The organism is Blastococcus sp. OS1-29 (genome assembly GCF_057628075.1).
Genome location: NZ_JBXXJK010000006.1, coordinates 111,300 through 167,284, shown reverse-complemented (window position 1 = coordinate 167,284; position 55,985 = coordinate 111,300). Strand labels below are relative to the sequence as shown.

The following is a 55,985-nucleotide window of genomic DNA, read 5'->3' as shown; positions in this document are numbered from 1 at the left end:
ACCGTGCCCGATGATGGGATCCGTGGCGACGGACTCTGGGCGGACCGATGAGCCGGCCCCCGGCCCCGTCGACGGGGTGACTCTCCCGTACCGCCCCGCCGGTCGGCTGGACCCGAACCGGTGCTCGGTCCGGGCGCTCGCCCGGGGCGACTCCCCCGTCGCGACCGCCTCCCCCGCACAGCGCTGGCTGCTGATCGAACAACCCGGCCCGTGGGGTCGCGATGCCCTGGCCGAGTCGCGGTTCGACCAGCAGGTGGCCCCGGAACTGGCCCGCCGGTCCCGGACGGAGAACGTCCGGCTGCTCCTCGTCCGGCGGCCCGGGGAGCGGCTGGCCGATTCGGGTCGCCGCTGGGCATACGCCGACAGCCGGCCCGGCCGGGAGGGGCTGTGGTGGTCGGTGCGCTCGTCGGACGCCGACCTGCTGACCGCCCCGTGGGACGGATCGGTGGGAGTCCGCGCCGAGCGGCCGGTGTACCTCGTGTGCACCCATGGCGGGCACGACGCCTGCTGCGCGCTGCGCGGCCGGCTGCTCGCCCGGTCGATGCCGGTACCGGGACCCGCGGACGTCTGGGAGTGCAGCCACCTCGGCGGCGACCGGTTCGCCGCCAACGTCGTCGTCCTGCCGCACGGCTTCTACTACGGCCAGGTGCCCGGCGACGGCGCGGAGCTGGTGCGGGCGCACGAGCGCGGGCAGGTGGCGCTGCCCTGGCTGCGCGGCCGGGCCGGCGTGCCGCCGCCGGGCCAGGCGGCCCAGCACCACGCCCGCGGGGAGCTCGGGCTGCTCGGATGGGACGACCTGCCGGTGACCTCCGTGGAGCCGGCCTCGCCCCCCGGCGCCGACATCGAGCGCTGGACCGTGACGATGGCCGGCCCGGACGGGGACGTCGTGGCAGCGGTCGAGAGCCGGCCGTCCGAGGTGGCCGACCACCTCACGTGCCGCGCCCTCCACCCGGCGCACTCGCGCACCTGGCACGTGGACCTCTGGTCAGGCAGTCCCCGACCTCGTTAGCGTGTCAGGGCAAGCCTGACACGCTCCCGTCGAGGATCCTGCCGTGACCAGTCGCTGCTCGTTCTGCACCAAGCCCGCCGATCAGGTCGGCACGCTCGTGGCCGGCGCCGGCGTCTTCATCTGCGACGAGTGCGTCCAGCTCTGCGCGCTCGTCATCGCCGACAAACCGGCCGGTGGAGCCGCGCCACGGGTGCCGATCTGGGAGCAGATCGACGACACGGCGTTGCTCGACCATCTGCCGCGCATCGAAGCGGTCCGCGACCAGGTCGACGACGACCTCCGCGCCTGGGTGGCGGAGGCACGCCGGCGCGAACTCTCCTGGGACCGGATCGGCGAAGCCCTCGGCATGAAGCGGCAGTCCGCCTGGGAACGGTTCGCCGGCTGACTAGCCGAGCGATCGGCCCCGGGCGACCAGCAGGGGGATCGCGAGCTCGGTCGCGGTGAGCGAGCCGTGGTAGGCGGCGAGCCGGCTGGGCCCCGGCTCGTGTTCCGGGGTGATCAGCGCCCAGCTGCCCCGGGCCAGGGCGACGACGTCGCCGATGCGGGCCGCCAGGGCCTCGTCCACCGGGCCGAAGACCCCGCTGCTGACCGCCTCCTCGCGGGTCGCCACCCACGCGCGGTCGCCGAGCAGCTCGCGCCAGCGGGCGAGGACGTCGTCCGCCGCGCCGGGCAGGGTGTGCACGTACCGGGCGCGCGGCTCCCCCGCCAGCACCCGGACGCCGTCGACCAGGGCCGGATCGGCGTCCAGGTCGATCCGGGTGGCGGCCGGGACGTCGAGCATCCCGTGGTCGGCGGTGACGAGCAGGGCGGCGTCGTCGGGCAGCCCGGAGACGAGCTGTTCCACCAGGTGGTCGATCAGTACGAGCTGCGCCCGCCAGCTGGGCGAGTCGACGCCGCGGACGTGCCCGGTGAGGTCGAGCTCGGGCACATAGCCGTACACGAGCGCGCGCGGGGTGGCGGACAGCGACCGCAGGGCGAGCGCGCACAGATCGCCGTGGCTGACGGCACCGGTGTAGTGCGCGCCGCGGTAGACCGCGCGGGTCAGGCCGGAGCCGGCGTAGGCGTAGGGGCCCACCGCCGTCGCCGGCACCCCGGCCGCGTCCGCCTGCTCGAAGACGGTGGGCCGGGCCTGCCAGAGGTCGGGGTCGGGGTCGTCGGCCCACTGGACGTGGTTGAGGCTGCGGTTCTCCCCGGGGATGTCGGTGACGAAACCGAGGATGCCGTGGCTGCCCGGGGGCAGGCCGGTGCCGAGGGTCGCGAGGCTGACCGGGGTGGTGCTGGGGCATGGCGCGGAGAGGTCGCCGACCGGCTGGGCAAGGGCGGTGAGCGTGGGCGCGAGGTCGGCATGCGCCCGGAGGAGGTCGGCGCCGAGGCCGTCGATCAGCAGGACCATGACGCGGCGCGCCCCGGCGAGGGCTGCGGTGAGACCGAGCGGGTCGGCGGGGAGATCGCCTCGGGTGATGGGGACGCCGAGAGCGGTGCCCGCGCCGGGCAGCACATCGGCAAGGGTCGCGGCGCCGTAGGGCGGCACCGCCAGGTCTGGCGGCCGCGGCGTCACGGGCGCGTCGCGAGGACGTGCAGGCCGGTGGCGATGTCGCGGAAGGGCGACTGCTCCGCGAGCGCCAGTTCCAGAGCACGCACGGCGCCCGGTTCCGCACCCGACGTCGCCTCGAGCAGGTCCGCGACCACGGAGACGCCGCGCCACGGGCCGGGGCGCAGGCCCGCGCCCTCGACGAGGGCCAGCATGTCGTCCGGGCTGAAGCGGCGCCGAGCCGGCCTGGAGCGGCCGGGCGCGGGGTCGCGGTCCTCGAGCAGGGCCAGCGCCTCGACCGGGTGCCCGGCGACGGCGCGGCCGAGGACGGCGCCCGCCCGGTTGGCCGTTGCGACGCTCACCTGGCCGCCGGACCGCAGTGCGCGGCTGATCTCCCCGAGAGTGACCGCAGGGTCGTCGACCACCTCGAGGACGTAGTGGCACAGCGCCAGATCGAAACCGTCGCTGCCGGCGGCCGGGAGCACCTCGTGCAGCAGGTCGCCGTCGCCCTGGAGTCCGTGGACGCGCGCGCCGACGCCGGCGGTGTCCGCTCGTCGGCGCAGCGTCGCGAGCGCGTCGGCGCTGGGGTCGACGACGGTGACGTCGTGGCCCAGCCGGGCGAGCGGGACGGCGAACATCCCGCTGCCGCCGCCGACGTCGAGCACACGCAGCGGCGAGCCGGCGCTGATCACGGGGTCGAGCGCGGCCCAGACGGCAGCGGTCCGGGCGGGCAACTGCTCGGCGGACGAGGCAGGGGCGGTCGGCACGCTTCGGAGCCTAGTGGCGGCCCCGAGCCGCCACCGGCCGCTTACGCCGGGACGCCGTCGGCGGCGCGCCGGATCTCGGCGACGTCGATGCGGCGCATGCCGAGCATCGCCTGGGTGGCGCGCTGGGCGCGGGCCGGATCGGGATCGCCGAGCAGGGCGAACATCTCGACCGGGATGACCTGCCAGGAGACGCCGAACTTGTCCTTCAGCCAGCCGCACTGACTCTCCTCGCCGCCTTCGAGCAGGCGGTTCCAATAGTGGTCGGCCTCCTCCTGGTCCTGGCACATGATCTGGAAGGAGATCGCCTCGTTGAGCGGGAACTGCGGCCCGCCGTTGAGCGCCGTGTACTCCTGACCGTCGAGGGTGAAGCTGACGGTCATGACGTCGCCCGCCTTCATCGGCGGCGGCATGTCGGGCCCGTAGCGGGTGACCTGGCCGATCGACGAGTTGGGGAAGATCGACGTGTAGTGCTGCGCGGCCTCCTCGGCCGTTCCGTCCATCCAGATGCACGGGATCTGCTTGGGCATGACTGGTCCCCTCTCCGATCCGGTCGTCTCACCGGTCACTAGGTAGACGGCAGCCCACGCCAGAAGTCATCGGGGAGCCGCAGGGCCATCCCTCTCGAAGGGTGGGTGGGTCGTCGTCGGGGTCGGGGGCGGCGGTGCGGGTCGGCGCAGGTCGGGTGGTGCGGGTGACTGCGACAGTTCTTGCAGGTCACGAGGCCGCTCTCTCGATCTCTTCGCCGTCAGTGACCGGAGCTGCCGGGGCTGGAGTGCCAGAGCTTGCGGGGCGGCCCGGAGGCGGCCCGGCGGGCGGCGATCTTCGAGTCCTCCCCGGCAGGCTTGATGTCGGCGTAGGGCGACATCCGGAAGCCCGTCGGGTGCACCAGCACCGGCCGCACCATCACCGGCCGGCTGCTCCGCGAGGCCGCGGCCCCCGTGATCGCCTCCTCGGTGATCTCCCCCGGCGCCGCCATCAGCTCCCGCACTCCCTCGAGACCGTCGGCCTCCCACGCCTCGTGCAGCGCGGGCAGCTCCCACGCCCCGGTCGCACGTAGCGACACCCCCCGCGGACCGGTGCGACGCAGCACTCCGCGGATCACCAGGAGCCACGAGTGGAAGACGGTTGCGGCGTAGGGACCCTGCGCGTCCTCGAAGAACGTCGAGTCGGTGCAACCCGTGCCGTCGTCCAGGGTCACGAAGACCACCCGCCGTCCCGAACGGATCGGCGGGGTCTGTGTCGCCACCTTCACCCCGGCGACCAGCACCTCTGCCCCGCTCCGGCAGCCGAGCAGCTCCCCGGCGGGAACCGCCCCGAGCGCGGCGAGGAACGGCTTGTAGAAGTCGACGACGTGCCGGCTGGCGTCCAGGCCCAGCACCTCCAGCTCGGCGCGCACCAGCTCGGCGTCGGTGAACTCCGGCAGGCCGCTGCCCTCGGCCCAGCTCAATCCGGTCTCCTCCGGGCCGCTCTCCCCGGGTGCCGTCTCCTCCTCCGGCAGCTCCAGCCCCATGAGGTCGAGGCTGAGCTGGCCGCTGGAGTTCGCCCGCGCGCCACTGCGGCTCCACCGGTCGAGCTCGCCGATCTGCAGCAGGAGGTCGCGTCGGGTCACCTGCTTGCGCCGGTGGGTCGGCCGGCCGGCCTCGCGGTCGCGCACCCCGAAGCCGTAGAGAGAGTCGAAGCCGCCGGCCAGCACCAGCCGCTCGACCACCGGCCGGGACACCGACGCCCGGTGCCAGAAGTCGGTCAGCGAGCGGTACGGCTGGCCGGCCACGACCCGGGTGACCTCGTCGTCCGAGATCCCCTTCACGTCGGCGAGCGCCAGCCGGATGCCGTAGTCCGACGGTGGCCGCATCGAGACCGGCATCCAGTCGGGCCGCCGCCAACTCTCGACCTCCACCTCACTGTCAGGGTCGGGTTCGATGCGCTCGATCCGGTAGGTGTCGGCGGAGGCGTTGACGTCCAGGCCCAGCACCCGGATCCCGAAGTTGCGGGCGTCGTCGAGGATCAGCCGCTTGGGATACATCCCGGGGTCGTGGGTGAGCACCCCGGCGAGGAAGGCCGCCGGATGGTGGGCCTTCAGCCAGGCTGACTGGTAGGTGGGCAGCGCGAACGCCGCCGCATGGGCCTTGCAGAAGCCGAACGAGCCGAAGGCGGCGAGCACCGTCCAGACCTGCTCGGCCACCTCCACCGGATAGCCGGCCGACAGCGCCCGCGGCACGAACCAGGCCCGCACCTCCGGATGGGCGTCCTTCTCCCCCAGCGCCCGCCGCACCTCGTCGGCCTCGGCCAGGGTGCACCCGGTCATCCGGGCCACCACCTGCAGCACCTGCTCGTGGAAGACGACCACCCCCGCCGTCTCCGCGAGAGCGAACTCCAGATCGGGGTGCGGGTAGACGGCGTCCCGCCAGCCGTTCCGGGCCATGAGGAACGGCGTGACCATGTCGCTCTTCACCGGCCCGGGCCGGAACAGCGAGATGTCGATGATCAGATCCTCGAACGTCTGCGGCCCGAACTTGCCGACCAGCTCCCGCTGCCCCGGCGACTCGATCTGGAACATGCCGAGCGTGCGGGTCGAACGGATCAGCTCGAAGGTCGGCTCGTCGTCGCGCGGGATGGCGTCGATGTCGACGGTCTCGCCGTCGACCCGGGCGACCTCGTCGATCGCGTGGGCGATCGCCGACTGCATTCGGATGCCCAGCAGGTCGAGCTTGAGCAGCCCGAGCTCCTCGACGTCGTCCTTGTCGAACTGGCTCATCGGATAGCCGAGGTAGCTGTTCTCCACCGGCGTGCGGTCGAGCAGCGTGGCGTCGGACAGCAGCACCCCGCACGGGTGCAACGCGATGTGCCGGGGCAGGCCGTCGAGCCGGGAGACGAGGTCGAACAGCAGGTCGAGATCGCCGGTGCCACCGGCTCGTTTCGCCCCGTACCGACTGGCCCGGAGCTCCGGCAGATCCTTGAGCGCGGCGTGCACCTGGTTGGCCCGGATGTGCGGGAACGCCTTCGCCACGGCGTCGATCTCCGCCGGCGGCAGCCCGAGCGCGGCACCGACGTCGCGGATGGCGTGCCGGACCCGGTAGGTGTCCATCATCGAGATGCAGCTGACCCGGTCGGCGCCGAAGCGGTCGATGACCGCGTCGTAGACCTCCATGCGCCGGGCGGACTCCACATCGATGTCGATGTCGGGCAGCTGGTGGCGCAGCGGGGACAGAAAACGCTCCATCAGCAGGCCGTACCGGATCGGGTCGACGTCGGAGATGCCCAGCAGATAGGTGACCAGGCTGCCGGCACCCGATCCCCGCGCCGCGGCCCGAACCCTCAAGCTCTTGATGAGGTCGACCACGTCGGCGACCGTGAGGAAGTAGGAGGGGTAGCCGAGGGAGTCGATGACCTGCAGCTCCTCGTCGAGCCGCTGCCGCACCCGTTCGGTGAGCGCCATGCCCCGTCGTCCGAAGCCGGCCTCGCAGCGGGACCGCAGCACCTGCGACGGCCCCATCCCCCGCTCGGCGGGGGTGGTGACGACGTCGAGCTCGGGATAGCGGACGCTGCCGATGCCCAGGTCGTCGCGGACGTCGACCGCGCACTGCTCGGCCAGCCGGGCGGTGCGCTCGAGCAGCCGCAGCGCAGCGTCGCGGTCGGGACCGACCAGGTCGTCGGCGACGTCGGCCATCTCCTTGCCCGACTTGAGGTAACCCTCCGCCGTGCGGCGGTCGACGTGCCGGGCGGCGAGCGGGACCAGTCGCCGGGCGGCGTCCAGCACATCGGCGGTCGGGGCATCGAGGGCGTCGACGTAGCGGACGGCGTTGCTGAGCACCACCGGCACGTCGTGCTCGGCGGCGAACCGCAGCATCGCCTGGGCCCGCTGCCGGTCGCCCTGGCCGCGGTGGTGCACGACCTCGAGCACCAGCCGGCCGGGACCGAAGGCCGCCCGCCAGGTGTCGAGGTGCGCGAGCGCGAGATCGGCGCGGCCGGTGGTGAGCGCCCGGCCCACCGCGGAGTCGGGGCCGAGCAGCGCGATCAGCCCGGGCGCGTGCTCGGCCGCCATTGCCAGCGAGCTCACCGGCTCGCCGCGGGTGCTGCGCAGATGGGTGGCACTGGTGAGCCGGCACAGCGCCCGCCAGCCGGCGCCGTCGCGGGCGAGGAAGGTGGCCCGCGGCAGCCGCGGGTCGACGCTGACCCCACCGCGGGCAGGCACCCGGCGACCGGACGTCTGCAGCCGGGGGCGCGTCCCGCCCCCGATCGGCGAGGCCAGGGCAGGCGCCAGCGTGGTGTCCAGGGCCGGGGCGATCGCCAGGTCCACGCCGAAGATCGGACGTACACCGGCCGACCGGCAGGCGAGAGCGAACTTCACCGCGCCGTAGAGCCCGTCGCGGTCGGTGAGCGCCAGTGCCGTCATGCCGTGCTCGGCGGCCCGGGTCACCAGATCGGCGGGGTGGTTGGCCCCGTACCGCATGGAGTACCCGGAAGCGACGTGCAGATGGACGAAGGGGTCAGTCACGCAGCCTCCTCGCTGGCGCTCGTCAGCCGCGCGACCGTCAGTGCTGCGTCTATGGGTGCGCTCGCAAGCTCGCTCACCTCCGGGACCGGGAGGCCGGACCGGTGGCAGTTCCACCGATCACCCGCGGGCGGGTGAACGGGGACCGGGGCGGGTCAGCGGCGACCGGAACGGGCAGCGCGAGACAGTTCTCCACCACGGACAGGAAGGCGCCGACGTCACGGACCAGGTCGTCGGCCTCCCGCTCGGTCACCGCGTGCGAGAGCCCGGCCTCGGCCGCGGCCCGCTTGGCGGCGCCCGCGGAGAAGAAGGTGGCCCACTCCCCGAGCTCGGGCATCACGTCAGCGAGCAGCACCCAGGCGCTGCGTGGCCGTCCGCGGGCCGGCTCGGGCCGGGTACGGGCCGCCAGCACGGCCGCGGCGGCGCGCAGCGCACCCAGGTGTGCCGTGGCATAACGCTGTCGGGCGTCGGTGCAGGCGGCCGCCTCCCGCAGGCCGCGGTGCGCCTGGTCGAGCAGCTGGGTGGCCGCGGCGGGCAGGGCGGGGGGAAGGGGCAGCTGACCGGCGGCCGACATCACCCGTGCGGCGCCCATCAGTCGTGCACCCGCACGAGCCACCAGCGGTTGTCCACGGCGTCCCAGGACAGGTCGAAGACCCCGGCGAAACTCGTCCGCGAGCGCCCGGCGCGAACCGCCTCGACCCGCCACACCTCCTGGTTGGCGACCAGGTCGGCCGAGGCCCCTCCCGACACGGCGGGGTCGCGGCGCCACCAGGCCGGGGTCTCCACCCAGGAGTCGAGCAGCTCGCCGACGAGGTACCGGGACCCGCCGCGCCAGAACTGCACCGGGCCGAGCGGGCCGCGCTCGACCTGCACCTCTTCACCCACCCGTCCGGCGGCCTCACCGAGTACCCGGCTCATGACACACTCCCCAACCGTTTCCACCCACAGCCCGCCGGCCCGGACCGCCGCTCCAGGCGGGGAAGGGCCGGGGAGCGGCGGTGGACCGACAGTGTTCGAACGTCTGTTCGAACACTGTCCAGTAGACCGGACCCCGGAGGCGACGTCAAGACGGGCGGCCGTGTCGTCGCCTCCTGCCTCCCGGTGGCAGGATCGGAACCATGCCCACCCGCGCGACCTCCCCCGCACACCCTCGGGTGGCCGCGGTCGCCCAACTCCTCGCGGAGGCCGGCGCGCCCGGCGAGGTGCGGGTCCTCCCGACCGAGGTCCGTACCGCCGCTGGCGCCGCCACCGCACTGGGCGTCCCGGTGGGGGCGATCGCGAACAGCCTGGTCTTCGAGGCCGCGGGCTCCCCGGTGCTGATCCTGACCAGCGGCGCACACCGGGTCGACACGGCGAAGGTGGCCACGCTGCTCGGCGTCCCGGAGCTGACGCCGGCCCCGGCGGACGTCGTCCGTCGGGCCACCGGGCAGGTCATCGGCGGCGTCGCCCCGATCGGTCACCCCGAGCCCATCGGCACGCTCGTCGACGTCGAACTGGCCCGCCACGAGGTCGTCTGGGCCGCGGCCGGCCACCCGGCGTCGGTCTTCTCCACCACCTACGAGGAACTGCTCCGCCTGACGGCGGGCACGGCGGCCGAGGTCGGCGCATGACCGGCACCAAGCCCACCACCCGGATCGCCGAGCTGCCCGTCCGGTGGTTGCGCGACCACATGCACGAGGCGCTGATCATCTACGGCCTGGCCATGGGGTACGACTCGGCCGTCGTCGCCGGGCGCTACGGCTACGCCATCCAGCACACCGACCGGCCGGGCTTCCGCGCCGTCGGTGCGTTCGAGGCGACCCCGGACGGCGAGCAGCTGGTCGGCTTCGGCTACGGCTACCTCGCCGAGCCCGGTCAGTGGTGGCACGACCAGGTGCGCGCGGCCCTGGACCGGCGGACGGCGAAGAAGTGGCTGCCCGGCGCCTTCGAGGTCTGCGAGCTGCACGTGCACCCCGACTCCCAGAGCCGGGGGCTGGGCCGGCGACTGCTGCACGCGCTGGTCGCCGACCTGCCCTATCCCGCCGCCCTGCTCTCCACCCCGGACGCCGACACCAAGGCGTTCCGGCTCTACCACGCCGACGGCTTCGTCGACCTGGCGCGCGGCTACCACTTCCCCGGCGATGCGCGACCTTTCGCCATCCTCGGGGCGCGCCTGCCGCTGCGGTCCTCCGAGCCGGATCCGGCAACCGGCTGAGCGTGGGGTCGTCCCCAGCGGCCGAGGGCGTCGACGTCGTCGTCATCGGCTCGGGGCACAACGGGCTGGTCGCCGCCTGCTACCTGGCCCGCGCCGGGCTGTCGGTGGAGGTCGTGGAGTCCGACGACGTCCTCGGCGGCGCGGTCTCCACGGTAGAGCGGTGGCCGGGTGTGCGGGTCGACCGCGGGTCCAGCGCGCACGTGATCATCCGGTCCAGCGGCATCGTCGAGGAGCTCGACCTCGCCGCCCACGGCCTGCGCTACGTCGACTGCGACCCGTGGGGCTTCGCACCCGCCCCCACCCCGGGCGCTCCCGGCCCGGACGGGCGTCCCCTGGTGTTCTCGGTCGACCTGGACGCCACCTGCGCGTCGATCGCCGCGGCCTGCGGCCCGGCCGACGCCGCCGCCTACCGGGAGTTCGTGGCGGTGTGGTCCCGTCGCAGCCGGGCCGTGGCGGCCTCGTTCGGACGACGTCCCACGCCCGCCGGGCTGATCCGCTCGTTCTGGCCGCTCGGCGCGCCGTCCGACGGGCGGTCCCGGACCTCCGGGGGCGACCTGGCCGTGGACTTCCTCGGCTCCGGCGACGCGCTGCTCGACCGATGGTTCGCCAGCGAGCGGCTGAAGGCTGCGCTGGCCTGGTTCGGCGCCCAGTCCGGCCCGCCGATGTCCGAGCCGGGCACCGCCGCGATGGTCGGCTGGGCCGCGCTGCTGCACGGGACGCCGCCGGGCCACCCCGTGGGCGGTTCGGGTGGGCTGACCGCGGCGCTCCGCCGGCGGCTGGAGGCCGACGGCGGCCGGGTCGTCCTCGGCGACGGTGCGGCCCGGCTGCTCGTCGAGGACGGACGCGCCGCCGGCGTCGAGACCGGCTCCGGACGCCGGATCCGCGCGGACGCCGTGGTCGCCGCGTGCCACATCGGCGTCACGAAGGCGCTCGCGGGCGACGCGGCCCCCGCCGCGCTGGCCGACGCCGACCCGCCGCTGGGCAACGGTTTCGGGCTCGTCGTGCGCGCGCTGACCGACGCCCTCCCGGTCTATCCGGGCGTTGCGCCCGAGGTGTCCGCCACGGGCCTGCAGCTGCTCTGCACCGATCGCCACGACCTGGCCGCCGCGCACGGCGACTGGGCGGCCGGCCGGCTGCCGAGCAGCCCGGTCCCCCTGGCGATGAGCTTCTCCGCCACCGACCACACGCTCGCGCCGGCCGGGCAGCACGTCGTCACGATCTGGGGCCAGTGGTACCCCTACGAACTGGCGGGCGGCGGGAACTGGGACGACCTCGCCGACGCCGAGGCCGCTCGGCTGGTCGATGCCGTCGACCGGTTCGCGCCCGGGTTCGCCGAATCGGTACAGCGACTGTACGTACAGACCCCGCTGGCCCTGGAGCGCGAATTGTCGCTGCCTCGTGGCAACGTCATGCACGTGGAGATGGGGCTGGCCAGCATGTTCGGGTTGCGGCCCACGCCCGCGCTGTCCGGCCACACCGTGCCCGGCCTGCCCGGCCTCTACCTGGCCGGCGCGTCGACCCACCCGGGGGGCGGGGTGTCGGGCAACTCCGGACGGACGGCGGCGCGCGTGCTGCTGGCCGACCGGCGGCCGGCGAGACGGGTCCTCCGAGCCGTGCTGCGCAGGGCGGGCCGGTGACTGCCGTCGCGGTCCGGGTCGCGGGCGGCCGGGAGCTGCGCGCGGCGCTGCCGCTCGGTCTGTCCGTGCTGCTGGTCCTCACCGCGATCGCCTATCCGCTGACCTCCGGCACGGCGCGCGACGCGGTCACCTGGACCCTCGTCCTGCTGGGCGCCGCGGTCTCGGGTACCCATGCCGGCCTGAGCCGGGGCGCCCGGGTGGGCGGGGGGCTGGTGGCGCTGGTGACGGCCACCGCGGTCGGGTTCGAGGCCCTGGGGCTGGCCACCGGTGTGCCCTACGGCCGCTACGAGTACAGCGACGCACTCGGTCCCACCCTGCTCGGCGTGCCGTTCCTCGTCCCCCTTGCCTGGCTGATGATGGCCTGGCCGAGCTGGGTCCTCGCCGACCGACTGACCCGCCGGAGCACCGCACGCATCGCGGTGGCGGCCGCGATCTTCGCCGGATGGGACGTCCTCCTCGACCCGCAGCTGGTGCAGGCGGGGTACTGGACCTGGTTCCACCCCTCCCCGGGGCTGCCCGGCATCCCCACCGTGCCGCTCACCAATCTCGCCGGCTGGCTGCTCGCTGGCGGGGTGCTCATGACCCTGCTCGATCTGCTGGTGTCCCGGGCTTCGGCGGCCGGCTCCCCCGCGATCGGGGACGCGGCACCGCTGCTGACGATCGCCTGGATGACCGTCGGGGGATCGCTGGCCCAGGCGGGCTGGCTCGGGCTGCCCGGCTCCGCCGCCTGGGGCGTCGTCCTGGCCGCCCCTGTGCTGGGCACGCTGGCAGTCCGGCACTGGACGGCGAGGCGCGGGCGGTGAGCGGGCGCATCCTCCGGCTCCTCGCCGGGCTCTCGGTGGCCGGCGCGGCCCACGCGGCGCTGAACATGGCGCTGCTCCGCCGTCCGCCGGCCGATCCGCCGCCGGTGCGCCGTCCGGTCACGGTGGTCCTGCCGGTCCGGAACGAGGCCGAACAGGTGAGCGCCTGCCTGGCCGCCCTGCTCGATCAGCGTGGCGTCGACGACCTCACCGTGGTGGTGGTCGACGACGGCTCGACCGACGGGACGGCGGACGCCGTGCGCACGGTGGGCGATCCGCGGGTCCGGCTGATCGCCGCCGGACCGCTCCCCGCGGGCTGGCTCGGCAAGCCGCACGCGTGTGCCGTCGGAGCGGCTGCAGCGCGGGACGACGGCATCCTGGCGTTCGTCGACGCCGACGTGCGGCTCTTCCCAGACGCGCTGGCCGGAGCGGTCGCCGTCCTGGAGCGGCACGGCCTCGATCTGGTGTCTCCCTGGCCGCGGCCGGTCGCCCGCGGGTGGGCCGAGCGTCTGGTGCAGCCGCTCGTGCCATGGCTGTGGGCGACGACGCTGCCCGTGCGGCTCGCCGAACGCTCCCGGCGGCCGTCGCTGGCCGCGGCGACCGGCCAGTTCCTCGTGCTCGACCGCGGTGCCTACGAGCGGGCCGGCGGCCACCGGGCGGTCCGCGGGGAGGTGCTGGAGGACATCGCGCTCCTGCGGGCGGTGAAGCGCACTGGCGGCCGCGGCGGCCCGGTCGACGGTTCACGGCTGGCCGCCTGCCGGATGTACGACGGCTGGACGGCGCTCCGCGACGGCTACAGCAAGTCGCTCTGGGGAGCGGTGGGCGCCTCGCCGATCGCCAGTTGCGCCGCCGCGGCCGTCCTCACCGCGGTGTGGGTGGTGCCGGCGGTGGCGGCGCTGCGCGGATCGCGCGCCGGCCTGGCCGGATACGCGGCCGGGGTCGCCGGTCGGGCGGTCACCGCCGCCGCCACCGGCAGCCGCGTGTGGCCCGACGCGCTCGCCCACCCGGCGTCGATGGTGCTGCTCGACGTCCTGATGGTCCGGTCGGTGGTCGGTCATCGCCGCGGCACGCTGAGCTGGCGCGGCCGCCACCTGCCCGCGCCACCTCGGACGCGTCCGGCCACGATAGGGACGTGACCTCCCCCTCCTCGCCCGCCCGCGTGCGCTTCGACCCCGACCAGATGGGGCGGAACGACTTCTACCGGGTGCTGAACTCCGTCGTGGTGCCGCGCCCCATCGCGTGGGTCTGCAGCCGCTCGGCCGACGGCGTGCTCAACCTCGCGCCGCACTCCTTCTACACCGTGGCCTGCGTCGAGCCGCCGGTCGTGCAGTTCACGTCGGTCGGCCGGAAGGACTCGCTGCGCAACGTCGAGGCCACCGGCGAGTTCACCGTCAGCCTGACGCCCGAGGCCCTGTTCGAGCAGATCAATGCCACGGGCACCGACTTCCCGCCGGGCACGAGCGAGGCCGAGGCCTGCGGCGTCCGGCTCGAGCCCAGCGACCTGGTGGGGGTGCCCCGCGTCGCGGAGTCCCCGGTCGCCGTCGAGTGCACCCTGCACTCCACCGTCCGGCTCGGTGACAGCACCGTCGTCTTCGGCCGGGTGCGGGCCATCACCGTGTGGGAGACGGCAGTCCGGGACGGCCGTCCGCGGATCGAGGAGCTGCACCCGCTGGCGCGCCTCGGCGGCAACGAGTGGTCGACGATCGGCGAGGTGAAGGAGATCCGCCGCATCCCGTTCACGAAGTGGGTCGACGACCCCGCCATCGGCGAGCAGGTCAGGGGCGACAGCTAGCCGGGCAGGTGGGGGGCCACCTCGTCGGCGGCATCGGCGCCGAAGGCGTCGGCGAAGCGGGCCAGGAAGCTCGGGTTCGGCAGGTCGTACTCCTGGGTGCCCACCACCTCGACCGCCGCGGTGGCCACGGCGGAGCCCAGTTGGGTCGCCCGCTCGAGGCTCAGTCCCCACATGCGTCCGGCGATGAACCCGGCACGCAGGGCGTCGCCGCCTCCGGTGGGCTCGACCGGCTTGGTCTCGGGGACGGCGATGACCGAGATCGGCTCGGCATCGGACTGCCGGACGAGGACGCCGTCGGCCGCGCGGGTGGTGACCCAGGTGCCGACGCGGGAGAGCACCTCGTCGACGTCCCACCCGGTCTTCTGCTGCAGCAGGTGCGACTCGTACTCGTTGGTGAACAGCAGGTCCGCGCCGTCGACCAGCTCGCGGATCATCTCGCCGTCGGCCCAGGCCAGCTGCTGGCTCGGGTCGGCTGCGAACGGGTAGCCGGCCTGACGGCACTCCTGGGTGTGCCGGACCATCGCCTTCGGGTCATTGGGGCCGATCACCACGAGGTCGAGGCTGCCGACCCGCGCCTCGACCGGCCCGAGCTCGATCTCGCCGGCCTCGGACATGGCACCCGAGTAGAAGGACGCGATCTGGTTGTTGGCCGCGTCGGTGGTGCAGACGAACCGCGCGGTGTGCTTGAACTCCGACCAGTGCACGCTCTCGGTGTCGACACCGTGCCGCTTCAGCCACGCCTCGTAGTCGGCGAAGTCGCTGCCCACCGCGCCGACGAGCACGGGCCGCAGGCCCAGTCGGCCCAGCCCGTAGGCCATGTTCGCGCCGGCGCCACCCCGGTGCTGCACGAGGTCGTCGACGAGGAAGGAGAGCGAGACGTTCTCCATCTGACCTTCGACGAACTGTTCGACGAACTTCCCGGGGAAGGTCATCAGGTGGTCGGTGGCGATGGAGCCGGTGACGGCGACGGGCACGGTGCGCTCCCTCTGGCTGGATTCGGTGCCCGCTGCGGAGCAGCGCACTGCGAGAACTCTAGGAGAGGAACCGGGTGCGGACTCAGTCGGCCAGCGCCCGGCGCAGCGAGAACCCGAGCTGGACGACCCCGATCACCCCGAGGGCCGACCCCGCGGCGGCCCCACAGACGACCACGAGGCGGTCGGCATCGAGGAGGGCGAGTACCCCCGCCCCGACCAGCGTGAGACCGGTGAGGACGACGCGTGTCGGCCGCTCCCACACCGAGAGAGCACCCGTCTCGCTCACCCCCGCCTGCCCGGCGCGCGCCCGCAGGTAGTCCGGCAGCCAGCAGAGCGCGCCGAACGCAACCGCGAGCAACCCCGGCGCGCCGGCGGCCCACAGGGCGGCCGCGTAGGCGACCTCGGTCAGCCGGTCGGCGACGGAGTCGAGCACGAAGCCGCGGCGCGACGCCCGGCCGGTGGCGATGGCCAGTGCCCCGTCGAGGGAGTCGAGGAGCCCGGACAGGCCGACCAGCACCCCCGCGGCCAGCAGCCACGGTCCGCCCGCCCGGGCCGGGACGACGGCGCCGGCCGCCACCAGCAGCCCGAGGGCGGTCGCCACCAGCGGCGACAGACGCGCGGCCGGCCGGGCCAGGGTATAGGCGAGCGAGAGCCAGCCCCGGACGAGCGCGCTGTCGGTGCCGGCGTCGCCGTGCCACCGCGACCACGCGGCGAGGTAGTCCTCCCGGCTCAGCACGCTGTCTCCTCCGTCCCCCGCCGACAGCAGGGACAGTAAGGGAGTGCTCGCCGGTCTCTCCCCCGCCCGACGCCGCGTCGTCCTGGGCTTCCTGGTGCTGGCGCTCGCCGCCGCTGCCGCCGTGATCGCGACGCTCGTCCCGCGCTCGGCCCCGGCCGCCGGACCTGTCCCGCAGGGCCGGCCGGGCCCGGTCCTGCTGGTGCCCGGCTACGGCGGGTCCACGGCCGCGCTGCAGCCGCTGGCCGACGTCCTCACCGCCGCCGGCCGGGACGCGACCGTGGTGGCCCTTCCCGGCGACGGCACCGGCGACCTGAACGCGTCCGCCGACGCGCTCGGCCGCGCGGTCGACGCGGCCCGACGGCGGACCGGCGACCGGACGGTCGACGTCGTCGGCTACTCGGCGGGCGGGCTGATCGCGCGGCTGTGGGTGGCCGGAGGGCCCGCGGACGTCGTCCGCCGGGTCATCACCCTCGGCTCCCCGCACCACGGCACCTCGCTGGCCGATCTCGCGGGTGACGTCGCGCCCGGCCAGTGCCCCGTGGGCTGCCGGCAGATGGCCAGCGACAGCGAACTGCTCGCACGCCTCAACCGCGGCGACGAGACACCGCCCGGCCCCACCTGGGTGTCGATCTGGACCACGCAGGACGAGACGGTCACCCCGCCGGAATCCGCGCGGCTGGCCGGGGCGGTGAACCTGCCGGTGCAGTCGGTGTGCCCGGACGCCCGGGTCGGGCACGGCGACCTGCCCCGCGCGGCGCTGGTGCAGCAGATGGTGCTGGCCGAGCTCGCGCCTGGCGACCCCGTCGAGCTGGGGCCGCAGGACTGCGCGCGGCTGGGCGGCTGACCAGTAGCGTCCCGGCGATGAGCCACAGGGCAGCGTCCGGGCCGGTCACCGTGGAGCGGGACGGGCCGGTGACGACCGTCCGACTGTCCCGCCCGCACGCCCGCAACGCGGTCGACGGCGCCACCGCCGCCGCGCTCGCCGACGCCTTCCGCGCCTTTGACGCGGACCTCGAGGCGTCGGTCGCGGTCCTCCACGGCGAGGGCGGCACGTTCTGTGCCGGCGCCGACCTGCGCGCGATCGGCACGCCGGCGAGCAACCGCACCGAGCCCGACGGCGACGGTCCTATGGGCCCGACCCGGCTGCGCCTGCGCAAGCCGGTCGTCGCGGCGATCGAGGGGCACGCCGTCGCCGGGGGCCTGGAGCTGGCGCTCTGGTGCGACCTGCGGGTGGCCGGCGACACCGCCGTCCTCGGCGTCTTCTGCCGCCGGTGGGGCGTGCCGCTGATCGACGGCGGCACGGTGCGGCTGCCCCGGCTGATCGGCGCCGGCCGGGCGATGGACCTGGTGCTCACCGGGCGGGCGGTGTACGCGGCGGAGGCCCTGCAGATCGGGCTGGTCAACCGCGTGGTGCCGGCCGGTCAGGCGTTGCAGACCGCGCAGGCACTGGCCCGGCAGATCGCCGCATTTCCGCAGACCTGCCTGCGCGAGGACCGCGCCTCCCTGCTCGAGCAGGACGGACTCGACGAGGACGCGGCGATGGCGAACGAGTTCACCCACGGGCTGACCTCCCTCGCCGTCGACGCCCTGCCGGGCGCCGCCCGCTTCGCCGCCGGGGAAGGCCGGCACGGGACGGGCGTCTAGTGCCGTGTCAGTCAACTTTCGCCTTGCGGGGGCGTTGCTGATCCTCGCCGGCGGGTGCCGGTGAGCGACTTCCCGCAGCCATAGCGGCTGGGGGGCGGGCCACGGCGGGCCAGATGGACCCTCCACCGCGCCCCACCACAGGGGTGGGTGTCCGCGCCCGGCCGGGTGGCCGGGTGAGCAGTGCGCGGCGGGGATCACGCCGGGACCGGCCGGCACCGGGCAGGTGCCGGCCGGCTCGACGGTGCGTGGTCACCGGCGGGCCGCCGGTAACGGTCGCGCCACCGACGCCGGGACCACGAGGGGTGGTCCCGGCGCGGGCGGCGATGTTGGCGGCACCGACCAGATCGCGGTGCCCGGTGAACCGGCAGGACCGGCAGCAGAAGACCCGCCCGCGGGGCTTGGGCACCCGGGCGCGGCAGGCGGGGCAGGTGGAGGAGGTGCCCCGCTCGTCGACCACCTCGACGGCGATACCGGCGACCTGCGCCTTGTCGGTGAGCGTGGCCAGCAGGTGCCCGACAGCCCAGTCCCGGACGGCCTTGTTCTGCCGCCGCCCGGCGTCGTGGGCCAGCAGCCCGCGGGGATCGCCGACGACCAGGGTGCCGATCCGCTGCTGCACCGCCCAGGCCACCACTTCCTTGGCGGCCTCGTGGCGGGCCTGGGCCAGCCGGCGGCGGTGCCGGCCCTCCAGCGTGCGGCTGCGGGCGCGGTAGCGCCGCCACCGGCGAGAGCCTCGCTGCCCGGGCCGGGGGGCCGGGCAGCGGTCGCCCGGGCGCGGGCCTTGCCCTCGGCCAGGTGCAGCCGGTGTTCGGCGCGCAGCGCCCGCCCGGACACCAGCAGCGCCGCATCCGCCCCTTGCTCACCGCCGCGGGGGGCGAGGACCGCGTAGAGGTGGATGATGCCCAGATCCACCCCGGCCACCCGAGCCGGATCCGGCCTCGCCCCATCCGGGTAGGTGGCCGTCGGGACCTCGGCGGTGAGGTCGAGGAACAACCGCCGGCCCTGGTTGACCAGGCGCACCGAGTCGGCCGGGTAGGGCAGCGGTCGGGCCAGCCGCACCCATAGCGGCGGGCGACCGCGTGCGACCGGCAGCCGCACCCGGGCCGCGCCGTCTCCACGAGGGTTGTCGAGGGTGAACGTGCCGGCGTAGAAGCGCACCGGCACCAGCCCGCGGCGGCGCCGCGGGAAGCGGGCGGTCGCGTTCTGGGCCTTGCGGGCTCGGGCGGCGGTCATCCACGCATCCGAGTACGCCCGCAGCACCGAACGAGCTCCGACGCTGGACAGCTCCCCGAACACGCCGTCGCCTGCGGCGGCCAGCTCCCGGCACAGCTCCTGATAGCCCACGAGTGGCCGGTCACCGCGCCGGCGACGCCACTGGTTCAGTTCCAGCACCGCCGCCCACACGTCCCCGCCCGAACGCAGCAAACCGAATAGACGACGCCGCTGCCCGCCCGTCACCCGTAGCCCTACCCGGGCGGTGCGATACACCACCGCAGGCGCGCCCGGATCCCGACGACGAGGCATGACCGGAACCCTGCCCGACACCACCGACAAAACGCCGACGAGGCGAACGTTGCGAGCCGTGGTTCTAGCTCGTCACGTCCTTCGTCGTGAAGTTCGCCCAGGCCGCGGCCAGGAGAACGCCCACGTAGACGCCCTGCAGCGCCAGCCCGCGGGTGAGGTCGCGCCACTGGATCGGGTCGCGGAACAGGTCGACGAACGCCAGCCAGTAGCGCGTGGGCAGGTAGGGCGCGATCGGTGAGGCCGCGTCCAGGGTGAACAGCAGCGACGAGGTGACCAGCACCGCCAGCGCACCCATCGTCGCGCCCAGCGGGGAGTCGGTCATCGTCGAGAAGAACAGCGCGAACGCAGCGACCCCGAGCATCGAGACGGCGACGTAACCCACGGCGAGGACGGTGCGCCCGTAGAGGTCTCCCGAGGTCAGCGACGTGCCCGACACCGACGTCCCGCCGATCGGCTGGGCGTCGAACACCGTCTTCCCGATCACGTAACCGACGCCGGCCACCACGACGACCGTGACCAGCACGAAGGCCAGGACGGCGACCAGCTTGGCCACCAGCAGCCGCGTGCGCCCGGCCGGCCGGGCCAGCAGGTAGCGCAGCGTGCCCGCCTGCGCCTCCCCGGCGATCGAGTCGCCCGCGACGACGGCCACCGCGATCGGCAGGAACAGGGGCAGGACGATCGCCAGCGCGGCCAGCGGATAGAGCGCGCCGTTGCGCAGGACCGCCGACAGGAACGGCGGCCCCTCCCCCGCCCGCGGCGCCAGGTCGGTCAGCTGCAGCAGCACCGCCACGAATACCGGCAGCGAGTTGAGGACGGCGATCGTCGCCCAGGTGCGCGGACGGCGGAACATCTTCCGCAGCTCGACGACGATCACCGGCGGCCCTCCACCCGGTCGGTGCTCGTGCCGGTGGCGGCCAGCACCACCTCTTCCAGCGTCGGGCGCTCCAGCGCGAGCCCGGTGACCGGTATCCCGGCGCCGACCAGAAGGGCGTTCACCTCCGCGGGATCCGCCCCGCGCACGACCACCCGCTCGCCGTCGATCGCGGTGACCCGTCCGTCCAGTGCGGCGCGCACCCGGTCGGGCAGGGGCGTGTGCACGACCGTCGAGCCGGTGGGCGCGGTCAGGGTCGCGAGCTCGTCCTGGAGCACCAGCCGGCCGCGGTCGAGCACGCCGACGCGCGAGCACAGCTGCTCGACCTCGGCGAGCAGATGGCTGGAGAGGAAGACCGTCGTCCCGCCGCGGTGCAGCTCGAGCAGCAGCTCGCGGACCTCGGTGATGCCCTGCGGGTCCAGGCCGTTGGTCGGCTCGTCGAGGACGAGCAGTTCCGGACGGCGGAGGAGCGCGCCGGCCAGCCCGAGCCGCTGCCGCATGCCGAGGGAGTAGGCCTTCACCGGACGCCGGCCGACGCCGCCGAGCCCCACCTGCTCCAGGGCGTCCGCCACGCGCCGCCGCCGGGTGCGCCACGACCCGCCCCGGCCGGCGGCGTCGAAGAGCGACAGGTTCTCCCGGCCCGACAGGTGCCCGTAGTGCGCCGGACCCTCGATCAGCGCGCCCACCCGCGGCAGCACCCGCCGTCCGGCGCGGGGCATCCGCTCCCCGAGCAGGTCGATCTCCCCGCTGGTGGGCAGCACCAGCCCCAGCAGCATCCGGACCGTCGTCGTCTTGCCCGACCCGTTCGCCCCGAGGAAGCCGTAGACGTCGCCGGCGTGCACGTCGAGGTCGATGCCGTCGACGGCCCGCAGCCGCCCGTACTGCTTGACGAGCCCGCGGGTGCTGATGACCGCGGTCACGGCGCCGGCTCCAGGTCGGGCAGCTGCCGCGCGGCCTGCGCGAGAGCGTCGAGGGTCACCGTGCCGGTGAGCACGTACGGCCCGCGCCCGGGCGGCTCGACGATCATGACCGCGACCGGCCCGGCGGCGACCCGGGTGCCGAGCTCGTCGGTGACCGCGTCCGGGCTGGCCGAGAGCGCGTCCCGCAGGCCGAAGGCCAGCCGGTCGGGCACGGGTGCCACGGCGAGCAGGGTGACGCCGCGCCCGTAGAGGCCGATGCCCGGCGGCACCCCGTCGAGGGCCCGCCGGGGCAGCCCCACGAGCGACGCGGGGAGCTGGACCGGACGGATCCGTCGTCCCGCCTCGAGCACCACCTCGGCCTCACGGCCCTCGCGCACAGTCGCGCCGGGTGGCGGGGCGAAGGCGGTGACCGGGGCGGCCGGCATCCCGAGGTCCAGGTCCAGGAACCGGGTGTCGAGGGCGACCTTGGCCGCGCCCTTCTGGAAGACCTCGACCTGCAGGGGCAGTCCCGTGCGGCCGTCGATCCAGACGTCGACGCGGCGCACGGACGAGGCATCGGCCGTCGGGGTGAGGCGGACGCCGAGGGTGTCGCGGCCGGCGACCCGTCGCGCGCCGACGCGGGTGAGCTCCGCGTCGGTCGCCTCCGACAGCAGCCGGCGGCCGAGCGAGCTGGGTAGCAGGTCCGGCGGTGCCGGTAGCTCGAGCGGGTTCGCGGCGTTCCAGGTCGCCGTCGCCGTCTCGTACTGCCAGGTCCAGGTCGCCCCGGGCCTGGTGTGCGTGCCGGTCTCCCCCGCCGGCGTGACGACGTCGACGCGGTTGTCGAGCGGCCCGCGCCACCACACGCGCATCGACGTCCGGTCGGAGAACAGGTCGGCGACCGAGCTGAGCTGGTCGGTGACCGGGAGGGCCAGGTTGCCGGCCGACACGGCGTAGCCGGCGAAGCCCAGTGACTCCGTGGCCAGCGCCCGGGTCCGCAGCTCAGCGGCGGGGACGGCGGCATCCGAGGCCGGGAGGAGCCGCAGAACGGGCGGGAGGGCGAGGAGCACCGCGACGAGGGCGGCGACGGCGGCCCAGCGAGCGGCCCGCCCGTGTCGTCGTCCGGCCACGACCCACCGTACGACGGGGGGGCTACCCCATCGCCAGCGCGAGACAGCAGGCGGCGAGGAGCCCGGCGACCGGCGTCATGAGCAGTCGCTCCGGCCGGCTCCGCGAGGCCGCGTTCATCGCGATGCCGAGCGCGAAGTAGCCGGTCAGCACCCAGATCGCGACGCCGACGACGCCCGCCGGGAGCAGGTCCACGGCCCCGGCCGCGTGCAGGATCAGGACGGCGAAGACGGCGTACAGCACGATCGACACGGCGCTGCCGAAACGCAGGCCGGCCGGGAGGATCTCGCTCCGACCGCCCCAGGCGAACCGGCCCAGCGGCAGGCCGGCGACCAACAGGCCCTGGAAGACGGCGAGCGCGCCGAGCAGGAGCATCGAGACGACAGCCGCGGTCATGATCACGATCGGCACGCTAGCGCCCCCGTGTGTCGATGCCCGGGAACCGGGCACAGCCCCTGCATGGCTCCCCCGCTCAGCGACGCCGTCGTCGTCGACGTCCTCCGCCGGGTCGATCGGCTGCTCGCGCCACTGGTCCACCGGCTCGGCCGCCCGCCGGCCCTTCCCCAGGAGCAGCGTGACCAGTGGTGGGCCGACCGGGTGTCGCGGGTCGCGGCCGGGGTCGCCGCGGCGCCGCGACTCGCCGGCAAGCTCGCCGACCTGCTGCCGCTGCAGAACACCGTCGGGACGGCGGTGCAGGCGGTCGTCGTCCTCGGTGTCGCCGGCGAACGCGGCGTGCAGGCGCCGGCCGAGCGGGTGTCCCTGCTGGCCCGGGTCCTGCTCGACCGCGACCTGCCGGCCGACCGGGTGGAGCCGCTGCTCGTGCGCACCAAGGGCACCTACCGCGAGGACGCCTTCGGCGCGAAGGAGACCCGCACGGGGGTGCCCGGCACCGCCCGCACGCTGTGGCGCACCACCCGGCTGCCGGGGCGGATCGACGACGCCCTCGACGCCCGGCCGAAGGGCCGGCTGCGGTACCGGGCGCTGTCGAACCTGCCGGTGGTCGGCGTCCTCGGTGGCTACGCCGCCGAGCGGGAGGGCCTGCGCCGGGCGGCGGCCCGCGCGGCCGCTGTCCTCGACGGACGGGTCAGCGGCTAGGTACAACTAGGCGCGTCCTGGGGCACGAGGTTGGCGTAGACCTCACGCGTCGCCGTCGAGCGGTTCATGGTGATGAAGTGGATGCCCGGCACGCCCTCGTCCAGCAGCGTGCGGCACAGCTCGGTCGCCACCTCGACGCCGAACGCACGGACGGCGGCCTTGTCCTCGGGGCGGTCGCCGTCCAGCGCGGCGAACCGCTCGGCCTGGTCCGGCGGGAAGGCCTGACCGGACAGCTGGACGATCCGGTTGATCTGCTTCGCGTTCGTCACCGGCATGACCCCGGCGATGATCGGCACGTCGCAGCCGTGGGCGGCGACCCGGTCGCGCATGCGCAGGTAGTCCTCGGGCCGGAAGAACATCTGCGTGATCGCGAAGTCGGCGCCGGCGCGGCACTTGCGCACGAACATCTCGACGTCGGTGTCGAAGTCCGGCGAGCGCGGGTGCCGCTCCGGGAAGGCGGCCACGCCCACGCAGAAGTCCCCCATGGACTTGATCAGCTCGACCAGCTCGCCCGCGTAGCTCAGCCCCTCCGGGTGGGCGACCCACTCGGCCTGGGGGTCCGCGCCCGGCGGGTCGCCGCGCAGCGCCAGGAGGTTGCGCACGCCGTGGGCGGCCAGCCGGCTGACCACGTGCCGGAGCTCCGCGACGCTGTGGTCGACGGCGGTCAGGTGGGCCAGCGGCGTCATGGTGGTCTCGGCGGCGATCCGCTCGGTCACCGAGACGGTGCCCTCCCGGGTCGACCCGCCGGCGCCGTAGGTGACCGACACGAACGACGGCTGGAGACGCTCGAGCTCGCGCAGCGCGGTCCACAGCTGCGCGGCGCCCTCGGGCGTCGTGGTCGGGAAGAACTCGAACGACCACGTCGGTCGCCCGGCCGCCAGGAGTTCACGAACGGTCCGGCTCACAGATCCACAGGGTACGTGTGCCCTCGATGCCGTCCCGCTCGGTCTTGCACAACCTGGTCAATACTGGGTCGGTGACCGCAGGGACCCAGCAGCGCGACCAGCTTCCCGCCGCGGCCGGGCTCGACCGGCTCCGCGCCGCCGTCTCCGCGGCGCTGGGGAACTTCCTCGACGGGCAGCGCGAGGTGCTCGCCGCGATGGACCCGGCCCTGGTCCCGGTCGCGGACGAGGTCCGCGCGCTGGCCGAGGGCGGCAAGCGGCTGCGTCCGGCGTTCGCCTACTGGGGGTGGCAGGGCGCGTCCGGCGGATCCGGTGAGGACGAGGCGGCGGTGCTGCGGGCGGTGGCGGCGCTGGAGTTCGTGCACGCCAGCGCGCTGGTCCACGACGACGTGATGGACGGGGCGCGCACCCGGCGCGGCCGCCCCGCCACCCACATCGGGTTCGCGACCCGGCACGGCGGCGCCGAACTCCGGGGGGACGGCGACACGTTCGGCACCGGCGCAGCGATCCTGGTCGGCGACCTCGCCCTGGTCTGGTCCGACGACCTGCTCGGCCGCTCGGGGCTCTCGCCGGAGGCACTGACCCGGGCCCGCGCGGTCTGGGACGAGATGCGCACCGAGGTCACGGCCGGCCAGTACCTCGACCTGCTCCGCGCCGCGGGCGGGCTGCCGGGCCCCCAGGGCGCGCTGACCGTCGCCCGCTACAAGAGCGCCGGCTACACGGTGCAGCGTCCGCTGCAGCTGGGTGCGGCGATCGCCGGCGCGGGGCCCGAGGTGAGTCAGGCCTGCACGGCGATCGGGCTGCCGCTCGGCGAGGCGTTCCAGCTGCGCGACGACGTCCTCGGCGTGTTCGGCGACCCGGCCGTCACCGGCAAGTCCGCGGACGACGACCTGCGCGAGGGCAAGCAGACACTGCTCGTCGCCCTCGCCGAGGAGGGCGCCGACGACGCCGGCCGCGCGCTGCTGCGCGACCTGCTCGGCAACGCCGACGCCGGGCCGGAGGAGTTCGACGCCCTGCGCCGGCTGCTGGAGACCACCGGCGCCCGCGACCGCGTGGAGGCCCGCATCGCGGAGCAGACCGCGTCGGCCCGCGCGGCGATCGCGGCCGCACCGCTGACCGACGACGCGCGCGCCGCCCTGGACGCCCTCGCGGTCGCCGCCACCTCCCGCACCGCCTGACCGTGCGCACGGTTCCCGGGCGCACGGACCGCGTCGTCGTCGTCGGTGCCGGGCTGGCCGGGCTGGCCGCGGCGCTGCGGCTGCGCGGTGCCGGCCGCGAGGTCACCATGGTCGAGCGCGGGCCGGGGCCCGGTGGTCGCGCCGGACGCGTGGCGCGCGCCGGGTACGTGCTCGACACCGGCCCCTCGGTGTTCACCGCACCCGAGATCCTGGCCGACACGCTGGCTGCCGTCGGCGAGAAGCCCGAGGAGCGGCTGACGCTCCTGCCGCTGGAGACCACCTACCGGGCGCAGTTCGCCGATGGCTCCCACCTCGACGTGCACGCCGACCGCGACGCGTTCGCGACCGAGGTCGCCGCGTTGTGCGGGCCCGCCGAGGCCGCCGCGCTCCGCCGCTACCTCACCGACCTCGCCGACCTGTACCGGCTCCAGCTGGCCACCTTCATCGACCGCAACCTCGACTCCCCGCTCGACCTGCTCGGCCCCGAACTGGTGGCACTGGCCCGGCGTGGCGGCTTCGGCCGGCTGTCCGGGTACGTGGAGCGGTACTTCGACGACGAGCGGTTGCGCCGGCTGTTCAGCTTCCAGGCGCTCTACGCCGGGGTGTCCCCGTTCCGCGCGGTCGCCGCGTACGCCGTCATCGCCCAGCTCGACATCGGCGCGGGGGTGTGGCACCCGGTCGGCGGCATCTCCGCGGTGCCGCGTGCCCTGGCCGATGCCGCCTCCGACGCGGGGATCGGGTTCCGGTACGACGCCGAGGTCGCGGAGCTGGAGACCTGCGGGGGCCGGGTGGACGCCGTCCGCCTGGTCGACGGCGAGCGGCTGCCGGCCGACGCGGTCGTGGTGACCGCCGACGCGCCGTGGCTCCTCGTCCCGGGGCTGCGCGGCCCGCGCCGGCCGGTCCACTCACCGTCCTGCGTCGCCCTGCACCTCGGCGTCCGGCACGAGCTGCCGGGGCAGGCGCACCACACGATCAGCTTCGGGCACTCGTGGCGGGGCGTGTTCGACGAACTCACCCGCGACGGACGGATCATGACCGACCCCAGCCTGCTGGTGAGCATGCCGTCGCACACCGACCGCAGCCTCGCCCCCGACGGGGGGCAGGTGCTCAGCGTCGTCGCGCCCACCCCCAACCTGGACCGGCGCAGCGGCGGCAACCCCACCGTCGACTGGGCGCGGATCGGACCGCGCTACCGCGACGAACTGCTCGCGACCCTCGAGGCCCGCGGCTGGACCGGGTTGACCGGCGCGATCGAGGTCGAGGAGATGGCCACCCCGCACGACTGGGCGGCCCAGGGCATGGCCGCCGGCACGCCGTTCGCCCTCGCCCACACCTTCGGCCAGACCGGTCCGTTCCGCCCGGCCACCCTCCCCCGCGGCGGCCCCGAGAACGTCGTCCTCGCCGGCTCGTCGGTGCAGCCGGGCGTCGGGGTGCCCATGGTGCTGATCAGCGGCCGCCTGGCCGCCGAGCGGATCACCGGATGACCGCCGTCGCCGACCGGGCGCGGCTCGCGGCCGCCTACGCGCACTGCGCGGCGATCGCGGCCGAGCACGGCCGCAGCTACCACCTGGCGACCCGGCTGCTCACCGCCGACCGCCGTCCGGCCGTGCACGCCCTGTACGCGGCCGCCCGCACCGCCGACGACCTCGTCGACCTGCCCGGGGCGGACCCGGCCGGCGACCTCGCCGCCTGGTCGGCGGCGGTGCTGGCCGACCTGCGGGACGGCTGGTCCGACGACCCGGTCCGGCTGGCGCTGGTCGACACGTTCCGCCGCTACGCGATCCCGGTCGAGCACCTGGTCGACTTCCTCGCCGCGATGACCAGCGACCTCGAGGTCACCGGCTACGCGAACCTCGATGCGCTCGACCGCTACATGTGGGGTTCGGCCGCGGTCATCGGCCTGCAGGTGCTGCCGGTGCTGGGGACCGCGCCCGGAGTGGCCCGGGCGGAGGCCGAGCCGTACGCCATCGCCCTGGGCGAGGCCTTCCAGCTGACCAACTTCCTGCGCGACGTCGGCGAGGACATCGACCGCGGCCGGGTGTACCTCCCGCGCGACCTCATGGCCGCGCACGGGGTGACCCGCGAGCAGCTGGCCGCCAAGCGGCACGACGGGGCGTTCGCGGCCCTGATGCGGGAGATGGTCGCCGTCGTCCGCCGCCGGTACGACGACGCGGCCCCCGGCACCGCGCTGCTGGCGCCGGAGTCCCGCGACTGCGTGCGCGCGGCGACGGCGCTCTACGGCGGGATCCTGCGCGAGATCGAGCGGGCCGACTACCGGGTGCTCGACCGCCGGGTGTCGGTGTCGAAGCCACGACGTCTGGCCGTGTTCGCCCGCCGGTTGACCGCGGCCCAGCTGGCCAGGGTGAGGGTGACCATCGCGAAGCCGAAGAGCAGGTCCTCGACGGGCGCGTAGGCGATCCGGGGCCCCCAGATCGTGCCCGGGTCGTAGGTGACGACGTCCAGCCCGGTGAGGACGCCGTTCATGAGCAGCTGGAACACGAGAACGATCGCGTAGGTCGCCCAGAACACCCGCCGGGTGACCAACCGGGTGCGCAGGACGGCCAGGTCGACCACGAGGACGGCGACGACGGCGAGAACCGCCAGCGCGCTGTAGCTCACGGCTCGTCCCCCGCCGTCCAGCCGGTCACCTTGCGGACCGCCTCGAACGCCAGTACCGCGCACAGCGGGACGACGAGGAAGAACAGCACCTCCTCCAGCGGGATGCCGCCGGGCAGCCGGACGCCGGTGGTGAGTGCGGCGCTGTAGTGCCAGTGGCCCTGCGCGATCGCGTACAGGACCCAGGCCACGAAGACGACGAACTCGGGCAGCACCGCCACCAGCAGCCGACGCCAGCGGGCGTAGACGCGCACCCGGAGCACCAGCTCCAGCGGCGCGGTGACGACGAGGCACCCCGCGAGCAGGCCGAGGTAGGTCAGGTGCCCCATCGCCGGCCGGCTAGAGCGCCAGGGCCTGGGCCCGCCGGGTGACCTCGGTGTGCCGGTCGTCGCGCAGCGCCTGCACCGGCGTGCCCGGCAACGAGTCGTCGGCGCGGAACAGCCACTCGAAGGCCTCCTCGTCGGAGAAGCCGCCGTCCTTGAGGACGGTGAGCAGCCCGGGCAGGTGCTTGAGAATCTCGCCGTCCTGGACGAAGTCGGCGGGGATCTTGCCGTTGCCGCTGCCGGGCACGGCCATCAACTTGCGGTCGCGCAGCAGCTGGCGGACCCGGTTGGGCGACGTGCCGAGGAGCTGGGCGATCTCCGTGGGAGTGAGCGTGTCCATAGAGTGCCAGCCTATGGCCCTCTCGGACGATCCCCTCACGGTGCCCGGTCAGCGACTGGGTCTCCCCGGCGCACCGGGGTCGGCACCGCAGCTGCTCGACGACGCGGCTCTGCTCGACCTCGACGCGCTCGAGGAGGAGGCCCGCGCGATCCTGCCGACCGCCGTCGCCGACTACTACGCCGGTGGTGCGGAGAGCGAGATCACCCTGAACGAGGCCTCCGCCGCCTGGCGGTCCTGGCGGCTGCGGCCGCGCGTGCTCCGGGGGCGGGCGACCGCCCGGCTCACGACGTCCCTGCTCGGCAGCGAGGTGCGGACGCCGATCGGCGTCGCGCCGTGGGCGTACCAGTCGATGGCGCACCCCGACGGCGAGCGTGGCTGCGCCCGGGGCGCGGCGGCCGCGGGTGCGCTGATGACGGTGTCGACGTAGGCCCGCGCACCCCTGGCCGACGTCGCGGCCACCGAGCCTGCGGCCCCGAAGTGGTTCCAGCTCTACGCCCGGCACTCCCCCGCCCACACCGACGACCTCGCCCGGCGCGCCGGGCAGGCCGGCTATCGGGCGCTGGTGCTGACGGTCGACCTGCCGGTGATCGGACGCCGTCTCCGCGACGTGGCGAACCGTGCCGCCATGCCCACCGACCTGCCGCCGGGCAACGCCGCGCCCGCCGACAGCCTCGCCGCCGAGTGCCCGCCGTGGACGTTCGACGACATCGGGCGGTTCGCCGAGATCTCCGGCCTGCCGGTCGTGGTCAAGGGGGTCCTCCGCGGCGACGACGCCGTCCGCTGCGTCCAGGCCGGCGCCGCCGCGGTGTGGGTCTCGACGCACGGCGGCCGGCAGGCCGACCCGGTCGTCTCCAGCGCCGCCGCGCTCCCCGAGATCGTCGACGCGGTCGGTGACGACGCCGAGGTCTACGCCGACGGCGGGATCCGTTCGGGGTCGGACGTACTCACGGCGCTCGCGCTCGGCGCGACGGCGGTCTTCGTCGGCCGCCCGACCGTGTGGGGGCTCGCGACCGGCGGGGCCGACGGCGTGTCGCGGGTGCTCGCCGGCCTCTCGGCCCAGCTGGCGCACACGATGGCCCTGTGCGGCGTGTCCGACGTCGGCTCCGTGCCACGGGACACGGTGACCCCCGCCCGGTGAGCTGCCGGCGGACCGACCTGCACCGGACCACGCGTACCACCGGTCACGGCCGCCCCCTGCACCGCGTGGTGGGGCCACAGCCGGGGAACTCGCTCCTACACTCGGCCGGGTGGACACCGCCGTGACCGACCCCGTGGTGGGTCTGGTCCTCGAAGGGCGCTACCGCCTCGAGGAGCGGCTGGCGCGCGGGGGCATGTCCACGGTGTACGCCGCCACGGATCTGCGCCTGCACAAGACGGTCGCGGTGAAGGTCATGGCCGAGCACCTGGCGCACGACCCGACGTTCGTCGACCGGTTCACCCGCGAGGCCCGCGCCGCGGCGATGCTCAGCCACCCCAACGTGGTCGGCGTGAGCGACCAGGGCAGCGACCAGGGCCTGGTCTTCCTCGTCATGGAGCTCGTCCGCGGCCGCACCCTGCGCGACCTGCTCACCGCGCGCGGCCGGCTGACCGTCGCGGAGGCCTTCGCCGTCCTGGAGCCGGTGCTGTCCGGCCTGACCGCGGCACACCGCGCCGGCATCGTGCACCGCGACATCAAGCCCGAGAACGTGCTCATCGGCACCGACGGCGTGGTCAAGGTCGCCGACTTCGGGCTGGCGCGGGCCGTCGTCGGCACCGGGCAGACCAGCCAGACCGGCGGCGTGCTGATCGGCACGGTCGCCTATCTCTCCCCCGAGCAGCTCGAGCGCGGCCGCGCCGACGCCCGCAGCGACATCTACGCCGCCGGCATCGTGCTCTACGAGATGCTCACCGGTCATCCGCCGTTCGGTGGCGACACGCCGCTCGCGGTGGCCTACCAGCACGTCCACCACGACGTCCCGCCGCCGTCGGCCGAGGTCCCGGGTCTGCCGTGGTCCGTCGACGAGCTGGTCGGCCGGACGACGCGCCGCGACCCGGGCGGCCGCCCCCTGGACGCCGGCGCCTTCCTCGCCGAGATGAACGCGGTGCGCAAGGACCTCGGGATCGAGCCGGTCCCCGTGCCGACGGGCCGCAGCACCGCCGGCCCCGGCACGCTGCGGCCCACCAATCGCCCGACCCGCCCTCGGCACCCCAGCGACCCGATGACCGAGGTCCTGGGGCGCTCGATCGACCGGCACGGCCGCACCGGCGTGCTGCCGGGCATGGGCGCCGGGCCGACGACGAACGTCAACGGTCGTCGTCCGGCGGTCGAGCGCGCCCGTCCCGGGGTGCCGCCGCACATCCGACGTCGGCGCGCGCGCTTCGCGATCGCCATCATCCTGCTGATGGCCGTCACGATCGGCGCCATCGGCTGGTGGCTCGGCTCGGGTCGCTGGACCTCGGTGCCCGAGCTGATCGGCAAGCAGCAGGGTGCGGCGATCGGTCTGCTGCAGGCGGCCGGCCTGGACGCGGACTGCTGCGACGAGCAGTGGAGCGAGGAGTTCCCGGCGGGCTCGGTCATGTCGACCGACCCGAAGGCCGGGGACGCCATCCGCGGCACGGACGTCCGGCTCGTGGTCTCCAAGGGCCCGGAGCGCTTCCGGGTCGACACGGCCCTGGTGGGCAAGGCTTGGGCCGACGTGGAGCCGCAACTGCAGGCCGACCTGCCGCAGATCCAGTTCACGACCACGGAGTCCTTCGACGACAAGGTTCCCCAGGGGTCGGTCGTCGGCTTCGACCCGGCGGCCGGCACGGAGCTCAAGCGTGATCAGGTGGTCACGGTCGTCGTCAGCAAGGGGCACTCGCCGGTGGCCGTCCCCGACGTGACGGGCCAGAGCCCCGAGCAGGCGACCGCGAACCTCAAGGCGCTCGGCTTCGTCGTCAAGAAGGGCGAGGACGGGCGCAGCGCGGCGGTGCCCGCGGGCAAGGTCATGGCCGTCTCGCCCGCGCCGGGCGACGGCCCGGTGGGTTACGGCAGCACCGTGACGATCACCGTGTCGGCCGGCCTGCCGCTGGTGGCGGTGCCGGACGTGACCGGCATGAAGCAGGAGGACGCGGTGGCCGCTCTGCAGGCCGCCGGACTCAAGGCCGACGCGACGCGCTTCCTCGGCAACAAGGTGCGGCAGCAGGAACCGAAGGGCGGCCAGGCCGTGGAGCAGGGCAGCACGGTCAAGATCCTGGTGACGCCGTAGCCGTGCAGGTCGGAAAATCCCCAGCGCCGATCGGCGCGCACATCCAGATCAAGGGCGGCCTCGCTCGCGGGGGGCTGGCCTACACCGACGCCGTCGCCGCCGGTGCCGTGCAGGTGTTCGTGGGCAATCCGCGGGGCTGGAAGCTGACCGACGGCGACCCCGCCCAGGACGCCCTGTTCACGGCCGGCTGCCTCGACCGCGGGGTGCCGTCCTTCATCCACACGCCGTTCCTGGTGAACGTGGGCTCTCCGACCGAGGCCACGGTGGACCAGTCGATCGCCTCCATCGCCCACAACCTGCGGCGCGGCGCGCAGCTCGGGTGCGCCGGTGTGGTGGTGCACGCGGGGTCCGCGGTCGGCGAGGACCGGTACGAGGCGGCGCTGCGGCAGCTGCACGATCGGCTGCTGCCCGTGCTCGACGGTCTCGACGACGACGGCCCCCGGCTGCTGATCGAGCCGACCGCCGGCGGCGGGAAGGCGTTGGCCGCCACGGTCGAGGACCTCGCCCCCTACTTCGCCGCCCTCGAGAACCACCCGCTGCTCGGCGTCTGCTTCGACACCTGCCACGCGTGGGCCGCGGGACATGACCTCGCCGTGCCGGGCGGGATGACGGCGACGCTGGACGCGCTGGCCGTCGCCGTGGGTCCGGGCCGGCTGGGTCTGGTGCACGCCAACGACTCGCTCGACGAGTGCGGCTCCAAGCGCGACCGGCACACGACCATCGGCGAGGGCTCCATCGGTGTGGCGCCGTTCGCGGAGCTGCTGGCCCACCCGTCGATGGCCGGCGTCCCCATGGTCGTCGAGACCCCGAGCGAGCTGGACGGGTCGCCGTCCGCCGGTCACGCGCGCGACATCGCCCTGCTCAACTCGCTCCTGCCGGTCCGCGCAGCGGCCTGAGCCGCCGGACCGCCGCAGCCTTTCCCGGGCAGCGCGGCCAAGTTACTTGACGTGATCTCGAGTTCACTCTTTGCTACGCGAGCCGGGGGCGCTCCAACAAGCGGGCGGGACCGGTCTCGCCGATCCAGGAGCGCCTCCTCGTGTCTCTCCGTCGTCCCTTCACCGCTGCCGCCCTCGCCGCCCTTACGCTCACCGGCGTCAGTGCCACCGCCGGCACCGCCTCCGCCGCTCCCCCCACCGGTCCGGCCCTCGGTTCCTACATCGTCACGCTCGCCCCCGGCAGCGTGCCGGCACAGGTGGCCGCCCGGGCCGAGCACCAGTTCGGGGCCCGGACCGAGCACGTGTACACCGCGGCGCTGAACGGCTTCGCCGTCCGGCTGCCCGAGGCCCTGGCCACCCGGCTGAGCACCCTTCCCGGCGTGGTCGCCGTCGAGAAGGACCAGCCGGTCCACCTCGACTCGACCGAGAACCAGGCCACCTGGGGCCTCGACCGGATCGACCAGAAGGCGCTGCCGCTCAACGGCTCGTACAACTACACCGCGACCGGCGCCGGGGTGACCGCGTACATCATCGACACCGGCATCGAGTTCGACCACACCGACTTCGGAGGCCGGGCGACCAGCGGCTACGACGCCGTCGACGGCGACACCGCCGACGACTGCAACGGCCACGGCACGCACGTCTCGGGCACCGTGGGCGGGACGACCTACGGCGTGGCGAAGGAGGTCTCCCTGGTCGCGGTGCGTGTTCTCGACTGCAGCGGCAGCGGGAGCACCTCCGGCGTCATCGCGGGCATCGACTGGGTGACCTCGACCCACCTGCCCGGCCAGCCGGCGGTGGCCAACATGAGCCTCGGCGGCGGGGCCAGCACCGCCCTGGACGACGCGGTGAACCGCTCGATCGCCGACGGCGTGACCTACTCGATCGCCGCGGGCAACGGCAACGCGGCCGGCACGCCGCAGGACGCGTGCAAGTCCTCCCCCGCACGCGTCCCCGCCGCCCTGACCGTCGCGGCCGCCGACAGCAAGGACACGGCGACCTCGTGGAGCAACTACGGCAGCTGCGTCGACCTGTTCGCCCCGGGCCTGAGCATCACCAGTGACTGGCACACGAGCACCACCGCCACGAACACGATCAGCGGCACGTCGATGGCGACCCCTCACGTGACCGGCGTGGCGGCGCTGTACCTGCAGGGCAACCCGGCCGCGACGCCCGCCACGGTGAGCACCGCGATCAAGACGGCGACCACCAAGGGCGTCGTCCGCACCAGCAACCGCTACAAGACGGCGAACAACAACCTGCTGTTCAGCAGCTAGGGATCGCCCCTCGTCGGCGCCGCAGTGTGCGCTGATGCGCAGTTCTCCGACCGGGAACTGCGCATCAGCGCACCCCGCCTCCGCGAAGCAACCGCACCCGAGCATCGTGGACGGCACGGATCTCCCGCCGGCAGGCGTCGGCCGAACGCGTCATCCGGGTGAAGCTGAAGCGAAGGGTCTGCCAGCCCGCTGTCGCCACCAGTGCGTCCCGCCGGATGTCTGCCTCCCGCTGGGCACGCGATCCGTGCCAGGCCGCCCCGTCCATCTCGACGGCCAGCATCGACTCCTCGCACGCGGCGTCCAACACGAAGGTCTCCGTGCCGATGCGCAGCCGCCGCTGCTGCACGAAGGCCGGCATCCCCGGGGCCCGCAGGACGTTCAGGCAGCCCCAGATCTCCAGCTCGCTCTGGCAGCCGTCGGCAAGCAGGTCCACGAGCCGCGACAACTCGCCGCGACCGCGTAGCGCCACGCACCTCGTCAGCTCGTACCGCAGTTCGCGTGGTGAGCAGATCCGGCGGCGCACGCCCGTGATGGCGGCGGCTCTGATCGCGGCGGCTTCCCGTGACCCCGAAAGCCCCCACGCATCCACCACCGCGCGTTCCGGAGAGCTGACCGGGAGCCCGTCGACCCGCCGCCGTTCTGCGTAGGCGCCGCGCGCGCGGTGCACGACCACTCCGGCCGAGCCCCGGGCGCTTCTTCGCGGGTCGACGGTGACGTGGACCGGACCCGTAGGGTGCGGCATCAACTCCCACAGCGCCAGGGCGGTGGCATGACTGGCAACCGCTTCGCGTCCATGGACGGCGGCCGCCACCCGGATCCGCCAGTCCTGCGCGGCGGCCGGCAGCGCCAGGACCCCGGGTCGCAGCCGCACCAGCTTCCCGTCGGCCACCCAGGTGCGCAGCGTGCTGCGGCTGACCCTGGGCAGCAGCTCGGGCACCGTCGCCCAGCCCGCCCCGCCGATCAGGTGTGCAGGGTCGAGGGCCACGTCCTCAGCCTGGCAAGCAGCCGGCCTCGCCCGGGACGCCCTGTGGAAAGCCGCAGCGGTGTGCGCGAATGTGCAGTTCTACCGCGTAGAACTGCGCATCAGCGCACGGCGCTCAGCGGCCGAGCAGGCCGGCGAGCACGTCGGCAGCACGATCGACCGCGGCTTCGTCCACATCGAGGTGCAGCACCAGCCGGATCCGCCGCGGGCTGACCTGCGACACCAGCACGCCCTGCGCCTTCGCCGCCTCGGCGATCACGGGGGCAGCGACGTCGTCCAGCACCACCATGTTGGTCTCGACGGACGACGGGTCGACGCCCAGCCGCTTGGCCAGCAACTGCGCGTGCTCGTGGTCCTCCCCCAGCCGCGGCAGGTGGTGGTCCAGCGCGTGGTGGCACGCCGCGGCGAGGACGCCGACCTGGCGCATCCCGCCACCGAGCCGCTTGCGCCACAGCCGCGCCGTCGCGATGCGTTCGGCGGAGGAGACGAGCACGGACCCGACCGGCGCGCCCAGCCCCTTGGAGAAGCAGACCGACGCGGTGTCGGCCAGGCCCCCGTAGATGGTCAGCGGGACGCCGGACGCGACGTGCGCGTTCCAGATGCGGGCGCCGTCGAGGTGGACGGCGACGTCCGCCCCGCGCGACCAGTTCCACAACTGCTGGAGCTGGTCGAGCGGCTGCACGAGCCCGCCGCCCCGGTTGTGCGAGTTCTCCACCGCGATGGCGGCCGTGGCGGTGAGATGCCAGTCGGTCTTCGGCCGCACCTGGGCGATGAGCTGGTCGGCGTCGAGCCGGCCACCGGCCGAGACCACCGTGCGCGTGGAGATGCCGAAGATCGCGGCCGCCGCACCCATCTCGTAGGTGACCACGTGCGCGTCGGCGTCGCAGAGCACCTCCTGGCCCGGCTCGCAGACCAGGCGCATCCCGATCTGGTTGCCCATCGTCCCGGAGGGGACGAAGAGCGCCGCCTCGTGGCCGAATAGGCCGGCGACCCGTTCCTCGAGGGCGTTGACCTGGGGGTCCTCGCCGTAGACGTCGTCGCCGACCTCGGCGTCCGCCATGGCCCGGCGCATGCCGGGCGTGGGCTTCGTGACGGTGTCGGAGCGGAGGTCGATCAGGTCAGCAGGGGTCGTCATCCCCGCAGCATCTCCGCCACGAGGAAGGCCAGCTCCAGGGACTGCCCGGTGTTCAGACGAGGGTCGCAGGCGGTCTCGTACCGGCTGTTGAGGTCCTCGTCGCTGATCTCCATCGCCCCGCCGAGGCACTCGGTGACGTCCTCACCGGTGAGCTCGACGTGGATGCCTCCCGGCCAGGTGCCCAGTGCCCGGTGCACGTCGAAGAAGCCGAGCACCTCGTCGACGACGCGGTCGAAGTGCCGGGTCTTGTAGCCGGTGGACGACTCGTGGGTGTTGCCGTGCATCGGGTCGCACTGCCACACGACCTGGTGCCCGCTGGCGGTGACCTTCTCCACGACGGCCGGCAGGACGTCGCGGATCTTGCCGTTGCCCATCCGGCTGATCAGCGTGAGCTTGCCCGGCAGTCCGTCGGGGTCGAGCCGCTCGACGAGCTCGGTGGCCTGCTCCGGCGTCGTCGTCGGGCCGATCTTGACCCCGATCGGGTTGGCGAGCTTCGAGGCGAACTCGATGTGCGCGCCGTCCATCTGCCGGGTGCGCTCCCCCACCCAGAGGAAGTGCGCGGAGGAGGCGTAGGCCTTGCCGCCGTGCACCCGCAGCAGCGCCCGCTCGTAGTCGAGGATGAGCGACTCGTGGGAGTTGTAGAGCTCGACACCCCGCATCGCCTCGGAGTCGATGCCGCAGGCCTTCATGAAGGCCAGCGCCCGGTCGATCTCGCGGGCGATGACCTCGTAACGGACGCCGGCCGGCGAGGTGGCGACGAAGTCCTTGTTCCAGTCGTGCACCGCGTGCAGGTCGGCGAGTCCACCGCGCGCGTAGGCGCGGATCATGTTCATCGCCGCGGCGGAGTTCGCGTAGGCCCGCACCAGGCGGTACGGGTCGGGGATGCGCTTCTCCAGCACCGGCTCGAGGTCGTTGACCATGTCGCCGCGGTAGGACGGCAGGCCCAGTGCGTCGAGGTCGGACGAGCGGGGCTTGGCGTACTGCCCGGCGATCCGGCCCACCTTCACCACGGGCACGCTCGCGCCGTAGGTGAGGACGACGGCCATCTGCAGCAGCGTGCGGGTGGTGCTCTGCAGGTGCGCGTCGGTGTTGAGGTCGAACGTCTCGGCGCAGTCGCCGCCCTGGAGCAGGAAGGCCTTGCCCTGGGCGACGTCGGCGAGCTGCGCGCGCAGCGTGTCGATCTCGGCGGGCGCGACGATCGGCGGCACGGTCGACAGCGTGCCCAGGACGGCGTCGAGCGCGCCGCGGTCGGGCCAGCGCGGCTGCTGGGCTGCGGGGAGATCCTTCCACCGGTCGAGACCGGGGATCAGCTCGGCAGGTTCGGGGAGAGGCACGCCCTCCAGGGTACGTGGGAGGACCCCGCCGTCCCCCGGCACTCGCACGCTCGCCCCGGTCACCAGGGCGGGACCATCAGCCGAAGAAGACCTCGGCCTCGGCGTACCGCTCCGCAGGCACCAGCTTCAGCTGCGCGGTGGCCGCGCTCAACGGCACCCGGACGATGTCGGTGCCGCGCAGCGCCACCATCACGCCCGACTGCCCGTCGTGGACGGCGTCGACCGCCGCGAGCCCGAACCGGGTGGCGAGCACCCGGTCGAACGGGGACGGCGTCCCGCCGCGCTGGATGTGCCCGAGGACGACGGCCCGCGCCTCCCGGCCGGTGCGCTCCTCGATGAGGGAGGCGAGCGCCGCGCCGATCCCGCCGAGCCGCACGTGCCCGAAGGCGTCCTTCTCCCCCGTCGACAGCGACAGGTCACCGTTCTTCGGCGCCGCGCCCTCGGAGACGACGATGATCGGCGAGTACCCGGAGTCGAACCGGTGCTGGCAGTGCGCGACCACCGCGTCGACGTCGAACGGCTTCTCCGGGATGAGGATGACGTTCGCCCCGCCGGCCATGCCCGCGTGCAGGGCGATCCAGCCCGCATGCCGCCCCATGACCTCGACGACGAGCGTGCGGTGGTGGCTGTCGCCGGTCGTGTGCAGCCGGTCGATGGCCTCCATCGCGACGCCCACGGCGGTGTCGAAGCCGAACGTGTAGTCGGTGGAGTCCAGGTCGTTGTCGATCGTCTTCGGGACCCCGACGACGCGGACGCCGGCCTCGGCGAGCTTGGTCGCGACGCCGAGGGTGTCCTCTCCGCCGATCGGGATCAGCGCCTCGATGCCGAGCCGCTCGAGGTTGGTGAGGGCGCGGTCGGCGCCGCCCTCGACGCCGTAGGGGTTGGTGCGCGACGTGCCGAGCACGGTGCCGCCGCGGGGCAGGATTCCGCGGACGGCGTGCAGGTCCAGGTTCACCGTGTCGGCCTCGAGCACCCCGCGCCAGCCGTCGCGGAATCCGACGATCTCGTCGTCGAACTCGCCGATCCCCTTGCGGACGACGGCCCGGATGACGGCGTTGAGGCCCGGGCAGTCGCCGCCGCCGGTCAGGATGCCGATGCGCATGTGTTCCTCCGGGAAGGAGTCGAGGACGGACGACGTTGCTCGGCGTCATGATGCCGCAGCGTGTCCGCCCGCAGGCAGACCGGTCGTGATCGCCGTCACAGGCGCCACAGGAGCCCTCGGGCGCCGCGTGGTCGAGCGGCTGGCGGCCCACGGCGGTGTCCCGCTCCGGCTCGTCGTCCGGAACGCGGACCGGGCGCCGGACGTGCCGGGGGCCGAGGTCGTGGTCAACCCGGGCGGCTTCGACGACCCCGCCGGACTGGAGGCGGCGCTGCGCGGCGCCGACACCGTCTACCTCGTCTCGGCCGCCGAGCACGAGAACCGGCTCCAGCAGCACTTTGCCGCGGTCGACGCCGCGGTGGCCGCCGGCGTCCATCGGATCGTGTACACGTCCTTCCTCAACGCCTCCCCCGACGCGGTCTTCACGCTCGTCCGGCAGCACTACGCGACCGAGCAGCGGATCCGTGCCAGCGGCGTCCGTGCCACCTTTCTGCGGCACTCGATGTACGCCGACTTCGTCCCGTTCTTCGCGTCGGTGGAGGACGGGCAGGCCGTGATCGCGGCGCCGGCGGGTTCCGGCCGCACGAGCTTCGTCTCACGCGACGATCTGGCCGACGTCGCGGTCGCCGTCCTCCTGCGGCAGGACGCCGAGCTCGACGGGCAGGCGCTCGAGGTCACCGGGCCGCAAGCGCTCTCGATGACCGAGGCGGCCGACGTGCTCACCGAGGTCACCGGCCGACCGGTGACCTACCGGGACCAGACCGTCGAGGAGGCCTGGGCCACCCGCCGTCCGTCCGGGCACCCCGACTGGGAGATCGAGGGCTGGGTGACCAGCTATCTCGCGATCGCGGCCGGCGAGCTGGCGACCGTCACCGACGTCGTCCCGTTGGTGACCGGACATCCGGCCCGCACCGTGGCCGAGCACCTGCGTGCGCACCCCGAGGACTGGGCGCACCTGCGCTAAGCGCGCGCGGCCTCCATCGCGTTCCAGCGCTCGAGGTTGTACCGGGCGTCGACGAGGGCGTCGTGCGTGCCCGCCGGCTTCGGCGGCAGCGGGGGCCGGCCCAGGTCGTCCCAGCGCTGGCGCAGCTCGCGGGTGAACCGCGGGATCGGTCGCGGCAGCGCCGGCATCGAGCCCCACAGCTGACACAGGGCGACGTGGTCGTAGGCGCCGAACCACGCCCAGAGCTCGATCTCCTCGCCCGGGCCGGTGAGGAACGCCAGCAGGTCCTCCCGGATCCGCTCCCTGCTGCGCCACGCCTTGTCCGCCGGTGACGGCAGCTGGTCGAGCACGTTGCGACGCACCCACGGGATCGCCTTGTCCGGGTCGAACTGGGTGCTCACCGCGTAGAACTCGCGCCCCGCCTCGTCCACGACCCCGATGGAGACGAGGTCGATGGTGGTGCCGTCCTCGATGAACTCCGTGTCATAGAAGAAGCGCCGCACCCGCGCCACGGTACGGAGTCAGGGTTACTTGACATCAAGTCCGGTAGACTTTACTTTCATCCCATGGGACGGACGTCGGCGACCGGGCGCACGAACGGGGTGCGACGCGCGCGGCAGCTGGCCGAACTCACGCAGGCCGAGCTCGCGGCGGCCGCCGGTGTGACCCGCCAGACGATCGTGGCGGTCGAGGCCGGCGACTACGCGCCGTCGGTCTACCTCGCGCTCGCGATCGCCGACCGGCTGCACAGCACCGTCGAGGAACTGTTCGGAGGAGTTGGCGAGACGATCGCCACGGACGCCCGGGAGGGCATGTGAGCACCATGGACACGCACCGCTCGCACAACTGGTTCGTCCGGGCGGCCGCCGCCATCGGCGACCTCAGCAACCCGTTCTTCGCGGAGGAACGCCAGCGGGACGTGTGGAACGAGGCCTCGGCCGTCGCCCTGCAGGTCCTGCTGTGGCTGAACCTGGTGGCCGCCACGGCGGCGGTGTGGTTCGTCGGCGCCGACGCGCTGCCCTACGTCTACGCGCTGCTGGCGATGATCGGCATCGCCGGCTGGATCGCGATCCTCTACTCCTGGAACCTCGGGGTGCACGTCGAGGAGCGGAAGTGGATGTCGCGGCGGCGACTGGTTCCCGTGCTCGTGCTCGCTCTCCTGCTCCTGGGCGGGATGCTGCGCGCCCAGACCGGGGACGTCGTCGCCGACTGGAGCACGATCGCCGGCGTGCTCACGGGCGTGGCGTCCGTCGTCGTCGTGTTCACGGCCACCGCCTGGTTCGTGCGCAGGCGCGCCGGGGCCCGGGAAGCCTCCGACAGCTAGCGTGCAACTCATGCCGGTGCTGGCGATCGACGCAGGAACGACCGGGGTGACCGCGCTGGTCGTGGGCGAGCAGGGCGACGTCCGGTCCCGCGGCTACCGCGAGTTCGCGCAGCTGTTCCCGCGCCCCGGGTGGGTGGAGCACGAACCCGACGACATCTGGACGGCGACCGTCGCCGCCTGCCGCGAGGCCCTGAGCGACACCGACCAGCAGCCCACCTGCATCGGCATCACCGACCAGCGCGAGACCGCCGTCGTCTGGGACCGCCGCACCCTGCACTCGCCGCGTCCGGCGATCGTCTGGCAGGACCGCCGCACCACCGGCATCTGCGACCGGCTGCGGTCCGACGAAGAACGGGTCAGCGAACTCACCGGCCTCAGGCTCGACCCGTACTTCACCGGCACCAAGTTCGCCTGGCTGGCCGCAGAGGAACCGCAGCTGTGGCGGCGCGTCCGGGAGGGCGCCCTGGCGCTCGGCACCGTCGACTCCTACGTGATCGCCCGGCTCACCGGGGGCGCCGCACACGTCACCGACCCGAGCAACGCCAGCCGCACGCTGCTGTACGACATCGGGAAGGGCGGGTGGTCCGACGAGCTGTGCGACCTGTTCGACGTGCCGTCGTCCGCGCTGCCCGAGGTGGTGCCGTCGTCCGGCGTCGTCGGCACCACCGACCCCGACGCGTTCCTCGGTCTCGAGCTGCCGATCGCCGGCATCGCCGGCGACCAGCAGGCCGCGCTGTTCGGGCAGGCCTGCTACTCCCCCGGCCTCAGCAAGTGCACCTACGGCACCGGCTCGTTCGTGCTGACCAACACCGGCGACACCCCCGTGCGGTCCGACGCCGGCCTGCTGACCACGGTCGCCTGGGACATCGGCGACGGCCTGGTCTACGCGCTCGAGGGCGCGATCTTCGTGACCGGCGCCGCGGTGCAGTGGCTGCGCGACGGGCTGGGCATGATCGACTCCGCCGCCGAGATCGAGGGGCTGGCCCGCACGGTGGCCGACTCGGGCGACGTCGTCTTCGTGCCCGCGCTCACCGGCATGGGGGCCCCGCACTGGGACCCGCACGCCCGCGGCGCGATCGTCGGCATCACCCGCGGCACCACCCGCGCCCACATCGCGCGCGCCACGCTGGAGGCGATCGCCTTCGAGGTCCGCGATGTCGTCGACATCATGGTGTCCGAGGCCGGGCTCGAGGTGCCGGAGCTGTCGGCCGACGGCGGGGCCAGCGCGAACGACCTGCTCATGCAGCTGCAGGCCGATCAGCTCGGCGTCCCGGTCCGCCGTCCGGTCGTGACCGAGACGACGGCGCTGGGGGCGGCGTTCCTGGCCGGGCTCGGTACCGGCGTGTGGGGGTCGACGGACGAGCTGGCGCAGACCTGGGCGCTGGACCGCCGGTTCGAGCCCGAGGACGGACGACGGGGCGACGGCCGTCATGACCGCTGGCAGAACGCCCTCGGTCGCGCCGGCAAGTGGACCAGCTGAGAGACCTCATGTACCGAAAGTCCCCCTAGGCGGCGGGGTTGGACCTCTTCTGCGAGCCGATGGAGTTCTTGCCGAACTCCTGACCGTTGAGGGCCTTGATGTCGCGCTCCAGCTGAGGCACCCGCTTGGCCGAGACGAGCAGCGCGACCTTCTCGGCCACGACACCGGTGACCATCTGCCGCAGCGCCGAGACAACCGCGACCGACCCCGGGACGAACACCCGGCGCTTGCGGGTCTCCAGGTTCTCGACCAGCGCCTGCGCGCACTCCTCCACGGAGGTGAACGCGCCGAGTGGGCCGGGCAGCTGCTTGCGGGTCGCCTTGAAGGTGGGCAGCGCCTCCTCGGTGTCGCGCACGAGGTCGGTGTCGATCCAGGTCGGGTGGGCGCTGGCCACCGTCACCCCACGGTGGGCCACCTCGAGCCGCAGCGCGTCGCCGAACCGCTCGAGGCCGGCCTTCGCGGCGCAGTACGCGCTCATGCCGGGCAGCACGGTGAAGGCGGCGGCCGAGCTGATCAGCAGGATGTGGCCCTTGCGCTCGGCCACGGAAGGCAGTGCGGCGTGGGCGGTGAGCATCGACCCGATCAGATTGACCTCGATGGTCCGCGCCAGGGAGTGCGCCGAGGCCGTGTAGACCGTGGTGAGCGGTGCGATGCCGGCGTTGGCGACGGCGACGTCGAGGCCGCCGAACGTGTCGACGGTCCGCTGGACGGCGGTCTTGAGCGCCTCGGGGTCGGTGACGTCGGCCTCGACCCACAGGTGCTCCGGGCCGAGCTCGTCGGCCAGCGCGGCCAGTCGTTCGGGCTCCAGCCCGACCAGTGCCACCCGGGCGCCCCGGCCGGCCGCCTTGCGGGCCAGTTCGGCGCCGATGCCCCGGGCAGCGCCCGTGATCAGCACCGACTTGCCGGCCAGGGACGTCCGCTTGCGCGCCATCGATGTGCTCCTCGCGGGTGGGGCGCTCGAATTGAGCGCTGCTCGGAAGCCGTTGTAGCTTGTTGAGCACTGCTCAGCAAGCCGAGATCCGCGAAGGAGCCGATCGGTGACCAGTACGCTCGAGAGCCCATCGCCCGTCTCGCCCATGGCTGCCCGCGAGGTACGGGTCGCGATCATCGGGTCGGGTTTCGCCGGGCTGGGCATGGCCATCGCGCTGCGGCGGCGGGGCGAGCACGACTTCGTCGTCCTCGAGCGGGCCGACGACGTCGGCGGCACCTGGCGGGACAACACCTATCCCGGCGCCGCCTGCGACGTGCAGTCCAACCTCTACTCGTTCTCCTTCGCCCCGAACCCCGACTGGCCGCGCTCGTACTCCGAGCAGCCCGAGATCCAGGCCTACCTGCAGGCGACCGCGGACAGGTTCGGCGTCCGCGAGCACTGCGTCTTCGGTGCCGACGTCACCTCGGCCCGCTGGCACGACACGGCCCGGCGCTGGGAGGTGCGGACGACGGCCGGCACCTTCCTCGCCCAGGTGCTGATCTCGGCAGCGGGCGCACTCGCCGACCCGACGTACCCCGATATCCCCGGCCTGGACTCATTCGCCGGCACCACGATGCACTCGGCCCGCTGGGACGACGCGCACGACCTCACCGGCGAGAAGGTCGCCGTCATCGGCACCGGCGCGTCGGCCATCCAGGTCGTTCCGGCCATCCAGCCGCTCGTCGACACCGTCACCGTCTACCAGCGCACCCCGGCCTGGGTCGTGCCGCGCACCGACCACCCGGTGAAGCCCCTGATGCGGGCGCTCTACCGGGTGGTGCCGGGGCTGCAGAAGGCGGTCCGCTCGTTCCTGTACCTGTTCCGCGAGTTCCTCGTCATCGGCATGGCCAAGCGCCGCCGGTTCCTCAAGCCGGTCCAGAAGCTCGCGCAGGGGCACCTGCGCAAGCAGGTTCGCGACCCCAAGCTCCGGGCCGCGCTGACCCCCGACTACACCATCGGCTGCAAGCGCATCCTGATCAGCAACGACTACTTCCCCGCCGTCGCCGCCCCGAACGCCGAGCTGGTCACCGCCGGGATCGCCGAGGTGCGCGAGCACTCGATCGTCGACCGCGAGGGCATCGAGCGTCCGACCGACACCATCGTGCTGGCCACCGGCTTCCACGTGACCGACCTGCCGATCGCCGAGAAGATCTGCGGCCGCGACGGCCGCTCCCTCGCCGACGTCTGGTCCGAGGGCATGGTGAGCAACAAGAGCGCCGCCGTCGCCGGATTCCCCAATCTGTTCCTGCTCGTGGGCCCGAACGTGGGCGTCGGCCACACCTCGATGGTCTACATGATCGAGTCGCAGGTCGCCTATGTCGACGACGCGCTGCAGACCATGGACGCCGAGCACCTGGAGGTCCTGGAGACCACCCCCGAGGCCCAGGAGGCCTGGCGCTCGCTGATCGCGGAGAAGTCGAAGGGCACCGTGTGGCTGGCCGGCGGCTGCGCCAGCTGGTACCTCGACAAGCACGGCCACAACACGACGCTGTGGCCCGACTTCACGTTCCGGTTCCGCAGACTCACCCGCACGCTCGACCGCGAGAACTACGTCGGCACGCCGGCCACGCAGCCGGCCCGCACCCCGGAGGTGGCCGCGTGAGCGCCCCGACCGTCTGCCGCCGCGTCGCCGCCGTCCGCACACCCGACGGCGCGCAGCTGCACGCCACCATCGACGGCCAGGACGACGCCGCGGCCACCGTCGTCCTGGCCCACGGGTGGACGCTGGCCCAGGCCGCGTGGGACGACGTCGCCGAGCAGCTCCGGCCGCGGATCGCCGCCGGCGAGCTGCGCCTGATCCGCTACGACCAGCGCGGCCACGGGCGGTCCACCTGGGGCCGCTACGCCGACGACGTGGCCGAGCTGAGCATCGACCAGCTGGGCCAGGACCTCGGGCACCTGCTCGACGCGCTTGCGCCGTCGGGTCCGGTGATCCTCGGCGGCCACTCCATGGGCGGCATGACGATCATGTGCCTGGCGGCGGCCCGGCCGGAACTGTTCGGCGACCGGGTGCGCGGCGTCGCGCTCGTGTCGACGTCGGCCGGTGACCTCGCACCCGCCGGTGAGACCCTCGCCGAGCGGCTCCAGCTGAAGCTCGCGCCCGGCATGGTCACCGTCGCCATCGGCGGCGCCCGGGCCCTCGAGCGCCTGCGGCAGCTGCTGCCGCCGACGCACCCGCGCCACCAGAAGATGGTCCGGGAACTCCTGTACGGCGCGGACGCGACCGACGAGATGGTCGTCGCCGGGGCCGAGATCATGCACGCCTCGACGGTGCGGGCGTTCGCCGCGTTCTATCCGGCGCTGGGCGAGCACGACAAGCGCGAGGAGCTCATGGCGCTCTCCGACGTGCCTGTCGAGATCCTGGTCGGCGAGAGCGACAAGCTCACCCCCGAGCGGCACAGCCGCCGGCTGGCCGAGGCACTCCCCCAGGCCGGCCTGCAGATCGTCCCGCGGACCGGGCACATGCTCACCCAGGAGCACCCGGAGCTCGTCGTCGAGGCCCTCGACCGGTTGCTCACCGCGGCGACGTCCGCCCGGACAGCCGCCTGAGGTTCCGGTGGCCGCCGCACCTGCCCCCGAGCACGCCCGGCTGCGGCGCTCGGCGGACGACCGCCGGGCGCAACTCGTGCAGATCGGGCTGGAGCTGCTGCCGACGACGCCGGTCCAGGAGCTCACCATCGACGAGGTGGCGCGCCGGGCGGGCATCAGCCGCAGCCTGCTGTTCCACTACTTCGCCACCAAGCGCGACTACTACACGGCGGTCACGCGGGCGGCCGCCGACCTCCTGTGGGCACACCTGCTGCCGCCCCCGGGCACGCCACCGGGGCAGCAGGTCACCGGCATGCTCGATCGCTACGTGGGCTGGGTCGAGACCTATCGCGAGACGCACCTGGCCTTCGTGCGCGGCGCCGCGGGCGGCGACCCATGGGTCTCCGAGGTCTACGAGGAGACCCGCGCCCGGCTGGTCGACGTGGCGCTCGACGCGCTGGACCTGCCGCACGACGCCCGGCGCCGGCAGCTGGTGCTCGCGTGGTTCGCGTTCACCGAGGACCTGGTCGGGCAATGGACGCTCGACCCGACCATGTCCCGCAGCGATCTGCTCACCCTGCTCCGCGACGTCCTCGCCCGCCTCCTGAAAGACCCCCCTGCCCCCCACCACTCGCACGCTCGCGGCGGGCCCCTGCAGTGAAAGGACCCCGTCCTCCCCACCCTTCGCAAGCTCAGGGCGGGACCCGGGACGGGGCCTAACCGGCCAGGGACGTGGGGGCGCGGTCACCGGCCTCGTCCGGCGGCGGCTGCAGCTGGGCCACCACCTCGGGCGCGCTCGCCCCGGTGGAGTCCATCGACTTCTTCACCGTGGCGCCGTAGACGTCGACGTACTCCTGACCCGACAGCGTCATGATCTCGTACATGATCTCGTCGGTGATCGACCGCTCCACGAAGCGGTCGCCGGAGAGGCCCTCGTAGCGCGAGAAGTCCAGCGGCTTGCCGAAACGCACCTCGACGCGCGGCAGCTTCTTCCCGAACGGCAGGCGCCTGCTGCTGTAGATCATCGCGACCGGGATGACGGGGGCGCCGGTCTCCAGGGTCATCCGCGCCACGCCGGTCTTGCCGCGGTAGAGCCGGCCGTCGGGCGACCGCGTGCCCTCGGGGTAGATGCCCAGCAGCTTCCCCTCGCGCAGGATCCGCAGACCCGTCTGGATGGCGTTCTCGGCTGCCGACGCGCTGGACCGGTCGATCGGCACCTGCCCGGCGCCGCTGAAGAAGGCGCGCTGCGCCATGCCCTTGGGGCCGGTACCGGTGAAGTACTCCGCCTTGGCGAGGAAGGTGACCCGGCGCTTGAGGGACAGCGGCATGTGGATCCAGTCGGCGGCCGACAGGTGGTTGCTCGCCAGGATCGCGCAGCCGTCGTCGGGCACGTGCTCCGTGCCTTCGGCGCGCGGACGGAAGACGGCGTGGACCACCGGGCCGATCGCGATGAACTTGAGGAACCAGTAGAACAACACGCCTCCCTCGTGAGCTGCCAGACTAAGGAGCCCGAGCGCCGAATCACAATCGGCGACCACCTGTGAGATTGCTGATGGCCTGCGGCCGGTGCAGCCGGCCACCGAGGAGGACCCCCGTTGTCCGGATCGCCCGCCCCCGCCGACGTCCTGCCCGGCGCCGAGCCGTTCGACTTCGCCGGGAGCGGACCGGAAGGGCGGACCGGCGTCCTGCTGATCCACGGGTTCACCGGCACACCGATGAGCATGCGGCCGTGGGGCGAGCACCTCGCCGCCGAGGGCTTCGCCGTCCGCTGTCCCCTGCTCCCGGGCCACGGCACCCGCTGGCAGGACTGCAACGTCAGCACCCACGACCAGTGGACGGCGGCCGTCGGCGAGGCGTTCGACGCGCTCGCGAAGAACTGCGACCGGGTGTTCGTCGCGGGTCTCTCGATGGGCGGCACCCTGGCCACGCGGCTGGCCGAGGTGCGACCGGACGACATGGCCGGGCTGCTGCTGGTCAACCCCGCCTTCCTCACCCAGCGGCTGGACGCGAAGCTGCTGCCGCTGATCGCCCGGCTCACGGGCAGCTGGGCGCCGATCGCCAGCGACATCAAGAAGCCCGGCGTCACCGAGCTCGCCTACCCGAAGCTCCCGACCCGGGCGATGATGCAGCTGCGCTCGCTCTGGGCCGCCACCCGCGCCGACCTCGGCAAGGTCACCATCCCGGTCATCGTGTTCCACAGCGCGGAGGACCACGTCGTCGAGCCGATCAACACGAAGGTGCTGCTGGACGGCGTCTCGAGCCCCGACACGACCGAGGTGGTGCTGCACGACAGCTACCACGTGGCCACCCTCGACAACGACGCCCCGACGATCTTCGCGGGCTCCGTGGAGTGGATCCGGGCGCGCGTGCCGGCGGAGACGACGTGAGCGGGCGGCGCGGACGGCGGGACAACGGGCTGGACGCCTCGCTCTGGAGCCCCCTGCGGGACATCGATCCGCGGATCGGCGAGCACCTGCTCGACCTGCTGCACGCCGTCGGCATCGCCGCCTACCTCGAGCCCTCGTCCGACGTCGAGCCCTACACGCGCTCGGTGAGCCTGCCCAGCCCGCCCTCGGACCGGCTCTTCGTCGACCGGTCCCGGCGCGCCGAGGCCCGGGTGGTCGTCGACCAGCACGTGCCGGCCGGCGCGGAGGGTCCTGCTGCGGTCCCGGACGAGCCTCCCGGCCGGCCCGAGCGGCCGGCTGTCCGCCCCGATCTGGACGAGGAGGCCGAGTGGGCGGCCATCGTCGCGGCCTACGAGGCGGAGGACGGACGCGCGGCCCCCGACGAACCGCCGTCCGTCCTGCCCGATCCGCCGGTCCAGCACGAGGTGCCGATCCTCGACCGTCCCGACGAGCACTACGAGCCCCCACCGCCACCGCCGCTCCCGGTACCGGCGCCGGCCTCGCTGTACGCCGTCCTGCTGGTGGCGTTCGGGCTGCTGCTCGTGGGTGCGCCCAGCGTCCTCCGGCTGTCGACGGACGTCGGGCTGATCCTCGGTGTGGCCTCGATCGCCGGCGGCGTCGCGATGCTCGTCTCGCGCATGCGGGACCGTTCCGAGGACGACGGCGACGACGGCGCGGTGGTGTAGCGGGTAACCGCTAACGTGCCGTCCGTGACCTCACCCAGCCGGCACACCGAGACCGTGACCCTGACCGGCCACCTCATGGATACCGGCATCCTCGCCCGGGTCCTGGACGACGTCCTCGAGTACGGCGGCGACTACCGGATCGAGAACCTCGAGGTGGGCCGCGAGCACGAGGACGAGTCCCGGGCGCTGGTCGAGATCCGCGCGGACGAGGCCGAGCTCCTGGAGCGCATCGTCATGCGGATCCAGGTGCACGGCGCCAACCCCGTGGACCCCGGGACGGCGATGACCCGCCCGGCGCCCACCGACGGGGTGTTCCCCGAGGACTTCTACTCCACGACCAATCTCGACACCTTCGTGCGGCTGGACCGCGAGTGGTTGCGGGTCGACCGCGCCGAGATGGACTGCGGGCTGGTCGTCGAGGAGCGCGAGGGCCGTCCCGTCGTCCGCAACGTGCCGGTCAGCGACGTGCGGGCCGGCGAGGCGGTGGTCTGCGGGGCGCACGGGGTGCGCGTGGAGATGCCGGCGACCGTCGCGCGCGGTGAGGAAGAGGACTTCGGGTTCATGTCGTCGGCAGTCTCCAGCGAGAAGCCGCAGGCACTGCTGGTGCGCCAGATCGCCGAGCGCATGCGCGAGGTCAAGGCCGCCGGGCAGCGCATCCTGTGGGTCGGCGGGCCGGCGGTCGTGCACACCGGCGCCGCCCCGGCGATGGTCCGGCTGGTGCGCGCCGGGTACGTCGACGTCCTGTTCGCCGGCAACGCGCTGGCCACCCACGACATCGAGTCGGCGCTGTTCGGCACGTCGCTGGGCGTCGACCTGGCCAAGGGCTCCGGGGTGCCGCACGGCCACGAGCACCACATCCGGGCGATCAACACCATCCGCGCGGCCGGGTCGATCGCCGCGGCTGTCGATTCCGGTGTGCTGACCGGCGGGGTCATGCACGCGATGGTGCGGGCCGGGAAGCCGTTCGTGCTGGTCGGCTCCGTGCGCGACGACGGACCGCTGCCCGACGTCTACACCGACGTGATCGAGGGCCAGCGGGCGATGCGCGCGCAGTTGCCCGACGTCGGCTTCGCGATCATGGTCGCGACGATGCTCCACTCGATCGCGACCGGGAACCTGCTGCCGGCGTCCATCCCGCTGGTGAGCGTGGACATCAACCCGGCCACGGTGACCAAGCTGGCCGACCGCGGCAGCGCTCAGGCGATGGGGATCATCACCGACATCGGGCTGTTCCTCGAGCAGCTCGCCCGCGAGCTCTGCCCAGAGTGACGGCAGTAGAAGCAATGTGCGCCGGAGGGTAGTTCTGCCGCCGAAAAGGCGCCCTCAGCGCACATCACTCCGGACCGGCGGCGGTCTACGCATCGCCTTCGCTGACGGCCAACCGGACCAGGTCGGCGGCGCCGACGATGCCGGCCTGCGGACCGAGCTCGGCGACGACCACCCGCGGCCCGGGGCGGAAGCCACGGCCCGGCAGCGCGCGCTCGAGCCGGTCCCGGGCGGGGCCCAGCATCATGTCGCCGAGCTTGCTCACGCCGCCGCCGATCACGACGACCTCCGGGTCGAGGATGGCCGCGAGGTCGGCGATGCCCTGTCCCAGCCACTGGCCGACCTCGGTCACCAGCTCCAGCGCCAGCGCGTCCCCGTCGGCGGCGAGCGCGGCGACGTCCTCGCCGGTGAGCCGGTCGACGTCGCCGTCCACCCGCTCCAGCAGCCGGCCGGCCGCGGCGCGAGAGGTCCGCGCGACCTCGCGCGCCGTCTGGGCCAGGGCGGTGCCGCTGGCGTACTGCTCCCAGCAGCCACGGTTGCCGCAGGCGCACAGGCGGCCGTCGGGCACGACCCGCATGTGCCCCCACTCCCCCGCCACCCCGTGCGACCCGCGGCGCAGCCGCCCGTCGAGCACCATGCCACCGCCGATCCCGGTGCCCAGCGTGATCATGAGCGCCAGGTCTGCCCCGCGCGCCGCGCCGTAGCGGTACTCCGCCCAGGCGGCGGCATCGGCGTCATTGCCCACCCAGAGCTGCCGCTGCAGCCGGGCGGCGAGGTCCTTGCGCAGGGTCGAGTTCCGCCAGGCGAGGTGCGGGCTGAACAGCACGGTGTCGCCGGTCCGGTCGAACCAGCCGGCCGCGCCCACGCCCACGCCCACCAGCTCGCCGTCGTGCGCCTCGGCGAGCTCCTCGACCACCGCGGCGATGGCGTCCTCGGTGTCGCTGACCGAGGCTCCGGGGGTGGCTCGCCGGGCGGTGGCGAGGATCGTGCCGTCGGGCGCGACGACGCCTCCGGCGACCTTCGTGCCGCCGATGTCGATGCCGAGCGCGGCGAGCCCCGCCGCGGCGGCGGTCACGCGATGTCGATCTGCTGGACGGCCGGCGCCTCGCCGTCCTCGGCGGCCGGCACCTCGGGCTCGGGCGTGCTCGCACCGGCCTCGGCGAACGTGCGCAGAGCGGCGGCCGCCGACGTGAGGACGTCGGCCAGCGCGGCGGTCACCTCGGGCCGCTCACCGCGGACGACGGCGGCGGCCTGGCAGACCGGGCACCAGCGGCAGTCCGAGCCGTGCTCCCCCTCGGGGACCTCGGTCGCGCTGCGGAGGGTCTCGAGGAGCCGGCGGCCCTGCTCGATCCAGTCGGTTCCGGGGTTCATGAGGTCGCGTCCTTCGGTGCTGGAGCCTCGGCGGCGAGGAGGTCGGCGGGCCACTGCTTCGGATCGGGCCGGAACCCGACGACGAGACGGGCGTCGGTGGTGCCGGGGTCGACGAGCCGGCCGCCGGTGACCTCGCAGCGCCGCAGGAGCGCGTCGAGGCGGATCGACCGGCGGGTGCCGCCGGCGCTGACCACGAGGTCGTCGGCCCAGCGGGTCAGCCGGAGGTCGGCCCGTTCGGCGAACGGCAGGGGCACGACCAGCTGCCACGAACCGTCCTGCTTCTCGGCAGCGGGTCGCTCGGCCGTGACGGCGTCGGGCAGCTCGAATCCGTCGAGCAGCGCCGCCAGCGCATCGGCGTCCGCCGGTGGCACCGGGTGCTCGGGCACGCGGTGCAGCCACGCCACCCCGGCGAGGTCGCCCAGGACGGCGTCCTGCTCGGCAGCGCGCCGCGCCGACCACTCGCCGCCGTCGTCCAGCGGCAGGACCCGGGTGAGCAGCGCGCCGGTGGCCAGCCCGTGCAGAGCCAGGGTCGTCACCGCGGCCCGCAGCGAAGGCACCGTCGTCCGCCGCGGCTCGGCCACCAGGCAGACGGTCGTCGGACCGGCGAGCCGGTCACGCTCGAGCAGTTGCTCGATCAGCGGGACGGCGGCCAGCGCCGCGTCGATCGGCCCGCGCTTCGCCGCACCCGTGGCCACGGCAGCGGTGCGGACGGCGCCCAGTGCCCGCATGCCGGGCGGCAGAAGCTGGTCGAGCCACCAGCGCAGGGCCGACGGCAGCGCCACGAGCGCCGACATCGACTCCAGCGGTCCGGCGTCGAGGACGACGAGGTCGGCCTCGGCCCGGGCGAGCTCGGCGAAGATCGCGAGGTCGCCGGTACCGGGGATCGGCACGACCGAGCTCTCCGGCGGCAGCGTGAGGTGCGGGACGACGGCGCCCACGGCACCCGCGGTCCCGCCCCAGAGCCGCTCGACGGTGGCCTGCGGGTCCACGCGGACGACGTCCAGACCGTCGACGTCCTCGAGTCCTGCCACCGGCACGGCCTGGCGCGACAACAGCAGCGTGCGGCGTCCGGACCGCGCGGCGCGGACGGCGGCCGCCGCCGCCAGCGTGGACGTCCCGGCCCCGCCGGGCCCCGTGAGGAGGAGCGTGCGCACCCTCAGCCCTCGACGCGCTTCTTGAGCTCCTTGAGAGCGGTGTCGAGGATGACCTTCTCCGCCCTGCGCTTCATCATGCCCAGCAGCGGCATCTTGGTGTCGATCGTGATCGCGTACACCACCTCGGTGCCGCCGTCGGCGTCCTGGAGTGAGTACGAGCCGTCCTGCCGCTTCATGAGCTGGCTCTCGACCAGGGTCCAGGACACCTTGCGGTCGCCGTCCCAGGTGTAGTCGAGGACGTAGTCGTCCTTCACCGCGCCGGCGTCGATGACGAAGTGCACGCGCCGGGCCCGGCCGTCCTTCCCGGGTTCGACGACCTCGACCTTCTTCGCCGCGGCGACCCATTCGGTGTAGGACGGGAAGTCGGCGATGACCGCCATGACCTCGGCGGCGGGAGCATCGATGGTGATCGACTGGGTGGACTGGTCAGCCATGGGCAGCAGGTTAACGGTTCCCCGCTGTTCAGCGTGTCGTCACCTCGACTCTCTGCTACTCACCAGTAGTCACTTACGGCTAGATTCGACCTGACGACCCCTCCGGGGCCGCGGGCGACGATGCCCGCGGACGGTGGGGAGGAGAGGACGAGGCGTGCGCGAGTTCAGCGTCCCCGCGACCATGGAGGTGGGCCCCGACGAGGCGCTCACCGACCTGCTCGCCAAGAACGTGGCCGAGGTCGGCGACCAGACCGGTTTCCGCGTCCGTCGCGACGGCACCTGGCAGGACGTGACCTGGAAGGAGTTCGGCGACCAGGTCGCCGGCGTCGCCAAGGGGCTGATCGCCTCGGGCGTGGAGGCGGGCGACCGCGTGGCCCTCCAGGCGAAGACCCGCTACGAGTGGGCGGTCATCGACTTCGCCATCTGGACCGCCGGCGCCGTCACGGTCCCGATCTACGAGACCTCCAGCGCGGACCAGGTCGCGTGGATCCTGTCGGACTCGGGCGCCACCGCCGTCATCGTGGAGAAGGACGAGCACGCGTCCGCCGTCGAGTCCGTGCGCGACCAGGCCCCCGATCTGAAGTCGGTCCACGTCATCGAGGACGACGCGGTCGGCACCCTGACGCAGGCCGGCAAGGACGTGCCCGACAGCGTGCTCGAGGAGCGCCGGGCGACGCTGAAGGCCGACAGCCTCGCGACGCTGATCTACACCAGCGGCACGACGGGCCGGCCGAAGGGCTGCGAGCTGACCCACGCGAACTTCCTGTTCGAGATCGGCAACGGCATGAGCCTGCTCGGCCGGTTCCTCAACGTCGAGGGCTCGCTGCTGCTGTTCATCCCCCTCGCCCACGTGCTGGCGCGGGTCATCCAGATCGGCGCGGTCAAGACCCGCACCGTCGTCGGCCACACCCCCGACGTGAAGAACCTCGTCGACGACCTCGGCGAGTTCAAGCCGACGTTCGTCCTCGCCGTCCCGCGGGTGTTCGAGAAGGTGTTCAACACCGCCAAGGGCAGGGCCGAGGCCGACGGCAAGGGCAAGATCTTCGACAAGGCCGCCAAGGTTGCCATCGACTGGTCCCGCGCCCAGGACACGGGCGGCCCCGGCCTGGCGCTCCGGGCCCAGCACGCCGTGTTCGACAAGCTGGTCTACGGCAAGCTCCGCGCGGCCCTCGGCGGCCACTGCCTGGGTGCCGTCTCGGGTGGCGCCCCGCTCGGCGACCGGCTCGGCCACTTCTACCGGGGCATCGGCGTCCCCGTCTACGAGGGTTACGGCCTCACCGAGACCACCGCCGCCGCGTCGGTGAACCACGACGACGGTTTCCGCATCGGCACGGTCGGCCGCCCACTGCCCGGGGTCGACTTCGCGGTCGCCGACGACGGCGAGGTGCTCATCCGCGGCGGCATCGTGATGCGCGGCTACTGGAAGAACGAGGACGCCACCAAGGAGAACATCGACTCCGACGGCTGGTTCCACACCGGCGACATCGGTGAGCTCGACGACGACGGCTTCCTCAAGATCACCGGCCGCAAGAAGGAACTCCTGGTGACCGCGGGCGGCAAGAACGTCGCGCCCGCCGTCCTCGAGGACCGCCTGCGCTCCCACCGCCTGATCAGCCAGTGCATCGTCGTCGGCGACCAGCGCCCGTTCATCGCGGCGCTGATCACCCTCGACGAGGAGGTCCTGCCGCAGTGGCTGGAGTCCAAGGGCAAGCCCAAGGACCAGACGGCCGAGCAGGTCAAGGACGACCCGGAGCTGCGCGAGGAGATCGAGGCGGCCGTCAAGGACGCCAACAAGGCCGTCTCGCAGGCCGAGTCGATCAAGAAGTTCGCCATCCTCGGCACCGACTTCACCGAGGAGAACGGGATGCTGACCCCGAGTCTGAAGCTCAAGCGCTCGGTGGTCATGAAGGAGTTCGACGACGAGGTGGAGAAGCTCTACGCCCGCTGAGGACCGCGCTGGAGCAGGTCGTCGAACGTCGTCGCGATCGTCGACCACGACCAGCGCTGCTCGACCCAGGCCCGGCCCGCGGCGCCCATCGCGGCAGCGCGGGCCGGGTCGTCCAGCAGGCCGCTGATCGCACCGGCGACCCCCGCGGGTGACCGGGGATCCACGACGTGCCCGGTGATGGCGTCCCGCACCGCCTCCGGCGCGCCACCGGACGTGCCGGCCACGACCGGCCGGCCGCAGGCGGCGGCTTCGAGGAAGACCATTCCGAGGCCCTCGACATCCAGCCCGGCCCGGCGGGTGCGGCAGGGCATGGCGAACACGTCACCGGCCGCGTAGTGCGCGGGCAGCCGGTCGGGCGCGACCGGCCCGGTGAGGACGACGGAGTCCGCCAGGCCCAGCCGTGCCACGGCGCGGCGCAGCGACGCCTCCGCCGGACCGCCCCCGACGAGGAGCAGCCGTGCATCGGGATGACGGTCGAGCACCTGCGGCCACCCGGCGACCAGGACGTCCTGGCCCTTCCTCGCCACCAGCCGCGACACGCACACCACGACCGGCGCGTCGCCGAGGCCGTACTGCTCGCGCACGGCCGCGCCGTCGATGTCCGGGGTGAAGCGGTCGACGTCGACGCCCGGCGAGAGCTGGGCGAGCCTCGTCCGGCGGCCCAGGGCGGGCTCGAGGCGGGCACGGGTGTACTCGCTGATGTAGGTGAGGACGTCGAGGTCGCCGGCGATGCGCTGCAGCAGCTGGCGCGACCCGGGCAGCGCCACCCAGCCGGTCTCGTGCCCGTGCGTGGCGCCCACCAGGTGCCCGACGCCGGCCGACCGCAGCGCCGGTGCGATCAGGCCGAGCGGTGCCGCGGCGCCGAAGAAGGCACTGTCGCAGCCGTGCCGGCGGGCCAGCTCGACGGCCGCCCGGGCCGTCGACCGCGTCGGCAGGAGCATCGAGGTGGGGCGCCGGACGACGGGATAGGGCAGCTGGGCGTCGTACTCCTCCCAGCCCGGCGACCGGGAGGCGAGTACGACCAGCGACTCGGGCGGCCG

General features: G+C 73.8%; 57 protein-coding genes and 2 pseudogenes (2 of these 59 cut by a window edge). 30 read left to right on the top strand and 29 right to left on the bottom strand.

The window, feature by feature from the left end:
* The 3 genes in view from AC2H4J_RS16655 to AC2H4J_RS16645 are tightly spaced (at most 43 nt apart) and all read left to right on the top strand, a layout consistent with a single transcriptional unit that may run on beyond the window.
* A protein-coding gene (locus AC2H4J_RS16655; protein WP_487465996.1) for a cupin domain-containing protein crosses the window boundary here: on the top strand, nt 1–51 show its 3' end. 948 nt of this gene lie to the left of the window's left edge; the window shows 51 of its 999 coding nt (coding positions 949–999); its start codon lies off the left edge, out of view; its stop codon occupies nt 49–51.
* Nucleotides 14–1,009 carry a ferredoxin family protein gene (locus AC2H4J_RS16650; RefSeq protein WP_487465995.1) on the top strand — a complete coding sequence of 332 codons (996 nt, stop codon included), beginning with the start codon at nt 14–16 and terminating at the stop codon, nt 1,007–1,009. Before AC2H4J_RS16655 ends, AC2H4J_RS16650 begins: the two co-directional genes overlap by 38 nt.
* Nucleotides 1,010–1,052: 43 nt before the next feature.
* Nucleotides 1,053–1,394 carry a ClpX C4-type zinc finger protein gene (locus tag AC2H4J_RS16645; protein ID WP_487465994.1) on the top strand — a complete coding sequence of 114 codons (342 nt, stop codon included), beginning with the start codon at nt 1,053–1,055 and terminating at the stop codon, nt 1,392–1,394.
* Here the strand turns inward: AC2H4J_RS16645 and AC2H4J_RS16640 are convergent, their stop codons facing one another.
* The 6 genes from AC2H4J_RS16640 to AC2H4J_RS16615 form a co-directional block, all read right to left on the bottom strand.
* Entirely contained in the window at nt 1,395–2,567 is a 1,173-nt protein-coding gene (locus AC2H4J_RS16640) for an alkaline phosphatase family protein (RefSeq protein WP_487465993.1), read from the bottom strand.
* Nucleotides 2,564–3,307 (bottom strand): methyltransferase domain-containing protein, encoded by a 744-nt coding sequence (locus AC2H4J_RS16635; protein ID WP_487465992.1) that lies wholly within the window; start codon nt 3,305–3,307, stop codon nt 2,564–2,566. Before AC2H4J_RS16635 ends, AC2H4J_RS16640 begins: the two co-directional genes overlap by 4 nt.
* Before the next feature lie 41 nt (nt 3,308–3,348).
* A complete protein-coding gene (locus tag AC2H4J_RS16630) occupies nt 3,349–3,834 on the bottom strand; it encodes a VOC family protein (protein ID WP_487465991.1) in 486 nt (161 codons plus the stop codon).
* A 218-nt stretch (nt 3,835–4,052) separates the two neighbouring features.
* The gene (locus tag AC2H4J_RS16625) at nt 4,053–7,802 is read right to left on the bottom strand and encodes a DNA polymerase III subunit alpha (protein ID WP_487465990.1); all 3,750 of its coding nucleotides are present in this window, start codon (nt 7,800–7,802) and stop codon (nt 4,053–4,055) included.
* Nucleotides 7,803–7,875: 73 nt separating this feature from the next.
* The gene (locus AC2H4J_RS16620) at nt 7,876–8,391 is read right to left on the bottom strand and encodes an SAV_6107 family HEPN domain-containing protein (RefSeq protein WP_487465989.1); all 516 of its coding nucleotides are present in this window, start codon (nt 8,389–8,391) and stop codon (nt 7,876–7,878) included.
* Nucleotides 8,391–8,717 carry a DUF6504 family protein gene (locus tag AC2H4J_RS16615; RefSeq protein WP_487465988.1) on the bottom strand — a complete coding sequence of 109 codons (327 nt, stop codon included), beginning with the start codon at nt 8,715–8,717 and terminating at the stop codon, nt 8,391–8,393. The genes AC2H4J_RS16620 and AC2H4J_RS16615 overlap by 1 nt, the downstream gene beginning before the upstream one ends.
* 200 nt (nt 8,718–8,917) lie before the next feature.
* Between AC2H4J_RS16615 and AC2H4J_RS16610 the strand changes: the two genes are divergently transcribed.
* Genes AC2H4J_RS16610 through AC2H4J_RS16585 form a run of 6 tightly spaced genes read left to right on the top strand, consistent with a single transcriptional unit; the run spans nt 8,918 to nt 14,222 of the window.
* Nucleotides 8,918–9,409 carry a YbaK/EbsC family protein gene (locus AC2H4J_RS16610; RefSeq protein WP_487465987.1) on the top strand — a complete coding sequence of 164 codons (492 nt, stop codon included), beginning with the start codon at nt 8,918–8,920 and terminating at the stop codon, nt 9,407–9,409.
* Nucleotides 9,406–9,993: a GNAT family N-acetyltransferase gene (locus tag AC2H4J_RS16605; RefSeq protein WP_487465986.1), complete on the top strand. Its 588-nt coding sequence runs from the start codon at nt 9,406–9,408 to the stop codon at nt 9,991–9,993. Before AC2H4J_RS16610 ends, AC2H4J_RS16605 begins: the two co-directional genes overlap by 4 nt.
* A 2-nt stretch (nt 9,994–9,995) precedes the next feature.
* Nucleotides 9,996–11,630 (top strand): phytoene desaturase family protein, encoded by a 1,635-nt coding sequence (locus AC2H4J_RS16600; RefSeq protein WP_487465985.1) that lies wholly within the window; start codon nt 9,996–9,998, stop codon nt 11,628–11,630.
* On the top strand, nt 11,627–12,433 hold the full coding sequence (locus AC2H4J_RS16595; RefSeq protein WP_487465984.1) for a carotenoid biosynthesis protein: 807 nt from the start codon (nt 11,627–11,629) through the stop codon (nt 12,431–12,433). The genes AC2H4J_RS16600 and AC2H4J_RS16595 overlap by 4 nt, the downstream gene beginning before the upstream one ends.
* A complete protein-coding gene (locus tag AC2H4J_RS16590; RefSeq protein ID WP_487465983.1) occupies nt 12,430–13,566 on the top strand; it encodes a glycosyltransferase family 2 protein in 1,137 nt (378 codons plus the stop codon). Before AC2H4J_RS16595 ends, AC2H4J_RS16590 begins: the two co-directional genes overlap by 4 nt.
* The gene (locus AC2H4J_RS16585; protein WP_487465982.1) at nt 13,563–14,222 is read left to right on the top strand and encodes a flavin reductase family protein; all 660 of its coding nucleotides are present in this window, start codon (nt 13,563–13,565) and stop codon (nt 14,220–14,222) included. The genes AC2H4J_RS16590 and AC2H4J_RS16585 overlap by 4 nt, the downstream gene beginning before the upstream one ends.
* Here AC2H4J_RS16585 and AC2H4J_RS16580 read toward each other — a convergent pair.
* Together AC2H4J_RS16580 and AC2H4J_RS16575 are read right to left on the bottom strand one after the other, a co-directional pair.
* Nucleotides 14,219–15,196 (bottom strand): carbohydrate kinase family protein, encoded by a 978-nt coding sequence (locus AC2H4J_RS16580; protein ID WP_487465981.1) that lies wholly within the window; start codon nt 15,194–15,196, stop codon nt 14,219–14,221. The genes AC2H4J_RS16585 and AC2H4J_RS16580 overlap by 4 nt on opposite strands.
* An 82-nt stretch (nt 15,197–15,278) precedes the next feature.
* Nucleotides 15,279–15,932, bottom strand: a complete 654-nt coding sequence (locus AC2H4J_RS16575) for a CDP-alcohol phosphatidyltransferase family protein (protein WP_487465980.1) — start codon at nt 15,930–15,932, stop codon at nt 15,279–15,281.
* Between the two features lie 43 nt (nt 15,933–15,975).
* Between AC2H4J_RS16575 and AC2H4J_RS16570 the strand changes: the two genes are divergently transcribed.
* The gene (locus AC2H4J_RS16570) at nt 15,976–16,776 is read left to right on the top strand and encodes an esterase/lipase family protein (protein ID WP_487465979.1); all 801 of its coding nucleotides are present in this window, start codon (nt 15,976–15,978) and stop codon (nt 16,774–16,776) included.
* Between the two features lie 17 nt (nt 16,777–16,793).
* Entirely contained in the window at nt 16,794–17,576 is a 783-nt protein-coding gene (locus tag AC2H4J_RS16565; RefSeq protein WP_487465978.1) for a crotonase/enoyl-CoA hydratase family protein, read from the top strand.
* A 7-nt stretch (nt 17,577–17,583) separates the two neighbouring features.
* Here AC2H4J_RS16565 and AC2H4J_RS16560 read toward each other — a convergent pair whose 3' ends face one another.
* From AC2H4J_RS16560 to AC2H4J_RS16540, 5 genes are all read right to left on the bottom strand, one after another.
* A complete protein-coding gene (locus AC2H4J_RS16560) occupies nt 17,584–18,240 on the bottom strand; it encodes a zinc ribbon domain-containing protein (protein WP_487466222.1) in 657 nt (218 codons plus the stop codon).
* Between the two features lie 921 nt (nt 18,241–19,161).
* Nucleotides 19,162–19,971 carry an ABC transporter permease gene (locus tag AC2H4J_RS16555; RefSeq protein WP_487465977.1) on the bottom strand — a complete coding sequence of 270 codons (810 nt, stop codon included), beginning with the start codon at nt 19,969–19,971 and terminating at the stop codon, nt 19,162–19,164.
* Nucleotides 19,968–20,888, bottom strand: coding sequence for an ABC transporter ATP-binding protein (locus AC2H4J_RS16550; protein ID WP_487465976.1), 921 nt, complete (start codon nt 20,886–20,888; stop codon nt 19,968–19,970). The genes AC2H4J_RS16555 and AC2H4J_RS16550 overlap by 4 nt, the downstream gene beginning before the upstream one ends.
* Entirely contained in the window at nt 20,885–21,994 is a 1,110-nt protein-coding gene (locus AC2H4J_RS16545) for a LolA family protein (protein WP_487465975.1), read from the bottom strand. The genes AC2H4J_RS16550 and AC2H4J_RS16545 overlap by 4 nt, the downstream gene beginning before the upstream one ends.
* A gap of 22 nt (nt 21,995–22,016) precedes the next feature.
* Entirely contained in the window at nt 22,017–22,388 is a 372-nt protein-coding gene (locus tag AC2H4J_RS16540) for a hypothetical protein (protein WP_487466221.1), read from the bottom strand.
* A 63-nt stretch (nt 22,389–22,451) separates the two neighbouring features.
* On the opposite strand from AC2H4J_RS16540, the gene AC2H4J_RS16535 reads away from it, so the two are divergent.
* Nucleotides 22,452–23,087 carry a hypothetical protein gene (locus AC2H4J_RS16535; protein ID WP_487465974.1) on the top strand — a complete coding sequence of 212 codons (636 nt, stop codon included), beginning with the start codon at nt 22,452–22,454 and terminating at the stop codon, nt 23,085–23,087.
* On the opposite strand, the gene metF is transcribed toward AC2H4J_RS16535, so the two are convergent.
* Nucleotides 23,084–23,992: a methylenetetrahydrofolate reductase [NAD(P)H] gene (gene metF / locus AC2H4J_RS16530; RefSeq protein ID WP_487465973.1), complete on the bottom strand. Its 909-nt coding sequence runs from the start codon at nt 23,990–23,992 to the stop codon at nt 23,084–23,086. The genes AC2H4J_RS16535 and metF overlap by 4 nt on opposite strands.
* A 71-nt stretch (nt 23,993–24,063) precedes the next feature.
* Between metF and AC2H4J_RS16525 the strand changes: the two genes are divergently transcribed.
* Genes AC2H4J_RS16525 through AC2H4J_RS16515 form a run of 3 tightly spaced genes read left to right on the top strand, consistent with a single transcriptional unit; the run spans nt 24,064 to nt 27,580 of the window.
* The gene (locus AC2H4J_RS16525; protein ID WP_487465972.1) at nt 24,064–25,167 is read left to right on the top strand and encodes a polyprenyl synthetase family protein; all 1,104 of its coding nucleotides are present in this window, start codon (nt 24,064–24,066) and stop codon (nt 25,165–25,167) included.
* Nucleotides 25,168–25,169: 2 nt separating this feature from the next.
* Nucleotides 25,170–26,651 (top strand): phytoene desaturase family protein, encoded by a 1,482-nt coding sequence (crtI, locus tag AC2H4J_RS16520; protein WP_487465971.1) that lies wholly within the window; start codon nt 25,170–25,172, stop codon nt 26,649–26,651.
* Nucleotides 26,648–27,580 carry a phytoene/squalene synthase family protein gene (locus tag AC2H4J_RS16515; RefSeq protein WP_487465970.1) on the top strand — a complete coding sequence of 311 codons (933 nt, stop codon included), beginning with the start codon at nt 26,648–26,650 and terminating at the stop codon, nt 27,578–27,580. Before crtI ends, AC2H4J_RS16515 begins: the two co-directional genes overlap by 4 nt.
* Here the strand turns inward: AC2H4J_RS16515 and AC2H4J_RS16510 are convergent.
* The 3 genes and pseudogenes from AC2H4J_RS16510 to AC2H4J_RS16500 all read right to left on the bottom strand — a co-directional run.
* Nucleotides 27,577–27,741: pseudogene (locus AC2H4J_RS16510) on the bottom strand (lycopene cyclase domain-containing protein); the annotation flags it as partial. The gene AC2H4J_RS16515 and the pseudogene AC2H4J_RS16510 sit on opposite strands and share 4 nt — an antisense overlap.
* A gap of 41 nt (nt 27,742–27,782) precedes the next feature.
* A complete protein-coding gene (locus AC2H4J_RS16505; protein WP_487465969.1) occupies nt 27,783–28,112 on the bottom strand; it encodes a lycopene cyclase domain-containing protein in 330 nt (109 codons plus the stop codon).
* A 10-nt stretch (nt 28,113–28,122) separates the two neighbouring features.
* Nucleotides 28,123–28,446 carry an Rv2175c family DNA-binding protein gene (locus AC2H4J_RS16500; protein ID WP_487465968.1) on the bottom strand — a complete coding sequence of 108 codons (324 nt, stop codon included), beginning with the start codon at nt 28,444–28,446 and terminating at the stop codon, nt 28,123–28,125.
* A 13-nt stretch (nt 28,447–28,459) separates the two neighbouring features.
* On the opposite strand from AC2H4J_RS16500, the pseudogene AC2H4J_RS16495 reads away from it, so the two are divergent.
* The 4 genes and pseudogenes from AC2H4J_RS16495 (at nt 28,460) to AC2H4J_RS16480 (ending at nt 33,885) form a co-directional block, all read left to right on the top strand.
* Nucleotides 28,460–29,584, top strand: a pseudogene (locus AC2H4J_RS16495) (alpha-hydroxy acid oxidase).
* Between the two features lie 109 nt (nt 29,585–29,693).
* The gene (gene pknB / locus AC2H4J_RS16490) at nt 29,694–31,673 is read left to right on the top strand and encodes a Stk1 family PASTA domain-containing Ser/Thr kinase (protein WP_487465967.1); all 1,980 of its coding nucleotides are present in this window, start codon (nt 29,694–29,696) and stop codon (nt 31,671–31,673) included.
* Between the two features lie 2 nt (nt 31,674–31,675).
* Nucleotides 31,676–32,569 carry a deoxyribonuclease IV gene (locus tag AC2H4J_RS16485; protein WP_487465966.1) on the top strand — a complete coding sequence of 298 codons (894 nt, stop codon included), beginning with the start codon at nt 31,676–31,678 and terminating at the stop codon, nt 32,567–32,569.
* Nucleotides 32,570–32,709: 140 nt separating this feature from the next.
* Nucleotides 32,710–33,885: a S8 family peptidase gene (locus AC2H4J_RS16480; protein ID WP_487465965.1), complete on the top strand. Its 1,176-nt coding sequence runs from the start codon at nt 32,710–32,712 to the stop codon at nt 33,883–33,885.
* A gap of 64 nt (nt 33,886–33,949) precedes the next feature.
* On the opposite strand, the gene AC2H4J_RS16475 is transcribed toward AC2H4J_RS16480, so the two are convergent.
* The 4 genes from AC2H4J_RS16475 to AC2H4J_RS16460 all read right to left on the bottom strand — a co-directional run bounded on the left by AC2H4J_RS16475 (nt 33,950) and on the right by AC2H4J_RS16460 (nt 38,438).
* Nucleotides 33,950–34,870 (bottom strand): DUF559 domain-containing protein, encoded by a 921-nt coding sequence (locus AC2H4J_RS16475; RefSeq protein ID WP_487465964.1) that lies wholly within the window; start codon nt 34,868–34,870, stop codon nt 33,950–33,952.
* 112 nt (nt 34,871–34,982) lie between these two features.
* A complete protein-coding gene (locus AC2H4J_RS16470) occupies nt 34,983–36,002 on the bottom strand; it encodes a threonine aldolase family protein (RefSeq protein ID WP_487465963.1) in 1,020 nt (339 codons plus the stop codon).
* Nucleotides 35,999–37,336 carry a class II 3-deoxy-7-phosphoheptulonate synthase gene (locus AC2H4J_RS16465; protein ID WP_487465962.1) on the bottom strand — a complete coding sequence of 446 codons (1,338 nt, stop codon included), beginning with the start codon at nt 37,334–37,336 and terminating at the stop codon, nt 35,999–36,001. Before AC2H4J_RS16465 ends, AC2H4J_RS16470 begins: the two co-directional genes overlap by 4 nt.
* A 76-nt stretch (nt 37,337–37,412) precedes the next feature.
* Entirely contained in the window at nt 37,413–38,438 is a 1,026-nt protein-coding gene (locus AC2H4J_RS16460; RefSeq protein ID WP_487465961.1) for a 6-phosphofructokinase, read from the bottom strand.
* Nucleotides 38,439–38,523: 85 nt separating this feature from the next.
* Here AC2H4J_RS16460 and AC2H4J_RS16455 point away from each other — a divergent pair, with 85 nt between their 5' ends.
* The gene (locus AC2H4J_RS16455; RefSeq protein ID WP_487465960.1) at nt 38,524–39,399 is read left to right on the top strand and encodes an SDR family oxidoreductase; all 876 of its coding nucleotides are present in this window, start codon (nt 38,524–38,526) and stop codon (nt 39,397–39,399) included.
* Here AC2H4J_RS16455 and AC2H4J_RS16450 read toward each other — a convergent pair.
* A complete protein-coding gene (locus AC2H4J_RS16450) occupies nt 39,396–39,881 on the bottom strand; it encodes a polyadenylate-specific 3'-exoribonuclease AS (protein WP_487465959.1) in 486 nt (161 codons plus the stop codon). The genes AC2H4J_RS16455 and AC2H4J_RS16450 overlap by 4 nt on opposite strands.
* 63 nt (nt 39,882–39,944) lie before the next feature.
* Between AC2H4J_RS16450 and AC2H4J_RS16445 the strand changes: the two genes are divergently transcribed.
* From AC2H4J_RS16445 to glpK, 3 genes are read left to right on the top strand one after another with little or no spacing between them, the layout of a single operon-like run.
* On the top strand, nt 39,945–40,196 hold the full coding sequence (locus AC2H4J_RS16445; RefSeq protein WP_487465958.1) for a helix-turn-helix transcriptional regulator: 252 nt from the start codon (nt 39,945–39,947) through the stop codon (nt 40,194–40,196).
* Nucleotides 40,193–40,702, top strand: coding sequence for a hypothetical protein (locus AC2H4J_RS16440; RefSeq protein ID WP_487465957.1), 510 nt, complete (start codon nt 40,193–40,195; stop codon nt 40,700–40,702). Before AC2H4J_RS16445 ends, AC2H4J_RS16440 begins: the two co-directional genes overlap by 4 nt.
* 10 nt (nt 40,703–40,712) lie before the next feature.
* The gene (gene glpK, locus AC2H4J_RS16435; protein WP_487465956.1) at nt 40,713–42,182 is read left to right on the top strand and encodes a glycerol kinase GlpK; all 1,470 of its coding nucleotides are present in this window, start codon (nt 40,713–40,715) and stop codon (nt 42,180–42,182) included.
* A gap of 25 nt (nt 42,183–42,207) precedes the next feature.
* On the opposite strand, the gene AC2H4J_RS16430 is transcribed toward glpK, so the two are convergent.
* Complete coding sequence (locus AC2H4J_RS16430; protein ID WP_487465955.1) at nt 42,208–43,113, bottom strand: SDR family oxidoreductase; 906 nt, start codon at nt 43,111–43,113, stop codon at nt 42,208–42,210.
* A 106-nt stretch (nt 43,114–43,219) separates the two neighbouring features.
* On the opposite strand from AC2H4J_RS16430, the gene AC2H4J_RS16425 reads away from it, so the two are divergent.
* The 3 genes from AC2H4J_RS16425 to AC2H4J_RS16415 are packed head-to-tail and all read left to right on the top strand — an operon-like array spanning nt 43,220 to nt 46,342.
* Nucleotides 43,220–44,755: a flavin-containing monooxygenase gene (locus AC2H4J_RS16425; RefSeq protein WP_487465954.1), complete on the top strand. Its 1,536-nt coding sequence runs from the start codon at nt 43,220–43,222 to the stop codon at nt 44,753–44,755.
* A complete protein-coding gene (locus tag AC2H4J_RS16420) occupies nt 44,752–45,702 on the top strand; it encodes an alpha/beta fold hydrolase (RefSeq protein WP_487465953.1) in 951 nt (316 codons plus the stop codon). Before AC2H4J_RS16425 ends, AC2H4J_RS16420 begins: the two co-directional genes overlap by 4 nt.
* Before the next feature lie 7 nt (nt 45,703–45,709).
* Entirely contained in the window at nt 45,710–46,342 is a 633-nt protein-coding gene (locus AC2H4J_RS16415; protein ID WP_487465952.1) for a TetR/AcrR family transcriptional regulator, read from the top strand.
* A gap of 55 nt (nt 46,343–46,397) precedes the next feature.
* Here the strand turns inward: AC2H4J_RS16415 and AC2H4J_RS16410 are convergent, their stop codons facing one another.
* Nucleotides 46,398–47,159, bottom strand: a complete 762-nt coding sequence (locus AC2H4J_RS16410; protein WP_487465951.1) for a lysophospholipid acyltransferase family protein — start codon at nt 47,157–47,159, stop codon at nt 46,398–46,400.
* Between the two features lie 117 nt (nt 47,160–47,276).
* Between AC2H4J_RS16410 and AC2H4J_RS16405 the strand changes: the two genes are divergently transcribed.
* The 3 genes from AC2H4J_RS16405 to AC2H4J_RS16395 are packed head-to-tail and all read left to right on the top strand — an operon-like array spanning nt 47,277 to nt 50,041.
* The gene (locus tag AC2H4J_RS16405; protein WP_487465950.1) at nt 47,277–48,068 is read left to right on the top strand and encodes an alpha/beta hydrolase; all 792 of its coding nucleotides are present in this window, start codon (nt 47,277–47,279) and stop codon (nt 48,066–48,068) included.
* Nucleotides 48,065–48,772: a hypothetical protein gene (locus AC2H4J_RS16400; RefSeq protein WP_487465949.1), complete on the top strand. Its 708-nt coding sequence runs from the start codon at nt 48,065–48,067 to the stop codon at nt 48,770–48,772. The genes AC2H4J_RS16405 and AC2H4J_RS16400 overlap by 4 nt, the downstream gene beginning before the upstream one ends.
* Before the next feature lie 24 nt (nt 48,773–48,796).
* Nucleotides 48,797–50,041: an ornithine cyclodeaminase, nickel-pincer nucleotide-dependent gene (locus AC2H4J_RS16395; RefSeq protein WP_487465948.1), complete on the top strand. Its 1,245-nt coding sequence runs from the start codon at nt 48,797–48,799 to the stop codon at nt 50,039–50,041.
* A gap of 85 nt (nt 50,042–50,126) precedes the next feature.
* On the opposite strand, the gene AC2H4J_RS16390 is transcribed toward AC2H4J_RS16395, so the two are convergent.
* Genes AC2H4J_RS16390 through AC2H4J_RS16375 form a run of 4 tightly spaced genes read right to left on the bottom strand, consistent with a single transcriptional unit; the run spans nt 50,127 to nt 52,997 of the window.
* Nucleotides 50,127–51,113, bottom strand: coding sequence for an ROK family protein (locus AC2H4J_RS16390; protein ID WP_487465947.1), 987 nt, complete (start codon nt 51,111–51,113; stop codon nt 50,127–50,129).
* Complete coding sequence (locus AC2H4J_RS16385) at nt 51,110–51,409, bottom strand: hypothetical protein (RefSeq protein ID WP_487465946.1); 300 nt, start codon at nt 51,407–51,409, stop codon at nt 51,110–51,112. Before AC2H4J_RS16385 ends, AC2H4J_RS16390 begins: the two co-directional genes overlap by 4 nt.
* The gene (locus AC2H4J_RS16380) at nt 51,406–52,563 is read right to left on the bottom strand and encodes an ArsA family ATPase (protein WP_487465945.1); all 1,158 of its coding nucleotides are present in this window, start codon (nt 52,561–52,563) and stop codon (nt 51,406–51,408) included. Before AC2H4J_RS16380 ends, AC2H4J_RS16385 begins: the two co-directional genes overlap by 4 nt.
* 2 nt (nt 52,564–52,565) lie before the next feature.
* Nucleotides 52,566–52,997 carry an SRPBCC family protein gene (locus AC2H4J_RS16375; protein WP_487465944.1) on the bottom strand — a complete coding sequence of 144 codons (432 nt, stop codon included), beginning with the start codon at nt 52,995–52,997 and terminating at the stop codon, nt 52,566–52,568.
* A gap of 154 nt (nt 52,998–53,151) precedes the next feature.
* On the opposite strand from AC2H4J_RS16375, the gene AC2H4J_RS16370 reads away from it, so the two are divergent.
* Complete coding sequence (locus AC2H4J_RS16370) at nt 53,152–54,945, top strand: AMP-dependent synthetase/ligase (protein ID WP_487465943.1); 1,794 nt, start codon at nt 53,152–53,154, stop codon at nt 54,943–54,945.
* Here the strand turns inward: AC2H4J_RS16370 and AC2H4J_RS16365 are convergent.
* Nucleotides 54,933–55,985, bottom strand: the 3' portion of a protein-coding gene (locus tag AC2H4J_RS16365) for a glycosyltransferase family 4 protein (protein ID WP_487465942.1). Its footprint extends 84 nt past the window's final position; the window shows 1,053 of its 1,137 coding nt (coding positions 85–1,137); its start codon lies beyond the right edge, outside the window; it ends in the stop codon at nt 54,933–54,935. The two genes, AC2H4J_RS16370 and AC2H4J_RS16365, sit on opposite strands and share 13 nt — an antisense overlap.

Coding starts and splice junctions, on each gene's coding strand:
- AC2H4J_RS16630 (WP_487465991.1), bottom strand. CDS start 3,834: ATGCCCAAGCAGATCCCGTGCATCTGGATGGACGGAACGGCCGAGGAG.
- AC2H4J_RS16620 (WP_487465989.1), bottom strand. CDS start 8,391: ATGGGCGCCGCACGGGTGATGTCGGCCGCCGGTCAGCTGCCCCTTCCC.
- AC2H4J_RS16375 (WP_487465944.1), bottom strand. CDS start 52,997: ATGGCTGACCAGTCCACCCAGTCGATCACCATCGATGCTCCCGCCGCC.
- AC2H4J_RS16605 (WP_487465986.1), top strand. CDS start 9,406: ATGACCGGCACCAAGCCCACCACCCGGATCGCCGAGCTGCCCGTCCGG.
- AC2H4J_RS16610 (WP_487465987.1), top strand. CDS start 8,918: ATGCCCACCCGCGCGACCTCCCCCGCACACCCTCGGGTGGCCGCGGTC.
- AC2H4J_RS16565 (WP_487465978.1), top strand. CDS start 16,794: ATGAGCCACAGGGCAGCGTCCGGGCCGGTCACCGTGGAGCGGGACGGG.
- AC2H4J_RS16430 (WP_487465955.1), bottom strand. CDS start 43,113: ATGGCGCGCAAGCGGACGTCCCTGGCCGGCAAGTCGGTGCTGATCACG.
- AC2H4J_RS16615 (WP_487465988.1), bottom strand. CDS start 8,717: ATGAGCCGGGTACTCGGTGAGGCCGCCGGACGGGTGGGTGAAGAGGTG.
- AC2H4J_RS16535 (WP_487465974.1), top strand. CDS start 22,452: ATGGCTCCCCCGCTCAGCGACGCCGTCGTCGTCGACGTCCTCCGCCGG.
- AC2H4J_RS16515 (WP_487465970.1), top strand. CDS start 26,648: ATGACCGCCGTCGCCGACCGGGCGCGGCTCGCGGCCGCCTACGCGCAC.
- AC2H4J_RS16470 (WP_487465963.1), bottom strand. CDS start 36,002: ATGACGACCCCTGCTGACCTGATCGACCTCCGCTCCGACACCGTCACG.
- AC2H4J_RS16500 (WP_487465968.1), bottom strand. CDS start 28,446: ATGGACACGCTCACTCCCACGGAGATCGCCCAGCTCCTCGGCACGTCG.
- glpK (WP_487465956.1), top strand. CDS start 40,713: ATGCCGGTGCTGGCGATCGACGCAGGAACGACCGGGGTGACCGCGCTG.
- AC2H4J_RS16505 (WP_487465969.1), bottom strand. CDS start 28,112: ATGGGGCACCTGACCTACCTCGGCCTGCTCGCGGGGTGCCTCGTCGTC.
- AC2H4J_RS16650 (WP_487465995.1), top strand. CDS start 14: ATGGGATCCGTGGCGACGGACTCTGGGCGGACCGATGAGCCGGCCCCC.
- AC2H4J_RS16445 (WP_487465958.1), top strand. CDS start 39,945: ATGGGACGGACGTCGGCGACCGGGCGCACGAACGGGGTGCGACGCGCG.
- AC2H4J_RS16385 (WP_487465946.1), bottom strand. CDS start 51,409: ATGAACCCCGGAACCGACTGGATCGAGCAGGGCCGCCGGCTCCTCGAG.
- AC2H4J_RS16540 (WP_487466221.1), bottom strand. CDS start 22,388: ATGACCGCGGCTGTCGTCTCGATGCTCCTGCTCGGCGCGCTCGCCGTC.
- AC2H4J_RS16460 (WP_487465961.1), bottom strand. CDS start 38,438: ATGCGCATCGGCATCCTGACCGGCGGCGGCGACTGCCCGGGCCTCAAC.